56 protein-coding genes (1 of these 56 running past the window's edge) are annotated in these 54,660 nt (G+C 70.8%); 34 read left to right on the forward strand and 22 right to left on the reverse strand.

Annotation, left to right across the window (positions count from 1 at the left end):
* Positions 1 to 53 precede the first annotated feature (53 nt).
* On the forward strand, positions 54 to 419 hold the full coding sequence (locus tag ACLBWP_RS04190) for a winged helix-turn-helix transcriptional regulator (RefSeq protein ID WP_447654170.1): 366 nt from the start codon (positions 54 to 56) through the stop codon (positions 417 to 419).
* A gap of 45 nt (positions 420 to 464) precedes the next feature.
* Positions 465 to 1,493 carry an NADPH:quinone reductase gene (locus tag ACLBWP_RS04195; RefSeq protein WP_447654171.1) on the forward strand — a complete coding sequence of 343 codons (1,029 nt, stop codon included), beginning with the start codon at positions 465 to 467 and terminating at the stop codon, positions 1,491 to 1,493.
* 157 nt (positions 1,494 to 1,650) lie between these two features.
* On the opposite strand, the gene ACLBWP_RS04200 is transcribed toward ACLBWP_RS04195, so the two are convergent.
* Both ACLBWP_RS04200 and ACLBWP_RS04205 read right to left on the reverse strand, forming a co-directional pair.
* A complete protein-coding gene (locus ACLBWP_RS04200) occupies positions 1,651 to 1,848 on the reverse strand; it encodes a hypothetical protein (protein WP_447654172.1) in 198 nt (65 codons plus the stop codon).
* 32 nt (positions 1,849 to 1,880) lie between these two features.
* On the reverse strand, positions 1,881 to 2,696 hold the full coding sequence (locus ACLBWP_RS04205; protein ID WP_447654173.1) for a GAF domain-containing protein: 816 nt from the start codon (positions 2,694 to 2,696) through the stop codon (positions 1,881 to 1,883).
* 134 nt (positions 2,697 to 2,830) lie between these two features.
* Between ACLBWP_RS04205 and ACLBWP_RS04210 the strand changes: the two genes are divergently transcribed.
* Genes ACLBWP_RS04210 through ACLBWP_RS04220 form a run of 3 tightly spaced genes read left to right on the forward strand, consistent with a single transcriptional unit; the run spans position 2,831 to position 6,198 of the window.
* Positions 2,831 to 3,118 carry a helix-turn-helix domain-containing protein gene (locus ACLBWP_RS04210; RefSeq protein WP_243563770.1) on the forward strand — a complete coding sequence of 96 codons (288 nt, stop codon included), beginning with the start codon at positions 2,831 to 2,833 and terminating at the stop codon, positions 3,116 to 3,118.
* A 34-nt stretch (positions 3,119 to 3,152) separates the two neighbouring features.
* A complete protein-coding gene (locus ACLBWP_RS04215; protein ID WP_447654174.1) occupies positions 3,153 to 4,025 on the forward strand; it encodes a patatin-like phospholipase family protein in 873 nt (290 codons plus the stop codon).
* Between the two features lie 28 nt (positions 4,026 to 4,053).
* On the forward strand, positions 4,054 to 6,198 hold the full coding sequence (locus ACLBWP_RS04220; protein ID WP_447654175.1) for an alpha/beta fold hydrolase: 2,145 nt from the start codon (positions 4,054 to 4,056) through the stop codon (positions 6,196 to 6,198).
* A 109-nt stretch (positions 6,199 to 6,307) separates the two neighbouring features.
* On the opposite strand, the gene ACLBWP_RS04225 is transcribed toward ACLBWP_RS04220, so the two are convergent.
* Entirely contained in the window at positions 6,308 to 7,501 is a 1,194-nt protein-coding gene (locus tag ACLBWP_RS04225; protein ID WP_243563773.1) for an acyl-CoA dehydrogenase family protein, read from the reverse strand.
* A 46-nt stretch (positions 7,502 to 7,547) separates the two neighbouring features.
* Here ACLBWP_RS04225 and ACLBWP_RS04230 point away from each other — a divergent pair, with 46 nt between their 5' ends.
* Positions 7,548 to 8,141: a QsdR family transcriptional regulator gene (locus tag ACLBWP_RS04230; RefSeq protein WP_243563774.1), complete on the forward strand. Its 594-nt coding sequence runs from the start codon at positions 7,548 to 7,550 to the stop codon at positions 8,139 to 8,141.
* Positions 8,138 to 8,572: an acyl-CoA thioesterase gene (locus tag ACLBWP_RS04235; protein ID WP_243563775.1), complete on the forward strand. Its 435-nt coding sequence runs from the start codon at positions 8,138 to 8,140 to the stop codon at positions 8,570 to 8,572. Before ACLBWP_RS04230 ends, ACLBWP_RS04235 begins: the two co-directional genes overlap by 4 nt.
* A 126-nt stretch (positions 8,573 to 8,698) precedes the next feature.
* Here ACLBWP_RS04235 and ACLBWP_RS04240 read toward each other — a convergent pair whose 3' ends face one another.
* Together ACLBWP_RS04240 and ACLBWP_RS04245 are read right to left on the reverse strand one after the other, a co-directional pair.
* Positions 8,699 to 9,136 (reverse strand): VOC family protein, encoded by a 438-nt coding sequence (locus ACLBWP_RS04240; RefSeq protein WP_447654176.1) that lies wholly within the window; start codon positions 9,134 to 9,136, stop codon positions 8,699 to 8,701.
* A gap of 196 nt (positions 9,137 to 9,332) precedes the next feature.
* Positions 9,333 to 12,812: a proline dehydrogenase family protein gene (locus tag ACLBWP_RS04245; RefSeq protein ID WP_447654177.1), complete on the reverse strand. Its 3,480-nt coding sequence runs from the start codon at positions 12,810 to 12,812 to the stop codon at positions 9,333 to 9,335.
* Positions 12,813 to 12,895: 83 nt separating this feature from the next.
* Between ACLBWP_RS04245 and ACLBWP_RS04250 the strand changes: the two genes are divergently transcribed.
* The 4 genes from ACLBWP_RS04250 (at position 12,896) to ACLBWP_RS04265 (ending at position 17,290) form a co-directional block, all read left to right on the forward strand.
* Positions 12,896 to 13,807 (forward strand): LysR family transcriptional regulator, encoded by a 912-nt coding sequence (locus ACLBWP_RS04250; RefSeq protein WP_447654178.1) that lies wholly within the window; start codon positions 12,896 to 12,898, stop codon positions 13,805 to 13,807.
* Positions 13,808 to 13,931: 124 nt separating this feature from the next.
* Complete coding sequence (locus ACLBWP_RS04255; protein WP_447654179.1) at positions 13,932 to 14,840, forward strand: hypothetical protein; 909 nt, start codon at positions 13,932 to 13,934, stop codon at positions 14,838 to 14,840.
* Between the two features lie 195 nt (positions 14,841 to 15,035).
* On the forward strand, positions 15,036 to 16,559 hold the full coding sequence (locus tag ACLBWP_RS04260; protein ID WP_447654180.1) for a hypothetical protein: 1,524 nt from the start codon (positions 15,036 to 15,038) through the stop codon (positions 16,557 to 16,559).
* A gap of 98 nt (positions 16,560 to 16,657) precedes the next feature.
* Complete coding sequence (locus ACLBWP_RS04265; protein WP_447654181.1) at positions 16,658 to 17,290, forward strand: FMN-dependent NADH-azoreductase; 633 nt, start codon at positions 16,658 to 16,660, stop codon at positions 17,288 to 17,290.
* A 50-nt stretch (positions 17,291 to 17,340) separates the two neighbouring features.
* Here ACLBWP_RS04265 and ACLBWP_RS04270 read toward each other — a convergent pair whose 3' ends face one another.
* Genes ACLBWP_RS04270 through ACLBWP_RS04285 form a run of 4 tightly spaced genes read right to left on the reverse strand, consistent with a single transcriptional unit; the run spans position 17,341 to position 18,961 of the window.
* Positions 17,341 to 17,610 carry a sigma factor-like helix-turn-helix DNA-binding protein gene (locus ACLBWP_RS04270; protein ID WP_447654182.1) on the reverse strand — a complete coding sequence of 90 codons (270 nt, stop codon included), beginning with the start codon at positions 17,608 to 17,610 and terminating at the stop codon, positions 17,341 to 17,343.
* Positions 17,611 to 17,733, reverse strand: a complete 123-nt coding sequence (locus ACLBWP_RS04275) for a hypothetical protein (protein WP_447654183.1) — start codon at positions 17,731 to 17,733, stop codon at positions 17,611 to 17,613.
* On the reverse strand, positions 17,730 to 17,915 hold the full coding sequence (locus ACLBWP_RS04280; RefSeq protein ID WP_447654251.1) for a type II toxin-antitoxin system HicA family toxin: 186 nt from the start codon (positions 17,913 to 17,915) through the stop codon (positions 17,730 to 17,732). Before ACLBWP_RS04280 ends, ACLBWP_RS04275 begins: the two co-directional genes overlap by 4 nt.
* Positions 17,912 to 18,961 (reverse strand): MBL fold metallo-hydrolase, encoded by a 1,050-nt coding sequence (locus tag ACLBWP_RS04285; protein WP_447654184.1) that lies wholly within the window; start codon positions 18,959 to 18,961, stop codon positions 17,912 to 17,914. The genes ACLBWP_RS04280 and ACLBWP_RS04285 overlap by 4 nt, the downstream gene beginning before the upstream one ends.
* Positions 18,962 to 19,045: 84 nt before the next feature.
* Between ACLBWP_RS04285 and ACLBWP_RS04290 the strand changes: the two genes are divergently transcribed.
* The 3 genes from ACLBWP_RS04290 (at position 19,046) to ACLBWP_RS04300 (ending at position 20,501) form a co-directional block, all read left to right on the forward strand.
* Positions 19,046 to 20,089 carry an ATP-dependent DNA ligase gene (locus ACLBWP_RS04290; RefSeq protein WP_447654185.1) on the forward strand — a complete coding sequence of 348 codons (1,044 nt, stop codon included), beginning with the start codon at positions 19,046 to 19,048 and terminating at the stop codon, positions 20,087 to 20,089.
* Between the two features lie 110 nt (positions 20,090 to 20,199).
* Positions 20,200 to 20,361, forward strand: a complete 162-nt coding sequence (locus ACLBWP_RS04295; protein WP_243563784.1) for a hypothetical protein — start codon at positions 20,200 to 20,202, stop codon at positions 20,359 to 20,361.
* Positions 20,358 to 20,501, forward strand: a complete 144-nt coding sequence (locus ACLBWP_RS04300; protein WP_243563785.1) for a hypothetical protein — start codon at positions 20,358 to 20,360, stop codon at positions 20,499 to 20,501. Before ACLBWP_RS04295 ends, ACLBWP_RS04300 begins: the two co-directional genes overlap by 4 nt.
* Here ACLBWP_RS04300 and ligD read toward each other — a convergent pair.
* Positions 20,498 to 21,541 carry a non-homologous end-joining DNA ligase gene (gene ligD / locus ACLBWP_RS04305; protein ID WP_447654186.1) on the reverse strand — a complete coding sequence of 348 codons (1,044 nt, stop codon included), beginning with the start codon at positions 21,539 to 21,541 and terminating at the stop codon, positions 20,498 to 20,500. The genes ACLBWP_RS04300 and ligD overlap by 4 nt on opposite strands.
* Before the next feature lie 31 nt (positions 21,542 to 21,572).
* Positions 21,573 to 22,226, reverse strand: a complete 654-nt coding sequence (locus tag ACLBWP_RS04310; RefSeq protein ID WP_447654187.1) for a G5 domain-containing protein — start codon at positions 22,224 to 22,226, stop codon at positions 21,573 to 21,575.
* Positions 22,227 to 22,332: 106 nt separating this feature from the next.
* Here ACLBWP_RS04310 and ACLBWP_RS04315 point away from each other — a divergent pair, with 106 nt between their 5' ends.
* From ACLBWP_RS04315 to ACLBWP_RS04325, 3 genes are read left to right on the forward strand one after another with little or no spacing between them, the layout of a single operon-like run.
* On the forward strand, positions 22,333 to 23,169 hold the full coding sequence (locus ACLBWP_RS04315) for a DUF429 domain-containing protein (protein ID WP_447654188.1): 837 nt from the start codon (positions 22,333 to 22,335) through the stop codon (positions 23,167 to 23,169).
* Between the two features lie 9 nt (positions 23,170 to 23,178).
* Positions 23,179 to 24,381, forward strand: coding sequence for a glycosyltransferase (locus ACLBWP_RS04320; protein ID WP_447654189.1), 1,203 nt, complete (start codon positions 23,179 to 23,181; stop codon positions 24,379 to 24,381).
* On the forward strand, positions 24,381 to 24,980 hold the full coding sequence (locus ACLBWP_RS04325) for a uracil-DNA glycosylase (protein WP_447654191.1): 600 nt from the start codon (positions 24,381 to 24,383) through the stop codon (positions 24,978 to 24,980). The genes ACLBWP_RS04320 and ACLBWP_RS04325 overlap by 1 nt, the downstream gene beginning before the upstream one ends.
* Positions 24,981 to 25,030: 50 nt before the next feature.
* On the opposite strand, the gene ACLBWP_RS04330 is transcribed toward ACLBWP_RS04325, so the two are convergent.
* Positions 25,031 to 25,459: a DUF6892 domain-containing protein gene (locus tag ACLBWP_RS04330; RefSeq protein WP_447654192.1), complete on the reverse strand. Its 429-nt coding sequence runs from the start codon at positions 25,457 to 25,459 to the stop codon at positions 25,031 to 25,033.
* Positions 25,460 to 25,600: 141 nt separating this feature from the next.
* On the opposite strand from ACLBWP_RS04330, the gene ACLBWP_RS04335 reads away from it, so the two are divergent.
* Together ACLBWP_RS04335 and ACLBWP_RS04340 are read left to right on the forward strand one after the other, a co-directional pair.
* The gene (locus ACLBWP_RS04335; RefSeq protein ID WP_447654193.1) at positions 25,601 to 27,085 is read left to right on the forward strand and encodes an APC family permease; all 1,485 of its coding nucleotides are present in this window, start codon (positions 25,601 to 25,603) and stop codon (positions 27,083 to 27,085) included.
* Positions 27,086 to 27,178: 93 nt separating this feature from the next.
* Positions 27,179 to 27,799, forward strand: a complete 621-nt coding sequence (locus ACLBWP_RS04340) for a hypothetical protein (RefSeq protein ID WP_243563793.1) — start codon at positions 27,179 to 27,181, stop codon at positions 27,797 to 27,799.
* A gap of 83 nt (positions 27,800 to 27,882) precedes the next feature.
* On the opposite strand, the gene ACLBWP_RS04345 is transcribed toward ACLBWP_RS04340, so the two are convergent.
* From ACLBWP_RS04345 to ACLBWP_RS04355, 3 genes are all read right to left on the reverse strand, one after another.
* Entirely contained in the window at positions 27,883 to 28,320 is a 438-nt protein-coding gene (locus tag ACLBWP_RS04345) for a hypothetical protein (RefSeq protein WP_447654194.1), read from the reverse strand.
* Between the two features lie 100 nt (positions 28,321 to 28,420).
* Positions 28,421 to 28,834, reverse strand: coding sequence for a hypothetical protein (locus ACLBWP_RS04350; protein ID WP_447654195.1), 414 nt, complete (start codon positions 28,832 to 28,834; stop codon positions 28,421 to 28,423).
* A gap of 5 nt (positions 28,835 to 28,839) precedes the next feature.
* A complete protein-coding gene (locus tag ACLBWP_RS04355; protein WP_447654196.1) occupies positions 28,840 to 29,220 on the reverse strand; it encodes a DoxX family protein in 381 nt (126 codons plus the stop codon).
* A 91-nt stretch (positions 29,221 to 29,311) separates the two neighbouring features.
* Between ACLBWP_RS04355 and ACLBWP_RS04360 the strand changes: the two genes are divergently transcribed.
* On the forward strand, positions 29,312 to 29,644 hold the full coding sequence (locus ACLBWP_RS04360) for a hypothetical protein (RefSeq protein WP_447654197.1): 333 nt from the start codon (positions 29,312 to 29,314) through the stop codon (positions 29,642 to 29,644).
* 121 nt (positions 29,645 to 29,765) lie between these two features.
* Positions 29,766 to 31,181, forward strand: a complete 1,416-nt coding sequence (locus ACLBWP_RS04365; RefSeq protein ID WP_447654199.1) for an amino acid permease — start codon at positions 29,766 to 29,768, stop codon at positions 31,179 to 31,181.
* Here ACLBWP_RS04365 and ACLBWP_RS04370 read toward each other — a convergent pair.
* Positions 31,178 to 31,618: a BLUF domain-containing protein gene (locus ACLBWP_RS04370; RefSeq protein ID WP_243563799.1), complete on the reverse strand. Its 441-nt coding sequence runs from the start codon at positions 31,616 to 31,618 to the stop codon at positions 31,178 to 31,180. The two genes, ACLBWP_RS04365 and ACLBWP_RS04370, sit on opposite strands and share 4 nt — an antisense overlap.
* Positions 31,619 to 31,715: 97 nt before the next feature.
* Between ACLBWP_RS04370 and ACLBWP_RS04375 the strand changes: the two genes are divergently transcribed.
* From ACLBWP_RS04375 to ACLBWP_RS04385, 3 genes are all read left to right on the forward strand, one after another.
* Entirely contained in the window at positions 31,716 to 35,111 is a 3,396-nt protein-coding gene (locus tag ACLBWP_RS04375; protein ID WP_447654200.1) for a DEAD/DEAH box helicase, read from the forward strand.
* 67 nt (positions 35,112 to 35,178) lie between these two features.
* Positions 35,179 to 35,379, forward strand: a complete 201-nt coding sequence (locus ACLBWP_RS04380) for a hypothetical protein (RefSeq protein WP_447654201.1) — start codon at positions 35,179 to 35,181, stop codon at positions 35,377 to 35,379.
* Complete coding sequence (locus ACLBWP_RS04385) at positions 35,376 to 35,801, forward strand: type II toxin-antitoxin system VapC family toxin (RefSeq protein ID WP_447654202.1); 426 nt, start codon at positions 35,376 to 35,378, stop codon at positions 35,799 to 35,801. Before ACLBWP_RS04380 ends, ACLBWP_RS04385 begins: the two co-directional genes overlap by 4 nt.
* Positions 35,802 to 35,805: 4 nt before the next feature.
* On the opposite strand, the gene ACLBWP_RS04390 is transcribed toward ACLBWP_RS04385, so the two are convergent.
* Complete coding sequence (locus ACLBWP_RS04390) at positions 35,806 to 36,354, reverse strand: cysteine hydrolase family protein (protein WP_447654203.1); 549 nt, start codon at positions 36,352 to 36,354, stop codon at positions 35,806 to 35,808.
* Positions 36,355 to 36,375: 21 nt separating this feature from the next.
* Entirely contained in the window at positions 36,376 to 37,155 is a 780-nt protein-coding gene (locus ACLBWP_RS04395) for an aldo/keto reductase (protein WP_447654204.1), read from the reverse strand.
* Positions 37,156 to 37,241: 86 nt separating this feature from the next.
* Here ACLBWP_RS04395 and ACLBWP_RS04400 point away from each other — a divergent pair, with 86 nt between their 5' ends.
* The 3 genes from ACLBWP_RS04400 to ACLBWP_RS04410 all read left to right on the forward strand — a co-directional run bounded on the left by ACLBWP_RS04400 (position 37,242) and on the right by ACLBWP_RS04410 (position 39,637).
* Positions 37,242 to 38,009, forward strand: a complete 768-nt coding sequence (locus ACLBWP_RS04400) for a GmrSD restriction endonuclease domain-containing protein (RefSeq protein ID WP_447654205.1) — start codon at positions 37,242 to 37,244, stop codon at positions 38,007 to 38,009.
* A gap of 89 nt (positions 38,010 to 38,098) precedes the next feature.
* The gene (locus ACLBWP_RS04405) at positions 38,099 to 38,896 is read left to right on the forward strand and encodes a glucose 1-dehydrogenase (RefSeq protein WP_447654206.1); all 798 of its coding nucleotides are present in this window, start codon (positions 38,099 to 38,101) and stop codon (positions 38,894 to 38,896) included.
* Between the two features lie 78 nt (positions 38,897 to 38,974).
* Complete coding sequence (locus tag ACLBWP_RS04410) at positions 38,975 to 39,637, forward strand: GOLPH3/VPS74 family protein (protein ID WP_447654207.1); 663 nt, start codon at positions 38,975 to 38,977, stop codon at positions 39,635 to 39,637.
* Between the two features lie 37 nt (positions 39,638 to 39,674).
* Here the strand turns inward: ACLBWP_RS04410 and ACLBWP_RS04415 are convergent, their stop codons facing one another.
* Positions 39,675 to 43,148, reverse strand: coding sequence for a TM0106 family RecB-like putative nuclease (locus ACLBWP_RS04415; protein ID WP_447654208.1), 3,474 nt, complete (start codon positions 43,146 to 43,148; stop codon positions 39,675 to 39,677).
* A 78-nt stretch (positions 43,149 to 43,226) separates the two neighbouring features.
* Between ACLBWP_RS04415 and ACLBWP_RS04420 the strand changes: the two genes are divergently transcribed.
* Complete coding sequence (locus tag ACLBWP_RS04420) at positions 43,227 to 43,631, forward strand: hypothetical protein (protein ID WP_447654209.1); 405 nt, start codon at positions 43,227 to 43,229, stop codon at positions 43,629 to 43,631.
* 17 nt (positions 43,632 to 43,648) lie between these two features.
* Positions 43,649 to 44,170 (forward strand): hypothetical protein, encoded by a 522-nt coding sequence (locus tag ACLBWP_RS04425; RefSeq protein ID WP_447654210.1) that lies wholly within the window; start codon positions 43,649 to 43,651, stop codon positions 44,168 to 44,170.
* A 118-nt stretch (positions 44,171 to 44,288) separates the two neighbouring features.
* Here ACLBWP_RS04425 and ACLBWP_RS04430 read toward each other — a convergent pair whose 3' ends face one another.
* A complete protein-coding gene (locus tag ACLBWP_RS04430; protein WP_447654211.1) occupies positions 44,289 to 45,323 on the reverse strand; it encodes a hypothetical protein in 1,035 nt (344 codons plus the stop codon).
* Between the two features lie 84 nt (positions 45,324 to 45,407).
* A complete protein-coding gene (locus ACLBWP_RS04435) occupies positions 45,408 to 46,349 on the reverse strand; it encodes an ADP-ribosylglycohydrolase family protein (protein WP_447654212.1) in 942 nt (313 codons plus the stop codon).
* 86 nt (positions 46,350 to 46,435) lie between these two features.
* Between ACLBWP_RS04435 and ACLBWP_RS04440 the strand changes: the two genes are divergently transcribed.
* The 5 genes from ACLBWP_RS04440 to ACLBWP_RS04460 are packed head-to-tail and all read left to right on the forward strand — an operon-like array spanning position 46,436 to position 51,595.
* Positions 46,436 to 47,089 (forward strand): NUDIX hydrolase, encoded by a 654-nt coding sequence (locus ACLBWP_RS04440; protein ID WP_447654213.1) that lies wholly within the window; start codon positions 46,436 to 46,438, stop codon positions 47,087 to 47,089.
* Between the two features lie 57 nt (positions 47,090 to 47,146).
* Complete coding sequence (locus ACLBWP_RS04445) at positions 47,147 to 48,040, forward strand: MurR/RpiR family transcriptional regulator (protein ID WP_447654214.1); 894 nt, start codon at positions 47,147 to 47,149, stop codon at positions 48,038 to 48,040.
* Positions 48,041 to 48,048: 8 nt separating this feature from the next.
* The gene (gene murQ, locus ACLBWP_RS04450; RefSeq protein ID WP_447654215.1) at positions 48,049 to 48,960 is read left to right on the forward strand and encodes an N-acetylmuramic acid 6-phosphate etherase; all 912 of its coding nucleotides are present in this window, start codon (positions 48,049 to 48,051) and stop codon (positions 48,958 to 48,960) included.
* Positions 48,961 to 49,001: 41 nt separating this feature from the next.
* Positions 49,002 to 50,534, forward strand: coding sequence for a PTS transporter subunit EIIC (locus tag ACLBWP_RS04455; protein WP_447654216.1), 1,533 nt, complete (start codon positions 49,002 to 49,004; stop codon positions 50,532 to 50,534).
* The gene (locus ACLBWP_RS04460; RefSeq protein WP_447654217.1) at positions 50,534 to 51,595 is read left to right on the forward strand and encodes a MupG family TIM beta-alpha barrel fold protein; all 1,062 of its coding nucleotides are present in this window, start codon (positions 50,534 to 50,536) and stop codon (positions 51,593 to 51,595) included. The genes ACLBWP_RS04455 and ACLBWP_RS04460 overlap by 1 nt, the downstream gene beginning before the upstream one ends.
* Before the next feature lie 112 nt (positions 51,596 to 51,707).
* On the opposite strand, the gene ACLBWP_RS04465 is transcribed toward ACLBWP_RS04460, so the two are convergent.
* Positions 51,708 to 54,660, reverse strand: partial view of a type I restriction endonuclease subunit R gene (locus tag ACLBWP_RS04465; RefSeq protein WP_447654218.1) — the 3' portion only. 98 nt of this gene lie beyond the right edge of the window; only the last 2,953 of its 3,051 coding nucleotides appear in the window; its start codon lies off the right edge, out of view — the gene reads right to left on this strand; its stop codon occupies positions 51,708 to 51,710.

Genomic DNA, 54,660 nt, shown 5'->3' on the forward strand with positions numbered 1-54,660 from the left:
CCATTTGGCTCAGTTCGTCCCGTTCGTCCCGCCGTCGCGCGTCAGGAGTGTCCATGAGTGCCCTCGAGTACAGCCCGTACGCGGCCGACTGCCCGTCGCGACAGTTGCTCGACCGGATCGGTGACCGGTGGAGCGTGCTGACGATCGGCACGCTGGCGTCCGGCCCCCATCGGTACTCCGCGATCGCAGCGGCGGTGCAGGGCGTGTCGCAGAAGATGCTGACGCAGACGCTCCGGGCCCTCGAACGCGACGGGCTCGTCACCCGCACGGTGTTCCCCGAGATCCCCCCGCACGTCGAGTACGCGCTCACCGACGCCGGCCGGTCGCTCCGTACGGTGCTGCAGCCGCTCGAGGACTGGGCGACGACGCACATGCCCTCGGTCGCCGCCGCACGCGAGCAGTACGACGCCGCAAACTGACCGGTCCCTGGAATCGACCGGCCGCGCTGGTGGTTGCGTGGAGACATGCGATCGATCGTCTACTCCCAGCCCGGTGACTCGTCCGTCCTCTCCCTCGTGGACCGTGACCTGCCGGAGCCCGCTGCCGGCGAGGTGCGCGTGCGTGTGGTCGTCTCCGGCGTGAACCCGACCGACTGGAAGGCCCGCGCCGGCGGCACCTACGGCGACGGACTGCCCTTCCCGGAGATCACCCCGAACCAGGACGGCGCGGGTGTCGTGGACGCCGTAGGCCCGGGCGTCGACGAGTTCGCCGTGGGAGACCGCGTGTGGCTGTTCATGGCCGCGGCATCGCGTCCGACCGGCACCGCGCAGGAGCACACGGTCGTGCCGGCCTCGCGCGTCGTGCCCCTACCGGACGACACCTCGTTCGACGTCGGCGCCTCGCTCGGGGTCCCCGCGATGACCGCCCACCGCGCGCTCACCACACACGAAGAGGGACCCGCGCGCCTGGGACCCGGGGCGCTCGACGGCATGACGGTCCTGGTCGCGGGCGGCGCGGGCGCAGTCGGCCACGCTGCCATCCAGCTCGCCCGGTGGGCGGGTGCCACGGTGATCTCGACGATCAGCTCCGATGCCAAGGCCGTTCTGGCCACCGCGGCCGGTGCGCACCACACGGTGAACTACCGCTCAGGCGACGCTGCCGACCAGATCCGAGCGATCGCACCCGACGGCGTCGACATCGTCGTCGAGGTGTCGATCCCGCAGAACGCCGACCTGGTCGCCGAGGTACTGGCGAACCACGGCGTGGTGTCGATCTACGCGAACAACGGAGGGGATGCGGCCTCGTTGCCGATCCGCCCGAACATGAGCGTGAACGCCCGCTACCAGTTCCTGCTGCTCTACACGATCGGCGACGAGGCCCTGGCCGCCGCGGCCGAGGACATCACCGAGGCGCTGCACGACGGCGTCCTGCCCGTGGGCGAGGACGCGGGCCTGCCGCTCACCCGTTTCGACCTGGCCGACACGGCTGCCGCGCACGACGCCGTCGAGAACGACACCGTCGGCAAGGTCCTGATCGACGTGACCCAGGCGTAGGGACGGGCTGCTGGTCGCAGACCACGCCCGTCGCACCCCCGCAACGACATCGCGCCCCGTTTCCACGGGGCGCGATGTGCGTGCGGGGGCGCGACGCGAAGACACGGCGGCGGCGTTCGGCAGAGCGACGGCGCGCGGCTGGGTGCGCTCGGCAGCGTCAGCGACGACGCCCCGGGCGGAGCGTCAGCCGTGCCCGTGCCGCCCGGAGCGCTCGCTCGAGGTTGGCGGCGACGACCGCGGGGTCGTCGTAGTCGGCGTCGGACACCTCAGCAGCGTCGGTGGCCTCGGCCCGGCGCGCGGCCGACCGGATCGGCGCACGGCCGAACGAGAACGGACCCGGGTGCACGCTCGTCATGGCGCCAGGGTACGACCGCGGACCGACAGTGGTCACGGCGTGCGCTGCCGCTCGTGCTCGCGCACCGGGAAGGCCAGCGTGCACGCCACCGCGACGTACTGCGCGACGACGTCGACGTTGCGGACGTCGAGGTCGGCGAACGCACCCGGCGTCGGGCAGTCGACCGTGAGCATGCCGAACGAGTACCCCTCACCTCGGATGACCACCGCGACGTACGAGCGGTAGCGCGGGTCGAAGTCCGGAGCGTCGTCCGCGGCGTCGACGTCGGACTCACGGTCGCCGACCACGCGCGGCGGCCCACCCGCCAGCACCCACTCGAGGTTGCGGTCGCCGTAGGGCGTGCCCGCGCGGAAGGTGCCCGCGGTGTCGTCGGCACCGCCGTGGCCGATGGGCTCGAGCGCGTCGAGCGCCGGCGACAGCAGGTACACGTTGGCGCGGACGTCGGGTACGTGCGGCAGCAGGTAGAACGCCAGTGCCGCGGCAGCCCGATCGGCGAACGCCCCGAGCTCGGAGCGGCGGGTGGGATGGTCGTGTGCCGCGAAGCGGGTGAGCCGCGTGGCGATCTGCCCGAAGCCGTACTGCACGGCGACCTCGTACGCGGCGAGCGCGGCGGCACCCGTGTCCTCGGCACGACGACGGGCCGCTGCCGTGCGGCGGGCGCGGACCACCTGCCAGAGGACGACCGCGGCGAACACCGTCAACGCCACGACGACGACCACGGCACGCTCGACGGGCACCCCGACCAGGTTGGGCAGCTGGAACACCGCCGTCGGAAGCGCTGCCGCGACGATCGGCAGCACGACGTCGCCGTACCGCCTGCCGCGCACCCGCTCGTTCCCCTGACCCACGCCTCGACGCTAGGGGCGACCACCGACGCCCCAGCGGCACCCGGCGCACCCGGGCGTGCACAGCGCACCCGGCGCGGGCAGCGCACCCTCGATCCACCATTGCCAACGCGACCCGATGCGGGGACCATCGCAGGATGCGCATCAGTGACGATCCGTCGGAGCCGACCCGAGCCTCCCGTCCGGACCCACCCACCGGCACGGTGCAGACGGTCGAGAAGACCCTCGCGATCCTCGAGGTGGTGGCCGACCGCGGCGGTGCCACCGCCAAGGAGGTCGCCGAGGCGACGGGCTACCCGCTGCCGACCGCGTACCGGCTGTTGCATGCGCTGGTCAGCGCCGACTACCTGGTGCACCTGCGTGACCAGAAGCGGTTCGAGCTCGGGCAGAAGCTGCGCGCGCTGGGGGCTGCTGCCGCACGGTGACCCGGGCATCGGTGGCTCTTGGTAGACATGGTGCATGAGCCAACCTGCCACGCCAGCCGCCGGTACCCGCGCGATCGTCCTCGGAGGCGGCGGGGTCGCCGGCATCGCCTGGGAGCTCGGTGTGCTGTCCGCGTTCCAGGACGCGGGCGTCGACCTCGATGCGGCCGACCTGGTGGTGGGGACCAGTGCCGGCAGCGTCGTCGGCACGCTCCTGCGGCAGGGTGGGATCGCGGACGCCTTCGCACAGCAGAGCGCCCCGGCCCCGACCACGTACGAGGAACCCGCCCGGATCGACGCCGAGCTCGTGCAGCAGCAGATCGGGCAGGCCCTCGCCGGCGCCACCTCGGAGCAGGACGCCCGCGCGCGGCTCGGACACCTGGCGCAGCAGGTCACGACGGGTCAGACGGACGACGAGCGTGTCGAGACGTTCACCGAGATGCTGCCCTCGAGCGCGTGGCCGGAACGACCCCTCGGCGTCACCGCGATCGACGCCGTCGACGGCACCTTCCGCGTGCTGACCGCGGCCGACGGCATCCCGCTCCCCCGTGCCGTGGCGTCGAGCTGCTCGGTCCCCGTCGTGTGGTCCCCGGTCCAGATCGAGGGCCGTCCGTACATCGACGGCGGGATGCGCTCCGCGACGAACGCCGACGTCGCGGCCGGGTACGAGCGGGTCCTCGTGCTCGCCTGCGGCCCCGAGGCACCGTCGCCGCTCGGACCCTGGCTCGACCAGTCGGTCGAGGCGCTGCGCGCGGGTGGGTCGAGCGTCGAGGTCGTCGTGGCGGACAGTGCGGCGATGCAGGCCTTCGGCACGAACTCGCTCGCCCTGTCCACGCAGCGTCCGTCGGCCGAGGCCGGTCACGCGCAGGGCAGCGCCGTCGCCGAGGGGATCGCCGCGTTCTGGGCGTGAGTGCCGTCGGCCTCGCTAGCGTGGGGCCATGACGACGCCGTTCTCGGACCTCGACCAGTTCATCGCCCTGCCGCGTGTCGACGGCATCGCACTCAGCCCCGACGGTGCGCACGTCGCGCTGACCGTCAGCCTGCTCGATCCGGACCGCACCGCGTACCGGCGCGCTGTCTGGACGGTGCCGACGAGCGGTGACGCGGGTGCGCGCCGACTGACCCGGTCGGCGAAGGGCGAGGCCGGCATCGCGTTCACCCGTTCCGGCGACCTGCTGTTCGTCTCGGGCCGCCCCGACGCCGACGCGCCCGAGGGCGAGGCGGCCCAGCTCTGGCTGCTGCCCGCCGCGGGTGGCGAGGCACGTCCGGTCACCCGACTGCCGGGAGGCGCGGGTGGCGTCCTCGCGACGGCGAGCGCCAGCGACGTGGTCGCGCTCACCGCGGACCTGCTGCCGACCGCGGCCGCCGGTGACCGGGACGGTGCCGTGATGCGCGATGCCGCGCTGCGGAAGCGCCGCACGGACAAGAAGGTGCACGCGATCCTGCACGAGACGTACCCGGTCCGGTACTGGGACCACGACCTGGGCCCGGACGAGACGCACGTGCTCGGGCTCGACCTGGCCCAGTTGCGGGACGACGCGCTGGACGTCCCACCCGCGGGGACCGCCGACGGCTCCGACAACGCCGACCGCTCGGACGCCGCCGGTGCCGCGGACGCCGGTGCCGCCGGTGCCACCGACGACGCTGTGCAGCCGTACCCCGCGGCGCTGCCGACGCCGGTCGACCTCACCCCGTCCCCCGGCCGCAGCCTGGACCACGTCAGCGGCGGACTCACCCCCGACGGCCGGACCCTGGTCGTGCAGGTCGGCATCCCCGAGGCCCGCGGTGCACGAGCGGCCGTCGTGGCCATCGACGTCGCGACGGGGACGCGGACCGTGCTGTTCGCGGACCAGGGGATCGACCACGAGATGCCGAGCCTGAGCCACGACGGCACGCGGATCGCCTGGGTCCGCACCGTCAAGTCCACGCCGGCCGGTGCCCAGCCGCAGGAGGTCTGGACGGCCGAGCTCGACGGGTCGGACGCTCGTCGCATCGCGACCGACTGGGACCGCTGGCCGAGCGAGCTGGTGTTCGCACCCGACGACCAGGCGGTGCTCGCCACCGCCGACCAGGACGGCCGCGCGCCGGTCTTCCGGATCCCCCTCGACGGCGGCGCCGTCGAGCAGCTGACGGACGACGACTGGGCGTACTCGAACCTGCGCGTGTCGGCGGCGACCGGCGTGGTCGTCGCGCTCCGGGCCTCCTGGGCGGCGCCACTGCACCCGGTCCGGATCGACGCAGACGGGGTGACCCCGCTCGCGACGCCCGCTCCCCTGCCGGCGGTCCCGGGCCGTCTGGAGGACGTCGCGACGACGGCCGAGGACGGCACCCGGGTACGTGGCTGGCTCGTACTGCCCGAGGGCGACGGACCGCACCCGCTGCTGCTCTGGATCCACGGCGGACCGCTCAACTCGTGGAACCAGTGGTCGTGGCGGTGGACGCCGATGCTCGCGGCAGCGCAGGGCTACGCGGTACTGCTACCCGATCCGGCCCTGTCGACCGGGTACGGACTCGACTTCGTCAACCGGGGCTGGAACGCGTGGGGCCAGGCGCCGTACACCGACCTGATGGCGATCACCGACGCGGTCGAGGCCCGGACCGACATCGACGAGACCCGCACCGCGGCGATGGGTGGCTCGTTCGGCGGGTACATGGCGAACTGGGTCGCGGGGCACACCGACCGGTTCCGCGCGATCGTCACGCACGCCAGCCTGTGGGCGCTCGAGCAGTTCGCCGGCACCACCGACGCGTCCGAGTACTGGCAGTCGATCTTCGACGCGTCGGGCATGCGCGAGAACGACCCGCACCGGTTCGTCGCCGACATCGTGTCACCGATGCTCGTCATCCACGGCGACCACGACTACCGGGTGCCGATCGGCGAGGGGCTGCGCCTGTGGTCCGAGCTCGCCGAGCACCACGCCGCCGAGGACGGGTCGATGCCGCACCGGTTCCTGTACTTCCCGGACGAGAACCACTGGGTGCTGCAGCCGCAGCATGCGGTCATCTGGTACCAGACGGTGTTCGCGTTCCTCGGCCAGCACGTGCTCGGTGCCGAGTGGGAGCGGCCGGAGCTGCTCGGGTAGCGGTGGTGGTGGGGGGCGTGCGGCGACCCGAAACGCCGCACGCCCGGTCTGTGGGGGCTGCCCGATCCGTCGATCGGCTCGTCCGTCCGTCTCCGGGCGGACCGGGCCGTCACACGAAAGCGGCCTGACCCGTGATCGCTCGGCCGACGATGAGCGTGTTGACCTCGCGCGTTCCCTCGTACGAGTAGATCGCCTCGGAGTCCGCGAAGAACCGGGCGACGCCCTTGTCGAGCACGATGCCGTTGCCACCCTGCACCTCGCGACACCAGCCGACGGTCTCGCGCATCTTCGCCGTCGCGAACGCCTTGGCCAGCGCGGAGTGCTCGTCGCCGCCGACGCCCGCGTCCTGCATCGCCGATGCCTGCGTGCACAGCGCGATCGAGGCGGTGATGTTCGCGATGGACTTCACGAGCAGGTCCTGCACGAGCTGGTGCGAGGCGATGGGCTTGCCGAACTGGATGCGGGTCTTGGCGTAGTCGAGCGCTGCCTCGTACGCACCGACGGCGATGCCGACGGCCTGCCAGGCGACCTCGGTGCGCGTCAGGCGGAGCACCTCGGCCGTGGTGCGGAACGACGTCGCGCGCTGCAGCCGACGCGACTCGGGCACGCGGACGCCCTGCATGACGATGTCGGCGTTCTGCACGCTGCGCAGCGCGATCTTGTCCTCGATCTTGGTGGCTGTGAAGCCGGGGGTGTCGGTCGTGACCAGGAAGCCCTTGACCTGGTCGTCCGCGACGTCCTTGGCCCAGATGACGACGACGTCGGCGAAGGTGGCGTTGCCGATCCAGCGCTTCTCGCCGTCGAGCACCCACGTGTCACCCTCGCGACGCGCGGTGGTGCGCAACCCCTTTGCGGAGTCGCTGCCCGACAGCGGCTCGGTCAGGCCGAACGCCCCGATCAGCTCGCCGGCGGCCATGCGCGGCAGCCACTCCTGCTGCTGCTCGTCGCTGCCCGCGACCGCGATGGAGTTCATCGCCAGGCCGGACTGCACGCCGATGAACGTCGCGACGCTGGCGTCGACGCGACCGAGTTCGAGCGCTGCCCACCCGCGGTACACGGCCGAGTTCTCGAACTGGCGTACCAGCGGCACACCCGGACCGTACATCCCGAGTTCAGCGAGCGGCTTGATGACCTGCATCGGGAACTCCGCGCGCGCCCAGTACCCGTCGGCGATCGGAGCGACCTCGCGCTCGAGGTACTCGCGCACCCGTCCGATCGACTCGCGCTCCTGATCGGTCAGCTGCTGGGCGAACCCGTAGAAGTCCGACTCGAGCAGGGCAGGCAGGGCGATGGACGTTGACATATCCACTACGATGCATCATTCTGGAAAACGTTGCAAGGGGGGATCTGTGTACACGTCGGAAACCGCGCTGCGCGCCTTCCGCCAGGCGCGCCACACCTTCATCGCCGGCTCACGGATCGACATGGGAGCGTTGGCCGCCACGCTCGGCGTCGACCGGACGTCCCTGTTCCGCTGGGTGGGCAACCGTGACCGGTTGCTGTCCGAGGTGCTGTGGTCGCTCGCGGTCCCGACGCTCGACAGCGCCCGACGCTCGGCGCGGGGAACCGGGGCCGCACGCATCGTCGACGTGCTCGACCGGTTCACCGCCGACCTGATCCAGGCGCCGTACTTCCGCGTGTTCCTGACCCGAGAACCCGCACGGGCACTGCGGCTGCTCACGACGACGGACAGCGACGTGCAGAGTCGGTTCGTGCACGCGGTCACCGAGCTGGTCGCCGTGGAGCAGGAGTCGGGTACGTTCGATCCCGCGCCGCTGTCCGCTGACGAACTCGCGAGGCTGCTCGTCCGGATCTCCGAGTCCTTCACGTACGCCGACCTGATCTCGGGCGAGACCCCCGACCCCGCTCGGGCCCGGGCGACGTTCGAGTACGTGCTGCGGCCGACTGCAGCCCTGCCCCCGCCCTCGATCGGAGACCGATGACCATCGACGAGTACCCCTTCCGCCGCACCTACCCGACACGGTGGAACGACAACGACATGTTCGGCCACGTGAACAACACGATCTACTACAGCGCGATGGACAACGCCGCGACGTACTGGTTCCGTGAGCAGGCCGGCCTCGACCCGTTCTCGTCGGACTGGATCGCCGTGCTCGTGACCTCGAGCTGCCACTTCGTCGAGTCCGCGGTGTGGCCGGACGTCATCCAGGTCGGGATGCGCTCGAAGCGCCTCGGGAACACCAGCCTGTCGTGGGAGTTCGGCCTGTTCCGCCAGTCCGACGGCGCGCTGCTGGCCACGGGTGAGTTCGTCCACGTGATCATCGACCGCGAGGGTGCCCGCCGTCCGCGCCCCGTGCCGGACGCCCTGCGCACCCTGGTGACCCAGACGATGACGGTCGCCGTCGACGCCTGACGCGCGTCGCGCCCCCGCGACGACATCGCGCCCCGCCCGGCCGCCCGCGTCGCGCCCCCGCGACGACATCGCGCCCCGGTGCTCCGGGGCGCGATGTCCGTCCGGGGGTGCGATCCCCGGCCGGGGTCAGCGGACGGCGGCGAACTCCAGGTTGATGTCGTCCGGGTCCTGCACGGACAGGATCGTCATGCCGGCGTCGCTCAGGTCCGTGACCTGGCCGTGCTCGACACCCGCGGCGTCGAGACGCGTCGCGGCCTGGTGCAGCTCGTCGACACTGCCGAGGACGAAGCTCACGTGGTCGAGCCCGACCCGCTCGGAGTCGAACCGCTGACCCGTCGGCGCCACGGGACGCAGGCCGAACACCTGATCGCCGAGCTGGAACACGCAGCCGCCGTAGAACTTCGTGCGGTCCTCGCGGACACCCGGCTCGTCGACCTGGTCGCTGAAGTCGATCACCGGGTCCGACCCGAGCAGCTGCTGGTAGAAGGCCTTGCTGCGGGCGATGTCGGTCACGGTCACGCGGACGTGGGCCAGGGCGGAGGGGCGGGCGATCGGTTCACTCATGCGTCCGACCCAACGCCCACGCGCTCCGAGCGCCCCGAGCCGACGCGGAACCCGGACACCGCCGGCCTCGGCGGCGACCAACGGCGTGCCGGACCGGCTTCGCACCCCCGCCACGACATCGCGCCCCGAGGGAACGGGGCGCGATGTCCGCACGGGGGTGCGAAACGGGGGAAGCCGCAGCAGCCCCGCCAGCGACTCAGATCAGGTCGTCCGTCAGGTGGTTCGGCGTGCCGAAGCGGTGCGCGGTGATCGACACGGCCTGCTCGCGCAGGAACGGCAGCAGCTCGATGCGCCCGGCCTCGGTCACCGGCTCGGCGTACACCGCCACGTCCGGGCGACCATCGACGGCGGCGTACAGCGCCGAGGCACCCGCGGCCAGTTCGGGAGCCGACGTGCCGGCCAGGCGCACGCGCGTCGACGGGCCCCCGGCGACCCGGGCGCCGAACGCGGCGTCGGACTCGGACGCGGTGACTGACCGGACGTTCGGCAGCGCGGCGACCGCCGGCGGCACGAACCCCGCCGACGAGACGTCGATCGTGGTGCCGGCACGCAGGGCCGCGGCGACGACACGCACCAGCGCCTCGACGTCGTCCGGCAGCTCGGACGCCAGGCGGACGTGCACCCCCGGGTACGGCAGGTACCGGGCGATGTTCCGCTCGGCAGAGAGCGCCGACACGTCGGTCGCAGTGCCGAACAGCGACGTCCACGCGAGCTCGTCGGAGGCCAGCGCGCGGTCGAGCGAGGGCGACGACACCCCGGCGGCCCGCACGAAGGACGAGACGGCGGCCGACGGGGCGGAGCCCGATCGCGCTTCGGCGGACGACCACGAACCCAGGCCCACCAGGTAGTTCAGGCCGCCGGCCTTGGTGCCCGCACCCACGGCGGACTTCTTCCACCCGCCGAACGGCTGCCGGCGCACGATCGCACCGGTGATCCCGCGGTTCACGTAGAGGTTGCCGGCCTCGATGCGGGACAGCCACGTGCCGATCTCGGTCGGGTCGAGCGAGTGGATGCCCGAGGTCAGGCCGTAGTCGACCTGGTTGACGATGTCGATCGCCTCGTCCAGCGTCGCGGCGCGCATCACACCGAGCACCGGGCCGAAGTACTCCGTCGTGTGGAACGCGGACCCGCGACGGACCCCACCACGGACACCCGGGCTCCACAGCCGCCCCGTGTCGTCGAGCTTGCGGGGCTGCACGGCCCACGACTCCCCCGCCCCGAGCTGCGTCAGGCCGTCGAGCAGCTTGCCCGCAGCCGGCTGCACCACCGGGCCCATCTGCGACGTCGGGTCGGACGGGTACCCGACGGTCAGCGACGACACCGCGTCGATCAGCTGGTTGTGGAACCGGCGCGAGCGTGCGACGGACCCGACGAGCACCACGAGGGACGCTGCGGAGCACTTCTGTCCCGCGTGCCCGAACGCCGAGGCGACGACGTCCTTGACGGCCAGGTCGAGGTCGGCCGACGCGGTGACGATGATGGCGTTCTTGCCCGAGGTCTCGGCCAGCAGCGGCAGGTCGTGGCGGAACGACCGGAACAGTTCGGCCGTCTCGTAGGCGCCGGTCAGGATCACCCGGTCGACCATCGGCGAGGACACCAGGGCCGTGCCCAGAGCGGACTCGTCGACGTCCACGAACGACAGGACGTCGGCCGGGGCACCCATCGCGTCGAGGGCCGTGTCGATCACCGAAGCCAGCACCGCACCACACCGGGCGGCCGGGGGCGCGGGCTTCAGCACGACGGCCGACCCGGCGGCGAGTGCGGCGAGCGTCGATCCGGCGGGGATCGCGACCGGGAAGTTCCACGGCGGCGCGACGAGCGTCAGGGCAGCGGGCGAGAACGTCGCACCGTCGACGTCGTCGAGCGACGCGGCCAGGTCGCCGTAGAAGTGCGCGAAGTCGACCGCCTCGGACACCTCGGGGTCGGCCTGGTCGATGGTCTTGCCGGTCTCGGACGCCATCACCTCGATGAGCGCCGCACGGTTCGCCTCGAGCGCATCGCCGACGGCGTGCAGCACCGCGCCGCGCGCGGCACCGGACCAGGTCCCCCAGACGGAACCGGCGGCCCGGACCCGGCCGAGCAGGGTGTCGAGCGTCGCTGCGGAGTCGACCCGGGCCTCCCGGACGGCCGACGCGCCCAGCGTCGACGACGCGACCCGCGACGTGATCGCTGCACCCCACGAGCGGACCGCCGCGACGGACGGGTCGCTGTCGGGGGTGTTCTCGAAGTGCCCGGGGGTGGGACGGCCGACGGCCGCGTACCGGTCGGCGACACGGTGCGAGGCGGGGGCGTCCAGCCCGCCGGGTGCGGACAGCGGCTCGAGCGAGTCGCGGAACCGGGACTCCTCGCGTGCGAACAGGGACGGCGACGATGCGAGGGAGAACACCGCGGACATGAAGTTGTCCTGGGACGCGCCCTCCTCCAATCGGCGGATGAGGTACGCGATGGCGACGTCGAACTCCCCCGGATGGACGACGGGGACGTACAGCAGCAGCGACCCGACGGTCTGGCGGACGGCCTCGGCCTGCCCCTGTGCCATGCCGAGCAGCATCTCGAACTCGATGCCGTCGCGGACCCCGCGCTGCCCGGCGAGCAGCCAGGCGTGGGCGACGTCGAACAGGTTGTGACCGGCGATGCCGACCCGCACGTTCGCGATGCGCGACGGGGTGAGTGCCCAGTCGAGCACGCGCTTGTAGTTCGTGTCCGAGTCCTGCTTGGTGTGCCAGGTGGCGAGCGGCCACCCGTGCACGGACGCCTCGACCTGTTCCATCGGCAGGTTCGCGCCCTTGACCAGGCGGACCTTGATGTCGGCGCCGCCACGGGCACGGCGGGCGGCGGACCACTCCTGCAGGTGCTGCATGGCGGACAGGGCATCCGGCAGGTAGGCCTGCAGGACGATGCCGGCGGAGAGCTGCTGGAACGCGGGCTCGTCGAGCAGCTGCGTGAAGACCGCGATCGTCAGGTCGAGGTCCTTGAACTCCTCCATGTCGAGGTTGATGAACGTGTTCGGCGACGCGGCCGCGGCCCGCTCGAACAGCGGCCGGAGCTTGTCGACGATGTCCTGGACGGCCGCCTCGAACGCCCACGGCGAGTGCGGGTGCACGGTCGACGAGACCTTGATCGACACGTAGTCGACGTCGTCGCGCGCGAGCAGCTTGTGCGTGCCCTCGAGCCGACGGGCGGCTTCACGCTCGCCGAGCACGGCCTCGCCCAGCAGGTTGACGTTGAGGCGCACGCCGTCGCGCTTGATCTTCGCGATCGCGGGACCGAGCTTGGCATCGGTGGCGTCGACGATCAGGTGGCCGACCATGGTGCGCAGCACGCGTCGGGCGATGGGCACGACGACCCCCGGGAGGCCCGGTGCCAGTCCGCCACCCAGCCGCACCAGACCGCGGAGCGCGCTGGGCAGGAAGCCGGGTGCGTCCGGCGCGATCTGCTTGAGGCGGCGAGCGGCGACGCCGAGGTCCTCCGGTCGGACGACCCCGTCGACGAACCCGACGGCGAACGCCAGGCCCTTCGGGTCGGCGAGCACGCCCGCCAGCTGCTTCGCCGAGCCGTCGACCGGGTACGTCTCGGCCTCGGCGAGCCACTGCCGGACCAGCGCGACGGACGCGTCGGCGAGGTCGTCGGGGGTGGTCGCGGCAGGCGCGTCGTTGCGGGGCTGGACGTCGGTCATGGGATCAGTGTGTCGCTCGGGGTTCCGGTAGCGGAAGCAACTCTTCCTGACGCTTTCTGTTCAGTTGAACTACGCTTTTGCGCATGCTCGACGTTCGACGCCTGGTGCTCCTGCGTGAGCTGTCGATCCGCGGGACCGTCGCGGCCGTTGCCGAGGCGCTCAACCTGACACCCTCGGCGGTGTCGCAGCAGCTCGGCGTGCTCGAACGCGAGGCCGGCGTGCAGCTGCTCCGCAAGGCCGGACGGCGTCTGCAGCTCACCCCGCAGGCCGAGGTGCTGGTGGCTGCCGCGGGCGACGTGCTCGACACCCTCGAGCGTGCACAGGCGTCCGTCGAGTCGACCCTGACCACCGTGCAGGGGCGCATCCGGGTCGCCGTCTTCCAGTCGGCGGCGCTCGCGCTCATGCCGAGTGCACTGCGGACCATGGCACTCGAGCACCCCGACGTGCGGGTCGAGATGGTCCAGCGCGAACCGGAGACCGCGTTGAACGAGACCTGGGCGCGCGACTTCGACATGGTCGTCGCCGAGCGGTACCCGGCGCACGCGGCACCACGCTTCCCCGGCCTGGACGCCCGTGACCTGACCACCGACCCGGTACGACTCGCGCTGCCCCCGGTCGAGACCGCGCTGCGGCCGGTCGACTCGCTCGCCTCGGCCGCCGGGCTGCCGTGGGTGATGGAGCCGCGCGGGGCAGCGTCACGGCACTTCGCCGAGCAGACCTGCCGCCGCGCCGGGTTCGAGCCGGACGTCCGCTACGAGACCGCCGACCTGCAGGCGCAGATCCGGTTGATCGAGTCCGGGAACGCCGTGGCGCTGATGCCCGACCTGGTCTGGGCGGGCAGGTCCACCAGCTGTCGACTGCACGAGCTCCCGGTGCCGGCTCGACGCACGATCTTCACCGCGCAGCGCCTGGCGAGCGCGGACTCCCCGGCCGTGTCGGCGTTCCGCGACGCCCTCGAGCGGGCGGCCTCCATGTCGGGAAACGCCCGATCCTGACACTGTCCGCGATAACGGAATCGTGACCCTGACCAGCGGTTTCCGTGTCCGTCGAAGTCCTACGATCGGACCGCAGCACCGACCCGCGTGCTCGATCTCGGATCTCGTTCCTCGGGGGGACACCTTGTTCACGACCACCACTCACTCGCTCCGTCGCTGCACGGTCACCACGGCCGTCCTGGTCGCCGTCGGAGCGACCACGCTCGGCTTCGGGGCGACCGCGGCGAACGCCGACACCGCGGCGCCCAGCACCACTGTCACCGTCGTGCCGGCTCCCGCGCACGCCGCTCCGCCCGCCGCCGACACCACCGCCGCCGCCGCGACGACGGGCACGGACACGGACCGCGCAGCCGCACCGACGCCGACGCCGACGCCGACACCGACGGCCGACGCGACACCCACCGCGACCCCCACCACGCTGCCGGAACCCGCAGCGACGCCGGTGGCCGTGTCGACGGGGGCACCGGCCGCACCGACGGCGACGCCCGCCGCGACCGAGGCCGCCACTGCGTTGGTGGTGGTGGTCCGTGGGCAGGGCACCGCGACTACCGCGCCGACCTGGTCGATCGCTGCGGACGGCACGGTGACGTACAGCGACTCCCCGGAGGTCCAGTCCGGCGACCCTGCCACGCCGATCCGCGTGCGTCAGGACGGGTCGCTCGAACTCGACGCGCTCGGGTTCGACCAGCAGGGCAACGTCGTCCCGGGGCTCGACGACCTGACCTGGTCGTCGTCGGTGGGAGGCGACACGTTCACGCCGACCGCCAGCACCGACGCGGTCACGCTGCGCTTCGCGCACGCCAGCACCCACGTCATCACGGCCCGTTCCGGATCGCTCACCCGGACCTTCTCGGTCGAGGTCGACCCGCTGACCGCAGCGGCGCCGACGGCCGGCTCGACGACACCGCGTACCCCGACCGGCCAGCTGGCCTTCACGGGAGCCGACGAGACCGGGCCGCTCGCCTGGGCGCTCGGACTGCTCGGAGCCGGCGGCATGCTGCTGCTGCACCGCCTGCGTCGCCGCCGCGCCTGACCGGTTCCCGCGCCGGAGCACGCCGATCGGCGCCTGCTCCGGTGCGTGAGAGCGCACAGACCCCCAACCCGGGTCACAATCCGCGCCGCCGCCATCGTGTCGACCGCGCTACCCGCTACGCTCCGATCACGCCGGAGATTCTCGGCTGATTCTTATGATCCGGCATCCGACCGGACCTGACCCCTGGGGGAACCCGTGCACCGCAGCACCTCCGGCGTCCGACGCGCCTGCGCCGTCGGAACCACCATCGCACTCATCGGCCTGACGACCGGCCTCGGCGTCTTCGCGGCCAGCTCGGCCTCGGCCGCGGAACCGGTCACCGCCACCGCGCCGGCCGACGCCGGCACGACCGACGTCACCACCGACCCGACGACCGGGACCACCGGCACCGACACGGCCGGCACGAGCACGACCGATGCCGGCACCGGCACGACCGGCACGGACACCACCGGCAACGGCACCAGCTCGGGCCCTGGCACCGGCACCACCGACGGCTCGGCCACGCCGACCAGCACCCCGACGCCGACGGCGACCAGCACGCCGAAGGCCACCGCGCCGACGACGACCTCGAAGGCCGCCTCGTCGTCCGCGGCGGCGATCGTGGGTGAGGCGAAGGTCGGCGAGACCCTGCGCGTCGACGCCCCCGAGCTGAGCGGCAGCTACACCTACGCGTGGTCCACCGACGACGGAGTGACCGTCGCGTCCGACAAGAGCTCGTACCCGGTGACCTCGGCCGACCTCGGCAAGCGCATCAGCGTCGTCGTCACCGACTCGGCCGGGGACATCGCCACCGCGACGACCGCCGACGCCGTCACCGAGGACGTCGCGTTCGCCGACACCACGACGGCCGACGCCCCGCGCACAATCGAGGTCACCGCCGGTGACACGGTGGACGAGACCTTCACCGTGGCCAAGGGCAGCGGCGACGTCACGTACGCGCTCGGCTACACCGACCCGGACAGCGTCGACCCGGACAACGACACCCCGGACTCGTACCTGCCGTTCGAAGCCACCTTCGACCCCGCGACCGCGACCCTGTCCGGCACGCTGATCAGCGCCGGCACGTACGACTTCACGGTCGTCGCCAGCAACGGCACCTCGAAAGCGACCGAGTACGTCGAGGTCACCGTCGACCCGGCAGCAGCCGTGGGGATCTTGGCCTCGGCGACCGACCGGTCGAACGAGGACAGCTTCGACGGCGTGCACCCGACCAACGCCTGGATCATCGAGCCCGACGGGCACATCGTCACCATCTCGTTCCCGGCGGACCTCGATCAGGAACCGACCTTCACCGACGGCGGACAGCCCACCGTCAAGCAGGGCGCCTCGCTCTGGGTGAACGGCTCGCCGGTCGACCAGTACGGCAACGACACGACGCAGTACGACGACGAGGGCAACGCCCCGCAGCCGACCGTCACGAGCAGCTACGCCACGGACCAGATCGCCTTCGACGAGGACTCCTTCGCCACGAAGGTGACCTTCCCGCACGCCTCGACCCACGTGCTGACGGTGGCCGAGGACGCGCTCTCGGTGTCCTTCCCGGTCACGGTCGTCCCGACCGTCGCGCCGGTCGCCGCGGTCACCCCGACCACGCCGAAGGGCCAGCTCGCCTTCACCGGCTCGGACACCACGGACGCGCTGCCGTGGGGCATCGCGATGCTCGCCGCGGGTGCCGGCCTGATCGGCTTCCGCACGTTCCGTCGCCGCACCCAGCGCTAGCCGGGAGGCCCGTCACGGCCCCGCCAGCCCCGTCACCGGGGTCGGCGGGGCCGTTTCGTTCCCCGCCCGCACCCCGTCGCGTCGGTAGCGTTGGCCACATGCCCACCCTGCTGCACATCGACTCGTCCGCCGATCTCGCGCACTCCCGCTCGCGCGCCCTGACCGCCACGTTCGCCGACGCCTGGCGCGCCCGGGGTCCGGAGTACACGGTGGTGCGCCGCGATCTGCACACATCGCCGCTGCCGCACCTGGAGACCTCCGCGCTGCACTGGGCCGCCACGGACCGCACCGCCGAGGAGTCCGTGGACCCGTCCGCCGAAGCGCTGCGCCAGCAGGTCATCGACGAACTGCTCGCCGCCGACGCCGTCGTGATCGGTGCCCCGCTGTACAACTACACGGTGCCGTCCACCCTCAAGGCGTGGATCGACCGCGTCCACGTCCCGGGCGTGCTGGCCGGTGACGTGCAGCCGCTCGCCGGCCGTCCCGTCGTGACCGTCGTCAGCCGCGGTGGCACCTACGACGCCGGCACGCCGACCGAGCACTGGGACCACGGGTCGCCCGTGCTCGAGCTCATCCTGGCCAGCGCCCTGGGGATGCGGCAGTACCCGGTGACCGTCAGCGCGACGCTCGCCGATCGACTGCCCGACCTGGCGCCGCTCGCCGACCACGCCGCGGCCGAGTTCCACGACGCGAAGACCACGCTCGAACGGCTCGCCATCACCGTCGTCTGACGGAGGGAGCTCGCCAGCTGCGCAGTCCGCTCAGACCGGAACGAGAACAGTCACGACGCGGTTGCGAGCTGGTGGACGCGCTGGGGCGAGACACCGAGCAGGGACGCGGTCTCGGCGTAGGTGTACCCGTCAGCGCGCATCGCTCGGACGACCTCGCGTGCAAGCGACGCGGCCTCGGCCGCCTCGGTGCGTGCCGCTTCGGCCTTCTGACGCGACACCTCCCACTTCGCGCGGGCGTCGCCCGGCAGCACGAAGCGCACGTCGATCTCGACGTCGTCCTCGGGGACGTCGAGGGTCAGCGCGACGCACTCCCGGGCCATCTACTCGACGTCGGTCACTCGTCGGGCCTGGGTCGCGGCGTCGACCGACGGGATGTCGATCGCCCACCACCGACCTTCGCGATGGGCTCGTGCCTGGTAGACCGCCATGATCGCTCCGTTCATCGCCAGCTCCCGGGGACATCCGGGAATCGCTTCGCCACTTGCCGCACCACACCCGGGCTGATCTCGCCGTGTCGCGGCAGCACCGGTCGCCCCTCGCCGCGGGGCCCACACCACACCTCGTGGCTTCCCTTGATGCGGTCCATCCACCAGCCCTTCGAGCGCAGGAACGTGGCAGGACTCAGGCGGGGCGGATCTCGTCCGCACGACCCAGCAGGTCGGCGTGGAACGCGGTCTGCGTCAGGGCACTCGCCAGCAGGAACCCGGACATGGACTCGATCCCGCCGCTGAACGGCACGCGCGAGGCAACCTCGAACAGCGTCGGTGCGTCTAGCACGTCGAGGGCCGCGGCGACGTGCCGGCTGCGCTCCTCGCGGTGCCGCGCCAGCGTCCGGGCCCGGGTGACCACGTCGCGGAACCGGTACTCGTGCCCGGGGCAGACCTCGAGCGTGGCGTACGCGTCGAGCCGCGCCAGTGACGCCAGGTAGTCGCCGAGCGGGTTCGTGTCCGTGCGGCCGCCCAGCCCGATGCCCGAGTTGATCCGCGGCAACACGTGGTCGCCGGTGAACAACAGCCCGTCCTGCTGGTCCACGAAGCACAGGTGTCCCGCCGTGTGCCCCGGGGTCCACAGCGCCCGGATCGTCCGGCCAGCCACGGGCAGCACGTCGCCGTCGTCGAGCAGGACGTCGGCGAACGGTCGCTCGGTCGCGCCGAGGCCCATCCGCCGGCCGGCGCCCCAGGCAGCGCTGACGCCGGCGCGCAGGTCGTCCGGGATCCCCCACGTGGCGATGTCCGTCTCGTGCCGCTCGGCGTCGACGCGTTCGTCGTCGAGCGCCCGGACCTCGAGCCCGTGCATCGCCACCTGCGCCCCGGACGCCCGACGGAGTGCCGCAGCGGCTCCGAGGTGGTCGGCGTGCAGGTGGGTGACGACGACGTGTCCGACGTCCGACACCGCGCGACCCATCGCCGCCAGCCCGGCGGACAGCACGTCGAGCGAGCCGTCCTCGTCCCAGCCCGGGTCGATGACGGTGAGCACGCCGTCCGAGCCCTCGACCACGTACACCAGCGTGGCGTCGGGCACGCCGAACCGGAACGGGACCGCAACGGTCCAGATACCCGGACGCACCTGTTCGACGGGCGGCAGGACCCCGTCGGCGAGCGCGCGGGCCTGCACGGGACTGACGGGTGCCGGAGGCGCGGCTGCGGGCGGTGGGGACGGAACGGTCGGCACCCGGCCACCCTAACCAGGCGACCGGCGTCGCCGCGGCGATCCGATCCTCCAGTCCGGCCTGCCGCAGGCGGGTAGACAGGGCGCATGGAGATCGCACCGATGCTCGCCAAGGCCGTCGCCGACGTCCCCGAACCCGACAGCGTGCCCGGTGGGCTGCGCTACGAACCGAAGTGGGACGGGTTCCGCGGCATCGTCACCGTCGACGGCGACGACGTCGCGATCGGCAGCCGGGGTGCGAAGCCCCTGACCCGCTACTTCCCCGAGCTGGTCGGGGCGTTCCGCGCGCAGTTCGGCGGTCGGGACCACGCGGTGGTGCTCGACGGCGAAGTCGTGCTGCGGACCGGCGAGCCCGGGCACGAGCGGCTGGACTGGGAGGCCCTGTCGCAGCGGATCCACCCCGCCGCGTCCCGCATCACCAAGCTCAGCGCGGAGACCCCGGCGCAGTTCGTCGCGTTCGACCTGTTGGCGGCGGACGGGTCCGAGCTGGTCGACCTGCCGTTCGACGAGCGTCGCGAACGCCTCGAGGCGCTGGCGAGCGACTTCGCCGATCCGCTGTTCGTCACCCGCACGACCCTGGACGTCGACCAGGCGCGCGCGTGGCTCGAGACGTTCGAGGGGGCCGGGCTCGACGGGGTCGTCGCGAAGCCGCGGACGCGCCCCTACGAGCCCGGCAAGCGCACGATGCTCAAGATCAAGCACCACCGCACCGCCGACGTCGTCGCGATCGGGTACCGCGTGCACAAGAGCGGTAGCGGGGTCGGGTCGCTGCTGGTTGGGCTGTACGGCGACGACGGCGAGCTCCGCCAGGTGGGGGGCGTGTCGGCGTTCTCCGACGAACGGCGGCTCGCGTTGGTCGACGAACTCGACGCAGCGGTGGTCCGCGATGCGGACGGGAGGCCCGTCACCGGTGCCGGGGAACGGTCGCGGTTCTCGTCGGGTCGCGACACGTCGTTCGTCCGGCTGGAGCCGACGGTGGTGCTCGAGGTGCGGTACGACCAGATGGAGGGCGATCGGTTCCGGCACACCGTGCAGTTCGAACGGTGGCGCCCGGATCGCGACGCTGCGTCGTGCGGGTTCGACCAGCTCGAGGTTCCGAGCGCGTACGACCTCCGGAAAGTGCTGTCCTGACCCCAGTTCGTGTCCGTTTCTCGAATCTAGTTAGACAAACTAGTGACCCCGTGGAACGATCGATCCATCGGCACCACGGACGAGTGTCGACCGGATCGGAGCGGATCGACATGAGCCACGCAACCCTCGTTCGACACTCGCAGCGGCACCCCTTCACCGAGGTGCGCGAAGCGCGGCACCAGCGGGCACTGCAGATCAGTGCGGTCATCAGCGGCATCGTCGGCGTGACCGCGACGGCCCTCGCACTCGTCACGATGGGACTCGGCGCATGATCGTCGTCGACGGCATCTCCCCCGCCAACCGCGGCACGTGGTCGCGGCTGAACCGGCTGCACACCGCCACGGTCGACCTGCCGACGCACACCAAGCGCGTCGACGACTCCGACCGTCGTCCGGACCGCCCGACGCTCTAGTCGGCTGCCGGCTGTTCCGTCGCTGGCCGCTTCGCCCGCGAGGGCTGGACGCGCGGCGGTTCGCCCGGCATCTTCGGGAAGTCCGGCGGGAAGGGCAGCTCCCCCAGTCCGTTCTCCAGGTCCCGCTCCCACCACGCCAGCAGTGGCGCGATCGACCCGGGCTGCTCCCCCATGGTCTCCCACGGGTCGCCGTGCTCGCGCAGACGACGGGGCACCGTCAGCACCGTGAAGGTCGTCGGGTCGGCATCTGCGAGTTCGTCCCACCGGATCGGCGTCGACACCGCGGCGTGCGCCAGGGCACGCGGGCTGTACGCGCCGGCCATCGTGCGGTCGCGGTTCGCCTGGTTGAAGTCGACGAAGACGCGCTGTCCGCGCTCCTCCTTCCACCAAGCGGTCGTGACCTGGTCGGGCATCCGCCGTTCGAGTTCACGGGCTGCTGCGATCACGGCGTGACGGACGTCGAGGAACTCGTGCTCGGGCACGATCGGGGCGAACACGTGCAGGCCGCGGTTGCCGCTCGTCTTGATCCACGCGGTCAGACCGACCTCGTCCAGCACCTTCCGCAGTGCTTCGGCCGCGGGGACGGCGTCGTGGAAGTCGGTTCCCGGCTGCGGGTCCAGGTCGATGCGGAGCTGGTCCGGATGGTCGCTGTCCGTGGCACGGGAGGCCCAGGGGTGGAACACGACGGTGTTCATCTGCGCTGCCCACACCGCCACGGCCGGTTCGTCGAGCACCAGCTGCGGGTGCTTCCGGCCGCTCGGGTAGGTCACCGTCACCGAGCGCACGTACTCGGGCGCCCCCTTGGGCGGGTTCTTCGAGAAGAACTGCTCGCCGTCGACCCCGCCCGGGAACCGTTGCAGGGACAGGGGACGGTCGCCGTTCGCGCGGACGAACGGGCCGCCCACGTCGACCAGGTACTGCGCCAGGTCGAGCTTGGTGATGCCCGCGTCGGGCCACAGCACGCGCGATGGACTGCTGATCCGGACCTCGCGGTCGCCGTCCGGGCCGGGCACCGTCAGCGTCGTCGCTTCACTCGCCATGCAGGGGAACCTACTCGGGGTCGTCCGAGGATCACATCGTGTTCCAGTGCAGGTGGCCGCTCGCGTCCGGCCCCTTGCCGCCGCACTGGTACGAACGACCGTTGGCGGCCTGCGCGACGGACCCGTTCTGCGCGTCGGCGCAGAACGCTCCCGGGGTGATCGCGGCGGGAGCCGGCGCGGCGGGGGCTTGCTGCGCAGGGGCAGCCTGTTCCACGGGCGCGGGTGCGGGTACCGGCGCGACGTACGAACCGATCGCGGTGACCTCGGCGACCGGAGGCGTCGTGACCGTCTTGTCCACCTCGTCGCGCGCCGTCTCGACACCGTCGGTCGTCGTGATGCGCCAGGTGGTGGTCAGTTCGCCGTCGACACCGGTGGTCCGCAGCTGGGTCTGCCCCTTCGGCAGTGCCGGGTCGTCCACGGTGGTGCGCTCGAACGGCACCGGCGAGACGGTCGTCGCCTCGGAGACGGTGACCACCGGAGTGGGAGTGGGAGTGGGAGTGGGCGTGGGGGTCGGTGCGTGCGTCGCGTCGACGGCAGCGACCTGGTGCGACTGGGACGGCCCTGCCGCTGTCGCGACGGCACCGACCACGGCTCCCGCGGTCCCGACGCCCCCGATCCACAGCAGGCCGGCGACGACGACCACCACGGTCGCCTTGGTCTTCGTTGTCAGTGCTGCCCAGCGCATCCCTGGTTCCTCTCGATCGCCTCAACCATGAGGGATGCTCCGTCTCCGCCCCACCCCCAGTACGGGATTCCGCGCTCCGGGGACGAAGCCGGGGCAGGATGGGCGTGTGAGCGCGTACCTCGGAGTGGACCTGGCGTGGGGGCTCGGCACCGAGCGGCGCGCGCCGAACGAGACGGGGCTCGCCGCGCTCGACGCTGACGGACGGGTGCTCGACGCCGGGTGGGCCCGCGGTGTCGACGACGTCACGGCGTGGGTGGTCGACCACCTCGGGCCGCGGACCCTGATCGGCGTGGACGCGTCACTGGTCGTGACGAACCCGACCGGGATCCGCGAGGCCGAACGGCAGGTCGGACAGCGCTACGGCCGGTGGAAGGTCGCCGCGAACCCCACCAACCTGGCCTCGGCGGCGAGCGCCGGAGCGCAGGTGCTCGCCCGGCTGACGGCGCTCGGCATCGGGTACGTCAGCGACACGGACACCATGCGGCGGCGGACCGGACCGGCGGTGTTCGAGTGCTACCCGTACACGACGCTCGTCGGGGTCGAAGAGCTCGGCTACGACGACGAACGTCCTCGGTACAAACGGCTCGACACCGCGCTGCCGGCACCCGAGGCCCGCGCACGACGTGCCGTGGCGTTCGACGAGCTGGTCCGTCGGCTGCGGACGACGCCGCTCGACCCCCCGCTCGTGCTCGATGCCCATCCGCGCACGGCCGCGCTCGCGGACCCGTCGGTGTTGCACGGTCCGACGCACAAACACCGCGAGGACCTGCTGGACGGGGTCCTGTGTGCCTGGACCGCCGCGTTCTGGGAGCGACACGGCGACCAGCGTGTGCAGGTGCTGGGAGCCGACCCGGGCCTCCCGTCCGACGCCGTCGACGAACTGGGCCGACAGCCCGTCGTCGTGGCGCCCGCGCGCGGGTCGCAGCGGCGGCCCCGCGGCTAGGCTGGAGACGTGAGCGACGCCCCCGAACCCCTGCGCATCGGCCTGGTCTCGCTGCACACCTCCCCCGGCGACGAACCCGGCTCCGGCGAGGTCGGCGGCATGAACGTCGTCGTGCGGCACCAGGCCGAAGCACTCGCGGACCGCGGCCACCACGTCGAGATCATCACCCGACGGTCCTCGCCCACCCAGCCCGACTCCGTGTCGCTCGTGCCGGGCGTGTGCCTGCGGTTCCTGTCGGCGGGACCGGCCGAACCCGTGCCGAAGGGCGAGCACGACGCCTTCATCGAGCCGTTCCGGCACGAGCTGGCGGCCCTCGGCACCTACGACGTCCTGCACTCCCACCACTGGTTCTCCGGCGTGGCCACGCTGCCGGTGGCGCGCGAACGCGGCGTCCCGCACGTGCAGTCCTTCCACTCGATCGCGGCCGACTCCGACTCGCCACTGTCCGAGGGCGAACGCCCCGAGTCGGCGGGTCGGATGGCGGGCGAGGCGATGCTCGCACGCGACTCCGACGCCGTCGTGGTGATCAGCGAGGCCGAGGCCGACACCGTCCGAGACCGGCTCGGCGGTGACGCTGCTCGCCTGTGGATCGTCCCGCCCGGGGTCGACGGCTCGGTGTTCCGTCCCGCTGCCGCCGGCGCTCGTCGTCCGTCGGTGCCCTACGTCGTCGCCGCGGCGCGGGTGCAGCCACTCAAGGGCCTGGACCTGGCGATCGAGGCCATCGCCGGGATCTCCGAGTCGGTCCGTCCGACCCTGGTGATCGCCGGGGACTCGTCCAGCGAGGCCGGCGACCACCTCGCCGAGCTGCAGGCCCTGGCGACCTCACTGGGGGTCGCCGACCGGGTCACGTTCATCGGGCCGCAGACCCGCGCCGACCTGGCGCTGCTGTTCCGCGGGTCGTCGGCGGTGCTCGTGCCGTCACACTCCGAGACGTACGGACTCGTCGCGCTCGAGGGCTCGGCGTCCGGGGTGCCGGTCGTGGCGGCCGCCGCGGGTGGCCTCCGCGAGGCCGTGGTCGACGGCGAGACCGGGGTGGTGCTCGAATCGCGCGCGCCCGAGGTGTGGGCCGCCGAGATCGAACGGATCCTGACCGAACCCGCCTACGCCGCCGGCCTGTCCGCCGCCGGCCGCGAGCACGCCGAACGCCTGAGCTGGGACCGTTCGGCCGCCGGCCTGGAGCGGGTGTACCGCCGGGTGCTCGGGCGGGACTGATGGGCCGGACGCTCGACCTCGGCCCGTTCTGGGCGGCGCTCGACGCGGTCCCGGTCGCGGACGACGCCGAGGCGCTCTACGACGTCGCGACGGCCGACGGTCAGCTGCGCCGCGAGAACCTGACGCGGTACCTCGACACGGTCGGGCCCGGAGCGGACACCCTGCTGGTGGCCGAGGCCCCCGGGTGGCGTGGGATGACGAACACGGGCATCCCGTTCACGAGCATGCGGGAACTCGGGCCCGAGTACCTGACGCCACCCGAACCGACGGCGCCGTGGGAGGCGTCGTCGCGCGTCGTGCACGCGGCGCTCGAGGGGTGGCGTGGACCGCTGCCCGTCGCGTGGGCGATCGTCCCGCACCACCCGTTCGTCGGGACGGACCGGCTGACGAACCGGACCCCGCGTCCGTCCGAGGTGCGCGACGGCGCCCCGGTGACGCTGGCGTTGCTGCGGGCACTCGGCGCATCGCGGATCGTCGCCGTCGGACGGAAGGCGCAGGGCGCCCTTGCGAGTGCGGGCATCGACGCGGTCGCGGTGCGACATCCGGCACAGGGAGGCGCGCGGCAGTTCACCGAGCAGCTGGCGGCGCTGTCCGACTGAGCCCGCAGCGGTCCACCGGGGTACTCCGGACCGTCGGCGCGCGCCGGAGGTCAGGCCGGCTGGATGTCCACGCCCTTGGCGGTGAGCGCCTCGGCCACGTGCGGGGGCAGGCGGGTGGCGACGTACACCGTGCGCAGCGCCGGCAGCTCGACGACGTCGTCCCAGTTCTGCGGGTCGAAGCGGTCGTCGGTGCCCTCCCACCCGGGGTGCACGTCCTGCAGGACCTCGAGGTCGGAGTCCACGGTCAGCTCGGAGACCAGCGCCAGGTGCGAGGGCAGCAGGTCGAGGTCGTCGTAGTACTCGCGGGCGCGGCCGTCCTGCCCCTCGACGTCGATGTCCTCGTCCGACTCGTCCGCAGCGTCGGCGTCGTAGGGCTCGAGCACGTCGAGGTCGTAGCAGAGCACGTCGAGCACCAGCAGCTTCGCGTTGAAGTCGGCGAACTCGATCGGTTCCTCGGTGGTGTTCGACTCGTCGTCCATGCAGCGGATGCTAGCGGCGCGGTCCGAGCAACGCCTGGCTCTCCGCTGGGGCGTTTCGCGCAGGACACGAGCGTGTTGCGATGCCCGGCGAGAACTCTGTGAGACTGGACAGGGAAGCCGCCACGGTGGACAGTGTGGTGCATGGCCACAACCGACACCGAGCGTCCGACGACCGAGCAGCCCGAGCTGCGCCGCGTCCTCGGTCCCAAGCTGCTGCTGTTGTTCATCGTCGGGGACATCCTCGGCACGGGCGTCTACGCCCTGACGGGTCAGGTCGCCGCCGAGGTCGGTGGAGCGGCGTGGCTCCCCTTCCTGATCGCGTTCGCGGTCGCCCTGCTGACGGCGTTCTCGTACCTGGAACTCGTGACGAAGTACCCGCAGACGGCCGGCGCGGCACTGTACGTGCACAAGGCCTTCGGCGTGCACTTCATCACGTTCATCGTCACGTTCATCGTGATGTGCTCGGGGATCACCTCGGCGTCGACGGCATCGCGGGCGTTCGCGGCGAACCTCGGCGTCGGCTTCGGGCTGGAACTGCCGAACAGTGTGGTGATGCTCATCGCGATGGGCTTCATGCTCGCCGTCATGGCGATCAACTTCCGCGGTGTCAGCGAGAGCGTGAAGACGAACGTCGTGCTGACCCTGGTCGAACTCAGCGGTCTGGTGATGGTGATCCTGATCGGGTTCTGGGCGATCGCGGGCGGCAACGCGGACTTCTCGCGCGTGGTGATGTTCGAGACCCCCGAAGACAAGAGCCTGCTGCTGTCGATCTCCACGGCGACGTCGCTGGCGTTCTTCGCGATGGTCGGCTTCGAGGACTCGGTGAACATGGCCGAGGAGACCAAGGACCCGTCCAGGATCTTCCCGAAGGTCATGCTGACGGGCCTCGGCATCACCGCCGTGATCTACGTGCTCGTGTCCATCTGCGCGGTCGCCGTCGTGCCGATCGGAGAGCTCGCCGGCAACGAGACGCCGCTGGTCACCGTGGTGCAGACCGCGGCCCCGGACTTCCCGATCGGCAACCTGCTGCCCTTCATCTCGATGTTCGCCGTGGCCAACACCGCGCTCATCAACATGATGATGGCGTCGCGGCTGCTGTACGGCATGAGCAAGCAGGGCGTGCTGCCCGGGTTCCTGTCGAAGGTGTCGCAGACCCGCCGCACCCCGTCGACGGCGATCGTCTTCACGACGCTCATCTCGCTCGCCCTGATCGGCTGGGTGTCCCTGAGCCCGGACTCCCCCATCGTGGTCGTGCTCGGCGGCACCACGTCGCTGCTGCTGCTGTCGGTGTTCGCCGTGGTGAACCTGTCGGTGCTGGTGCTGCGACGCGACAAGATCGGCCACAAGCACTTCAAGGCGGGCATCGTGATCCCCGTGATCGGCGTGGCCACCTGCCTGTGGCTCGTGCTGCCGTTCTCGTCCGGTCGCGCGATCGAGCAGTACCAGATCGCGGGTGCCCTGCTGGCGCTCGGCGTGCTGCTGTGGGTCGTGACGTGGTTCACACATGGTCGCAAGCAGACCGAGAAGGCACCCACCGGCGTCGTCACCGAGCCGACGCAGGTCGTCCACGCCGATGCCAGCGCACGCACCGACGCCGACACCGACGCCGACCGCGACGGGCGCTGAGCACCGGGCACCTGAACTGGGGCATGTCGAGGGCGGCCGTTCCCAGGCCGCCCTCGTACCCTCGTCCTGGCACCCGGACGGAAGGACCCGAACATGCACCGTGTCGGCATCACCCTGGCGTCCGTGTTCGGCGCCGGGATCGTGGCCGTCGGCGTCGGCGTCGTCGTGCTGGTCGTCATCGCCGTCAACTCGCTGTCCGGCCTCGCGGGTTCGACCTCGACGCCGCAGGCCGTCACCTGCCCGTCCGCCGCGTCGAAGACGATCGGCGGCATCGTGGTCCCCGAGGGGCCGGTCGCCGGGTACTGCCAGGACCGCCTGGTGAACGCCGCCTACGTCATCCAGGCCGCCCGGTCGCTCGGCATCGGCCCGCACACCCAGGCGGTCGGGGTGATGACCGCGATCGGCGAGTCAGGCCTGCAGAACCTGGACCACGGCGACGCCGTCGGACCCGACAGCCGTGGACTGTTCCAGCAGCGGGACAACGGCGCCTGGGGCACGTACGAGCAACGGATGGACCCGTACACGGCGGCGTCGATGTTCTACGCGAAGCTGGTCAAGGTCCCCGGGTGGAAGACCATGACACCGACGCAGATGGCGCATGCCGTGCAGGTGAACGCCGACCCGGACCACTACGCGAAGTCGTGGCCGACGGCGAAGGCCGTGGTCGAGGGGCTGACAGGCCAGGACGTGCCGGACACCGCTCCCCAGGGCTGACGCCCCGGCTCAGTCCGAACACCGGTCCGCCGGACGCCGGCCCGCCGAACACCGGCCCGACCGACGCCGGCCCACGCCGAACGTCACGCCGCTGCCCCGGTCACCTCGTCGTCGTCGAGCTCGACCATCGCCGCACCGCCGTCGTGCACGACGACCTGGCCGCGCAGCCGCACGTGGTGCTCGCCGAGGACGCAGGCCATCGCGTCGACCCACTCCCAGTCCACCGGGCTGAGGTCGCGGGCACCGGGGCGCTCCCACGCCAGGACGACCTGCGCGGCGTCGACCTGTTCCACCAGGTCGGCGACCAGCGCGCCGAAGTCCTCGACGTGGTCGTCGGGCTGGTACGGCAGGTCGGCGATCGGCACGACCAGCTGGATCGGGATCCCGCGGGCAGCGAGGAAGAGCACCCAGCACTGCCGCCGGATGGGGCGTTCGAGGAGGGCGACGACGAGGTCGACCACGTCGTCGTCGGTACGGACTGCGGTTCGCTCGAGTCGTTCGAGCACGTCGGTGTCTGGCATGGCTCAACGGTCGCGGACCACACGCGCCGACAGCGGACCGGGACCACAACTGTGGACGAACCAGATCCGGCGCCGACCTGTGGAGGAAGGAGGAGCGGATTCAGATGCCGTGCGTGATCGCGCTGTCGACCAGGGCGAGCGCCCCGAAGAACACCACCACGACTGCCACCAGCCCCGTGAGTGGGATCGGCCACGCCAGCCGACGACGCACCAGGCGGAGCACCGAGAACACGATCGCGAGCGCCACGGCCAGTGCCACGAGCACCGGCCCGGCGTACACGACCACGCCGCCGAGTGTCTCGTCGCAGCGGTTCCCCGGAGCCGTGCACGACCCGAACCCGAGCGACAGGAACACGATCCCCCACCCGGCGACGAGCGCGACGACCGCGTCGATCGACAGCAGGGTGATGGTGGCCACCAGGTCCGCCACACGACGGCCACCGACCACCGGGCGCCGGACACGCACACCGGGCCCGGCCGGACCGGACCCGGACGGCGCCACCGGCGCGGTCATCGGTGTCAGCGAGACCCGCCGCGCGTGGACCACAGCGACGCGGCGATCAACAGGGGCTGCCCGAACAGCCGGCCGATGCGCTTGGTGTCCGAGTCCAACCCGAAGGCATTGCGACGGTTGAGCCACTGCGAGATGTTGCCCGGGAACACGGCCACGAAGAACCACGCCAGCAGGTTGCCGACGAACCGGCGGCGGCCGCGCGGCGCGAGCAGGAGCGCGGAGCCGAGACCGATCTCGGCGACGCCGGAGGCCAGCACCGTGGTGTCGGTGTCGAGCGGCACGAAGTCCGGCACCTGGGCCTGGAAGTCCTTCCGCGCGAAGGTGAGGTGACTCGTGCCGGCGAAGACCAGCGCGAGTCCGAGCAGGACACGGACGAACGAACGCATGCACCCAGCATGCCCGGCCCGCGGGTCCAGCGCACGCCGACGCCGAGGACCCGCGTCCGTCGGACGCCACGAGCATCGGTAGGTTCAGCACATGACGGCGACGCCCCGTGACCACGAGCCCCCCGCGGCACCCGCGTCCGTCGCCGTCGTGCTCGGCTGCATCGCCCTGTACCTCGGCCTGCTGATGCCCGCCGCCGAGCTCACCCAGCACGCCGTGCTCGGCGGGGCGTTCGGCGTGGTCGGGTTACTGAGTGGCTGGCGCGCCCTCGCCATCGCGGGACGCCGACGCGGTCCGCGGTTCTGGGCGTGGACCGGCATCGGCATCGTCGGGCTGGCGTTCCTCGCCATCGCGTACCAGGTGGTGTTCATCCTGACCGGCGGCGCCGTGCCGGCGCCGTTCTGGTCGCCCTACGCGACCCCCTGACGGACTGGAGGCCCGGTGCCGGCCCGCCACCGGGCCTCCCGTCCGACACGACGCACCGGACGTGCCGGACGCGCCGCAGGACCGCCGCACACACCGCGCGCACAGGGTGCAGAGTGGGCGCGTGACAACGACGCCGCGACCCACCCTGTTCCGCCGGAAGCCGATCGAGGAGATCGACGACGACACCGGGGGCGAGGGCGGCCTGAAGCGGCACCTCGGGCTGTGGCAGCTCACCGCGATCGGCATCGGCGGCATCATCGGCGCCGGCATCTTCACCCTGGCAGGCACCGTCGCCCACGGGGTCGCCGGGCCGGCCGTGCTCATCTCGTTCCTGGTCGCCGGCGTCGCGAGCGCTGCCGCGGCACTGTCGTACGCCGAGTTCGCCGGCCTGATCCCCAAGGCGGGCAGCGCCTACACGTACGGGTACGCCGTGCTGGGCGAGATCGTCGGCTGGTTCATCGGCTGGGACCTGCTGCTGGAGTACACCGCGATCGTGGCGGTGGTCGCGATCGGCATCTCCGGCTACGTCGGGTTCCTGGTCGGCCAGTTCGGCATCGACCTGCCCGCCTGGATGCTCGGTGCCCCGGGCACCGGCGACGGACACGTGGTCGACGTCTTCGCGATCCTGCTCTGCCTGCTGACGGCGTTCGTGCTGACCCGGGGCATCCGGAGCGCTGCCCGGTTCGAGTTCGTCGCGGTCGGCATCAAGGTCGCGCTGGTCGTGCTCATCGTGGTGCTCGGCGTGTTCCACATCAACAGCGCCAACTACGACCCGTACTTCCCGTTCGGTTTCGGCGGCGTGATGACGGGTGCCGCGACGGTGTTCTTCGCGGTGTTCGGATACGACGCGATGTCGACCGCGGCCGAAGAGTCCATCGACGCCCGCAAGCACATGCCCAAGGCGATCCTGCTGTCCCTGGCGATCTCGATGGTGCTGTACGTGCTGGCCACCATCGTCCTGACCGGCATGCAGGACTACAAGAACATCGACCCGGCGTCCGGGTTCTCGTCCGCGTTCGCGTCGGTCGGGCTGGGCGGCGTGGCGAACGTCATCGCGATCGGCGCCATCGTCGGCATCGTCACGGTGCTGATCACCTTCATGCTCGGCGCGTCCCGCGTGTGGTTCTCGATGAGCCGCGACGGCCTGATGCCGAAGTGGTTCTCGAAGACCGACCCGAAGCGCCACGTCCCGACCCGGGTCACCTGGATCCTCGGCATCGCGTCGGCGGTGCTGGCGGGCGTTCTGCCGATCGGCGTCGTCGCGGAGCTGACCAACATCGGCATCCTGCTGGCGTTCGTGGTCGTCTGCACCGCGGTGATCGTCCTGCGCTACACCCAGCCGGACCTGCCCCGGCAGTTCAAGCTGCCCTTCATGCCGATCGTGCCGGCCGTCGGGGTCATCGCGTCGCTGTGGCTCGTGACGTTCCTGCAGTGGGAGACCTGGGTGCGCTTCGCCGTGTGGTTCGCGATCGGGCTCGGCGTGTACTTCGGCTACTCGCGCAAGCACAGCAAGCTGGCGGCCGAGCAGCAGCGCTAGCGGCGGTGCTTGCCCGCCGACGCCGTCGGGTCGGCCATCGGGTGGTTGCGGAACCACCGCAGCAACTCGCGCGACCGGCTGCGGTCGGCGCTGGCGTCGCCGGAGGCCAGGAAGTCGCTGAACCCCTCGGGCACGTCCTGCGGTTCGGCCCGGTCGAACGCCATGGTCCACTCCGGGAAGCGCCGCGTGTGCAGCGACTCCTCGACCAGCAGTGCGACGTCGCCGTGCCGGTCGTCCGCCAGGATGCGCGCGTACGTCGCCATCACCGGGTCGTACGGTCCCTCGAGCAGCTGCATGAAGCGCCCGGCGCGGTGCACGAGCAGACCGGTCAGGCCGTCCGCCGTGTTCCGGGTGCGCGCGTGCTCGAGCAGGGCGTCGAGCGCGTCGTCGTCGAAGGGTTCCTTGGCGGAGCTCATGTAGAGCAGTGACTGCAGCATGGTCCCACCAGCCTGCCCCTCGGGCGCCGTGCGCGACAGCCCCACTCCGGGTGCGGTCCGGTCAGCAGGCGTCGGTGGGGACTGGCACGATGGGCGTGTGCCTGCCGCCCCGATGATCGACGCCGTCGATGTCATCCGCTTCGTCGGGCCGCAGACCTTCGGCCGTGCGCGGGACCTGGTGCGGCAGGGTCTGGTCGAGTCCGCCGTCTGGGACGACGATGCCGGCACGATCACGGGCGTGGTCGCCGGGTCCGCCGACGACCCGTACGACGTGCACGTCGACACGACGGCCGCGCGGGGCGAGTTCGTCCGCCCGGTCCGTTCCCGCTGCGCGTGCCCGATCGGCGGCGAGTGCAAGCACGTCGCCGCACTGCTGCTCACGATCAACGCCCGTGCGGTCGCCGCACACGCCGGCCCACGCGCCGAGGCACCGCCCGAACCGCCGGCCCCGGACTGGAGGCACGAGGTCGCCCGCCTCGCCGGTGACACCCCGCTCCCTGCCGCGCTGCAGAGCACCACGCCGCTCGGCCTGCAGTTCGAGCTCCGCGACGCGGTCCCCGCGCGGATGGCAGCGCGGGCGCGTGCCGCGGGTCGTGCGCTGCCGACGGCTTCTCGGTCGGTGCGGCTCGGCGTCCGCCCGGTGACCCGGAGCGATGCGGGCAACTGGGTGCGCGGGCAGCTGACGTGGGGGACGCTCCCCTACTCCATGAACCGTCTGGGCCTGGGTGCCGAGCAACACGCGTGGTTCCTGCAGCTCGCTGCCCTGCACCGCGCCGGAGCCCTGGCGGGGCTGCCCGGCGAGAGCGACTGGATCCACCTGGACGACTTCCCGAGCCCCCTGCTCTGGCCGCTGCTGCGCCAGGCACCGGCACTCGGGATCGCGTTCGTCACCGGCAAGCGCGAGGGCGGCGCGGTCCTGGGCAGTGACGCGCGGGTGCTGCTCGACGTCGCCCGGTCGGACGACGGCCTGACGATCGGCACCAGCGCGGTGCTCGACGGCCGACCCATCGCCGACGGTGCCGCACGGCTGATCGGCGACCACGGGCTGTACGCGTTCCGCGAGTCGCCCGAGTTCCACGTCGACCTGGCCCCGACGCCCGACCCCGTGCCCGAGGACCAGCGCCGCATGCTCACCGAGGGCACGCGCATCCACGTCCCCGCGGCCGAGGTCGACGAGTTCCTGGCCGACTGGTCGCCTCGACTGCGCGGTGCACTCGGGCTGGTCAGTTCCGACGGCTCGATCGAGCTGCCGGAGCGCACACCGCCCGAACTCGTGCTGACGGTCACGTTCGAGCCGGCGCGGGCTCCCCGCACGGACGACGTCGCGCACGTGCAGTGGCGCTGGCACGTCGGCGGACGGAAGGACCCGGTGGCGATGCACGGACCGCTGCCCGACCTGACCGGCGTGCGCGCAGCGGACGACGCGGACGCGGCAGACACCGACGCGACCGCGGCGACCGATGCCGTGGACGCGGCCCCGTCGACGACCGCAGCCGACGACGGCCGCCGGGCCGAGCCTCCCGTCGGACACACGACCGGACCGGGTGGCGGACTGGACTGGTTCGTCGACGGCACCGTCGAGGGCGCCGACGTCGCGGTGCTGGCCAACGAACTGCTGCCGGCCCTGGCCGAGCACGGGGTACGCGTCGTCGTGCAGGGCGAACGGCTGGACTACGAGCGGCTGACCGGGCGCCCGCACATCCGCGTCACGACGATGCCGTCCGACAAGCACGACTGGTTCGACCTGGGCATCTTCGTGAGCGTGAACGGCAAGGAGATCCCGTTCACGCCGCTGCTCACCGCGCTCGCCAGTCGGCAGCGGCGCATGAAGCTCGTCGACAACTCGTACCTGTCCCTGGCCGACCCGGCGTTCGACCGGCTCAAGGAGCTCATCGACGAGGCGCGGGAGCAGGACGAGTGGGAGCCGTCGCAGCCGATGACGGTCACGCCGCTGCAGGCCGGGCTGTGGTCGGCGTTCGACCAGCTCGCCGACGAGACCGACCACGACGAGCGCTGGCGGTCGATGGCCGAACGACTGCTCGACGCCGCTCCCCCCGGTGAGGTCGTCGTGCCGGACACCGTGCACGCGGACCTGCGGCCCTACCAGCGTTCCGGGTACGCGTGGTTGTCGTTCCTGATGGAGCACCGCGTCGGTGGGGTGCTGGCCGACGACATGGGCCTCGGCAAGACCCTGCAGGCGCTCGCGATGATCGCTGCCCGCCGTCAGGCAGCGCCCGACGACCCGCCGTTCCTGGTCGTCGCGCCGACGTCGGTCGTCGGCAACTGGGCTGCCGAGGCCGCGCGCTTCGTGCCGTCGCTGCGGGTGGCGACGATCGAGACGACCTCGCTGAAGGACCCGTCCCTGGTGGCCCGGGTCGCGGCGTCCGCCGACGTCGTCGTGACCTCGTACGCGCTGCTGCGGCTCGACGCACCCGCCTACACCGAGCTGCCGTTCACGGCGCTGCTGCTCGACGAGGCGCAGTTCGTCAAGAACCCCCAGTCGCAGACCCACCGGGCGGCATCGGACGTGCATGCCCCGGTCAAGATCGCGATCACGGGCACGCCGCTCGAGAACGGGCTCACCGACCTGTGGGCACTGTTCGCGATCGTCGCGCCCGGACTGCTGTCGTCGTGGACCAGGTTCGGGGACGACTACGTCAAGCCGCTCGCCTCGCCCGACCTGCGGGGTGCGGCACGCAGTGAACTCACCGCCCGGCTCCGTCGGCGCATCCGTCCGCTCATGCTGCGCCGGACGAAGGAGAGCGTGGCGTCCGACCTGCCACCGAAGCAGGAGCAGGTGGTGCGGGTCACGCTCGACCCGGCGCACCGCGACGTCTACGAGCGGACGCTCAACCGGGAGCGCCTGAAGGTCCTCGACCTGATCGACGACCTCGACCGCAACCGCATGATCGTGTTCCGGTCGCTCACCCTGCTGCGGATGCTCGCGCTCTCGCCGGCACTGGTCGGCGAAGGCACGTCGGACATCCCGTCCGCCAAGCTCGACCTGCTGCTCGACGAGCTCGAGCAGCTCGCCGCCGAGGGTCGCCGCGCGCTGGTGTTCAGCCAGTTCACGTCGTTCCTGCGCATGGTCGCTGCTGCACTCGACGAGCGCGGCATCGGGTACGACTACCTCGACGGGTCGACGCGAGGACGCACGAAGGTCATCGACCGCTTCCGGAACGGCACCACACCGGCGTTCCTGATCTCGCTCAAGGCCGGCGGGTTCGGGCTCACCCTGACCGAGGCGGACACCGTGTTCGTGCTCGACCCGTGGTGGAACCCCGCTGCCGAGTCGCAGGCCGTCGACCGCACGCACCGGATCGGGCAGACCCGGTCGGTCAACGTCAACCGGCTCATCGCCGAGGACACCATCGAAGAGAAGGTGCTGGCGTTGGCCGCCCGCAAGGCGCAGTTGTTCGCGACGATGATCGACGACGACGCGCTGTTCGCGGACGACCTGTCGGCAGAGGACATCCGGTCGCTGCTCGACTGAGCGGCGCGGCGACATACGACATCTGGAGAGCTTGTCGATGGAGACCGGGCGCTCCTAGCGTCGGATCATGACCTTGCTCGACGACCCCCAGCTGACCGATCTCCCCGACGACGATCCACCACCGCTCCCACATCTCCGTCGCGCCGACAACGGGATGTCCTCCTCCATCACGCTCCGCAACGGACGGACGGTGCGGCTCGACGGCATCACGCACGGCATGTACTACCCGCCGAACTACCTGGAAGACCTGCGGGCAGGGCGACTGTGATCCTGCTCGACGCAAACGTCCTGATCGCACGGTGCAACCCGACGGACTCCAGCCACCACCGGGCAGTCGAGGTGCTCGACCACCACGATTGGGACGAGTTCCTGACCACCGCCGTCACGCTGGCAGAGGTCCTGGTTCGCCCTGTCCGCGACTCGTGGTTGGACGAGTGCCTGATCCAGGTCGAGTCACTGGGCCTGTTGGTCGTGCCGGTGGAAGACGACGACGTTGTCGGCATCGCGGAACTCACTGCGGTCCACCGGCTGAGCGCCCCCGACGCCGTCGTGCTGCACACCGCGATCATGACGAGTGACGCGCTGGTCACCTTCGATGCCAAGCTCGCCCGCGTCGCGCAGGCGATCGGCTTCCCGGTGATCGACCGGGCCCCGGACGACCTCGAGTGGGACGCGCCGTGGGCAGCCTGAACGCTCAGGCGAGCGACGCGACCCAGTCCGCCGTCGACACGACAGCGGCCTGGCGCGGGAACACCTTCTCGAGCAGCACCCGGTGCACCTCGTCGTCGCCGTCCGAGCACGCATCCGCCAGCACCGTGAGCCCGAAGTCCAGGTCCGCCGCCTGACGCAGCGTCGACAGCACGACGCCGCTCGTCGCGATGCCGCACACCAACAGGTCGCGCACGTCCAGCCCCCGCAGCAGCACCTCGAGGTCGGAGCCTGCGAAGGCACTCACCCGCAGTTTCGTGACGACGATGTCGTCGTCCCGCAGCGCGAACGCCGGGTGCACCTCGGTGGCGTCAGCTGCTTGTGCGCCCATCCGCTCTCGCATCCCGCCGAACATCTTGTTCGACGCGGCGACCTCGGGGGCGCCGGGCCGGAACGCCACCCGGACGAACACGACCGGGATCCCCCGCTCCCGCGCGGCCCCGACGGCGTCGACCGCCGCGGCGAGCCCCTCCGGCGTCCCGAGGCGGTCGACGATGCTGTTCTGGTAGTCCATGACGAGGAGTGCGCTGCTCACCTCCCCGACGCTACCGCCAGCTCAGTGCCCGAGTGCGTCGATCTGGGCGACCTCGTCGTCCGACAGCGTCACGGTCGCGCCGGCCGCGTTCGAACGGATGCGCTCCGGGTTCGACGACTTCGGGATGACGACGAACTCGTGCGCGACGTGCCACGCGACGATCACCTGGGCGGTGTCGACGTCGTGCGCCTGGGCGATCGACACCAGCGTCGGGTCCTGCAAGTTGCTCGCCTTGAACGGGCTGTAGCCCTCGAGCACGACCACGCGGTCACGCAGTCCGTCGGCGACCGCGCGGTCGAACTGGGCCGGGCTCCACTTGATCTGGTTCACGGCCGGGGTGGTCCCGGTCGCCTGGGTCAGCTCGTCGATCTGCGCGAGCGAGTAGTTGCTCACGCCGACGGCCTTCGTCAGCCCGTCGGCCTGCGCCTGCACGACCTGCTCCCACACGTCGGGGCGCGCTTCGCCGTTCGGCGGCCAGTGCACGAGCCACAGGTCCAGGTGTTCGAGGCCCAGCTGCTCCAGGCTCTCCTCGATCGTTTCGCGGACGCGGTCGGCGTTGTCCGGCGGCAGCTTCGTGGTGACGAACAGGTCGCCGCGGGACAGACCCGAGTCGGCGATGGCCTGCCCCACTCCGCGCTGGTTGCTGTACCCGGTCGCGGTGTCGATGTGGCGGTACCCCGCGTCGAGCGCTGCGCTGACGGCAGCGGGGGCGTCAGCGTCGTCGATCTGCCAGGTGCCGAAGCCCAGGAGCGGCATCGCTCCACCGGTCACCGGCACGGACGGTTCTGCGTAGTCGGTCATGCCACCGTGTCTACGCGGCGATGTCGGATGCGTCCACCAGGATCGGACGGACGATCCACCGAGCACCACCAGGAGCACCACGCCGCATGACGTCCCGCCGACGCCGCACCACCCGCCTGACCCTGTCCAGCTCGCTGATCCTGATCGGCATCGCCGTGCTCGGGTACGCGCTCCACGCGACCGGCGCGCCGCCCTCTCAGGCGGACGGAACACCGGCCACCGGAGCAGCCCCGACCGTCAGCGCGACCGCCCGTGGGACCGCAGCACCCGTGCCGGAGCCGACCCGAGCCTCCAGTCCGGCCGACGTCGCGACCGCACGCGCGCAGCTGGCGGCCCTGCCCGTCAAGGGCAAGGCCCCCGCGACGGGCTACGACCGCACCGCCGACTTCGGCACCGCGTGGCTGGACGTCGACCACAACGGCTGCGACACCCGCAACGACGTGCTGGCCCGCGACCTGACCGACGTCGTGCGGAGCGGCCCGTGCCGGGTGACGTCCGGCGAACTCCGATCGCCGTACACCGGCACGACGATCGACTTCGTGCGCGGGAACACCACCTCGACGCTCGTGCAGATCGACCACGTCGTCGCGCTCGAGAACGCCTGGGTCACGGGCGCGCAGCAGCTCAGCCAGGGCGAACGGCAGGCGTTGGCGAACGACCCGGACAACCTGTTCGCGGTCGACGGACACTCGAACGCGCAGAAGCGATCCGGCGACGCGGCGACCTGGTTGCCCGCGGCCACGGCGTTCCGCTGCACGTACGTCGAGCACCAGGTCACGGTGAAGACCCGGTACCGGCTGTGGGTCGCGCCGGCGGAGCAGCAGGCGATGACGCGGGTGCTCGACCGCTGCTGACCGTCGGCGCAAAACGACAGGTGTAGTCTAGATTGCGAGCCGATGCGAACGCATCGACCTTCGACGACGAAGACCTCAGGAGGCCTCCCATGCCCACGAACACCACCACCCGCTTCTCCGACCGTGTCGTCCTGATCACCGGCGGCGGCTCCGGCCTCGGCCGCGCGACCGCCGTCCGCCTGGCCGCCGAGGGCGCGAAGCTCTCGCTGGTCGACGTCAGCAGCGACGGCCTCGACGCCACGAAGGCCGCTGTCCTCGACGCCACCCCCGACGCCCAGGTGCTCACCACCGTCGCCGACGTGTCGGACGAAGCGCAGGTCGACGCGTACGTCACCGCCACCACCGAGCGCTTCGGCCGCATCGACGGCTTCTTCAACAACGCCGGCATCGAGGGCAAGCAGAACCCGACCGAGTCCTTCACGGCCGCCGAGTTCGACAAGGTCGTGTCGATCAACCTGCGTGGCGTGTTCCTGGGCCTCGAGAAGGTCCTGGGCATCATGCGCGAGCAGGGCTCCGGCATGGTCGTCAACACCGCCAGCGTCGGTGGCATCCGCGGCATCGGCAACCAGTCCGGGTACGCGGCCGCCAAGCACGGCGTGGTCGGCCTGACGCGCAACTCCGCCGTCGAGTACGGCCGCTACGGCATCCGCATCAACGCCATCGCCCCCGGAGCCATCTGGACGCCGATGGTCGAGAACTCGATGAAGCAGCTCGACGCCGAGAACCCGCGCGGGGCCGCCGAGGAGTTCATCCAGGGCAACCCGACCAAGCGCTACGGCGAAGCACCCGAGATCGCCGCGGTCGTCGCGTTCCTGCTGTCCGACGACGCCAGCTACGTCAACGCCACCGTCGTCCCGATCGACGGTGGCCAGTCAGCCGCCTACTGAGCGGTCAGCTCGGCACCGGGCCGCGCTCTCCGGCCTGGAGGCTCGACGCACCCCCGCAGCACGTGGAACGATCGGGGGATGGCTGAGCAACTCACCGTGCCCCAGGCGTTCGCGCTGCTGCTGACCGAACCGGACGGTCGCCGCGCCGTCGACGCCAGCCGTTTCGACGCCGGCCTGGCCGGCGCGGTCCTGGCGGACCTCGCGCTGCGCGGTGCGGTGTCCCTTGACGGCAAGCTGGTGCGGGTCGTCAACGGGGCGCCCGTGGGCAACGGGGTCCTCGACGCCGTGGTCGGCACCATCGCGGCATCCGGCACACCGCGCAAGGCGAAGTGGTGGGTGTCGAAGCTCGGCGGGCGCCAGCTCCGGGACGACGTCGCCGCCGAGCTCGTGCAGGCCGGGCTGCTGACCGAGCAGCAGCGCAAGACCTTCGGCATCTTCCCGTCGACGGCGTACCCGGAGCGGGACGGCCGGCCCGAGATGGCTCTGCGGACGGCGGTGCTCGAGGTGTTGGACGGCCGCACCACCCCCACCCCGTTCACGGCAGCCACCATCGCCCTGCTCGATGCCACCGGGTCGCTCCGGCAGCAGTTCGGCAAGGTCGACAAGGCCCGGGTGCAGGACATCACGTCGGGCACGTGGGCGTCGCCCGCGGTCAAGGCGGTGCTGCAGGACATCCAGACGACCGCGGTGATGGCGGGCGTGATGGCCGCGACGACGGCGGCGACGGTCGCGTCCTCGTAGGGACCGCGCCGGTCGACCGTTGCGGTCGACTGCGGCGTCAGGAGCGCGGCTCGACGAGCTCGATGAACCGCGACAACAGCGACAGCCCGGGGATCGAGGGCGGAAGCGCCGTCGTCAGCGCTGGCGAGTACACCAGGTACGCCGCCCACATCGCCCGCGACAGCGCCACGTTCAGCCGGTTCGGCATGAGCAGGAAGTCGAGCCCGCGCGGGATGTCCGCCGCGCTCGACGCCGCCAGCGACACGATCGACACGACGGCCTCCCGCCCCTGGAACATGTCGACCGTGCCGACCTGGGTACCGCTGAAGCCGGCGGCATCGAGCGACGCGCGGATCACGGCACCCTGCGCGTTGTACGGCGCGACGACGATGACGTCCTCGTCCGTCAGGGTCCGGGTGCCCGACGACGACGTCCACGAGCGCCCGACCGTGTCCCGCACCAGCTCGACCACCCGCGCTGCCTCTTCCGGGGACGACGTCGTGTTCCCCACGTGCCCCACTGGCACCGGGTGAACGCCGGCCTGGACGCCCTGCAGGTGCCGGCCCGACACCATCGACGTCAGCTGCCCGTTGTACGACAGGTCCGACACCGAGGCGGTCAGCGCGGGCTCCATCCGCCGGGTCCGGGCCAGGAAGTACCCGAACTCCGGCGGCAGCACGTGTTCGCCGTCCGCCAACCACCCGAGCGCCGACTGGTCGACCGGCTCGGGGTGCGAGCCCTGCGACACCTGCGGCAGCTGCTGCGGGTCCCCCAGCAACAGCAACCGCGCCGCGGCGACCGATGACGCGATCGTCGGCGCGAGCGAGAACTGCCCGGCTTCGTCGACCACGAGCAGGTCGAGGGAGCGCCGCGCGACCGTGCTCTCGTTCGCGAAGGTCCACGCCGTCCCGCCGACGACGCCCCCGGTGCCGGTCTGCTCGCACGACGCCAGGAACGCCGCGACCGCCGCGCCGTTCTTCACCGGGGTCCACGCCGCCGCCTGGATCGCGTCGGCGTCGGCACCCGCCTTCGGCTGCTTGACCACGCGGTCCGCGGGCACCCCGGCGCGGACCACAGCGGACAGGAAGTTCTCGCTGGTGGCATGCGACTGCCCCACCACACCGACGCGCCATCCGTGCTCCCGCACCAGGCGCGCGACGACGTTCGATCCGACGTACGTCTTGCCGGTGCCGGGAGGCCCCTGGATCGCCAGGTACGAGTGGTCCAGCCCCAGCAGGGTCGCCACCACCGCCCCCACGGTGTCGTCCCCGTCCACGGGCGCGAGCGCACCTCGCGGTGGCACCCGACGCAGCAGGTCGAGCGCCGGGTCGGGCAGCATGTCGGGCAACGCGTCGAGGACCCAACCACCCCACTCGGCGATCGCCTCGGGCTGGGGCTTGGCGCGCGGCGGTGAGGACGGCGCCAACGCGACCGGGTACTCGTGGTGCGGCTCGCCACCGACGGGCAGCCGTTCGAGCAGCAGGACCTCGGTCGTCTCGCCGTCGTCCCGCACGTCCAGGATCGTGGCGCGGTCCGTCGCGCCCTTCGACCCGGGGCCCGGAGCGCCGACCGATGGCGGAGGCGGGTCGTCGTACACCAGGTGGGGCGAGCCTCCTGGCCGGAGCCGACTGCCGGGCGCGAGCGTCCCCGACAACCGGAGTTCCCGCGACTGCGAGCGGGCACGCGGCAGCATGTCCCAGTCGCGTTCCACCGACGCCCGCTCGACCACCAGGACGTCGCGGGTGTCGGCCCACTCGTCGAGCGGGTTGCGCAGCCGGTCGAAGTGGTCCTGCCAGAAGGTCTTGGCCTCGCGGCGGTGGTAGTCGATCGCGGCTGCGGCGAGCGCCAGCGCCGTCTGGTCGGGCGTGCGGTCGAGGGGATCGGTGTCCTCGAGCTCCGCGGCCAGCGCGACGGACACGGGGTTCGGCTCACGCTCCACCGGGATCGGCGGCAGGTCGAGCTCCGCCGGCGCATCCATCGACGGCAGCCGGAGCGAGCGCAGCCAGTCGCGCAACCGCAGCGTGGAGCGGCAGTCGTACGCGTTGTAGTCCGCGACCTGGTCGAGCATGTGCTGCCCGGCCTTGGCGTCGCCGGTGCGGAGTTCTGCGATCGCGTCGACGTAGGCGGTGATGCTGTCGGCCGCGTTCGTGACGTCGCTGATGCGCAGGTCATCGCCCATGTACAGCGGCTCGAGCTTCTTGATCGAGTAGCTGTGGCTGCCGACCACCAGGGCCCCGCGGACGATCGGGTAGAGGTCGACCAGGATGCCGGCGCGCAGCAGGTCGTCGACGGCCTCTTCACCGACGCCGTGCCGGGCCGCGAGCGACAGCAGGTGCGTCCGCTCGTAGGCCGCGTAGTGGTAGACGTGCATGCCCGGGTGTTGCTGGCGGCGTTCGGCGATGAACGCCAGGAAGTCGACCAGGGCCTGTCGTTCGTCGCGGATCGTGTGCGCCCAGAACGCGGTGAACGCGGCGCGGTCGTCGACCAGGCCGAACAGGTAGTCCAGGCCCCAGTGCACGCCGTCTTCGGTGTGCATCGGGTCGCCCTCGAAGTCGAAGAACACATCACCCGCGTCCGGGGTCGGGATGGCGTCGAGGGCGCGGGGGTCGAGCAGCTCGTAGGCCGGAGTGGCATGGCCGGCTCGCGTTGTCGTTCGTTCCGTCTCGATCTGGAGGCTCGCCTGACGCACCAGCCGGTCCAGCGTCGTCTTCGCCAGGGTGGGTACGGGGGTGGTGCGGACCGCCAGGTCGTCGATCGTCCGCACCCCGTGCCGGATCAGCTTCGTGCGTTGATCAAGACGCATGCCCGCCACCAGCACCAGGTCGCGGTGTTGCTCGACCTGCTGCTGGCACGCGCTGCACCGGCCGCAGCTGGCGTAGCGGGGATCGCCCCACTGCAGTGGCTCGTCGGCGTCGAGGCGCTCGTCGATCACCCGCTGCAGTTCGGCCCGCTGCGTGCGGTACACCGGCGCGATGTCGGCCAGGTCGTGCGTGGTCGTCGTGCGGTCGCCGAGCACCAAGTGCACCTGCTGCCCGGTCGGGATGCCGTGCGCCTGCATCTGCTCGGCGTACGCGGCGAGCTGCAGCAGGGCGCTGATCTTGGCGTGCCGGGCGAGCTTGGTGTCGTAGACCTCGTACTCGCCGGCGTCGTTGCGGATGATGAAGTCCGCGAAGCCGATGAAGCCCGCGGTGTGCTCGGTCGGCGCCGCGTGGAAGGTCGGCTGGTACAGCACGTCGGCGTCGCCGTTCCGCATTGCCTGGATCGCTTCGGCTGCTGCCGCTTCGTACTGCGGTGGCGCGGGTCGCTCGAACTCGACCACGTCGTGCGTCTGCTTCAGGATCGCCAGGTAGTCCAGCTCGTGCTGGTCCCCCAGCCTGGCGGTGCGGTCGAGCATGTCGTCGTGCTCGTCGGGCAGCGGCTCCCCACGGCCGAGCTTGACGTCGAGGCGGCGCAGGAAGGCGTACTCGCACGTCGCCCACGTGGTGAGGTCGCTCGGGCTGAGGAGCGCGCGGCCGGCCTCGGTGATCTGCATGCAACCACCGTAGGGGCGGGTGCCGACAGCCCCCGACGGCCGTGCTGCCGCGTCCGGCCGGCGCGGTACGGTCGGATGATGAGCATGCAGGAGTCGCCCGTTCTGCTGCGCCGGAACGCCACGTGCCTGATCGACGTTGCGGCCTACAGCCGGGTCGGGCTGGACGCTGCTGCCTTCGACGTCGCACCCGGACGGCGGGGACTGTTCGGGCTGCGCGGTGTCGAGGGTGTCGGAGGCAAGCTCGTGCTGACCTCGACGGCCCTGTGGTTCCACCCGCACCGGCTGAACTTCACGCGGCCGGATTTCGGCATCCCCCTCGACGAGATCACCGAGGTCCGCGACGTCTCGCGGGGACCACGTCGTCAGATCGAGGTCGTCATGCGCAATGGCACCCGACCGCGGTTCGTGGTGTGGGGCATCCCCTCGCTCATCGCCGCCATCGATCGCGCGCGCGGCAGCAGCAGCACGAGGTCAGTACGCTGATCGACCAAGGGGGAACGATGAGCAACAGCATCAACACATGGGGCGGGACCGCGACGACAGCGGCTGCGAAGCCACTCTTCGTCGTGCGGCGATCGTGGTTCAACACGACGTTGCTCGTGATCATCGGCAGCGCAGCGGTCGGGATCGGCATCATCGGCGCCGTGATCCAGTCGACCGTCGCGCCCGACTTCGGCGGTGGCCTGTTCGCGATGCTGCTCGGCGGCGGCATCGTGGTCCTGCCGATCGGCCTCGTCCTGAACCGCAGCCGCATCACCGTCTGGGACGAGCGCTACGACGTGCGGATCGGGTTGGGCCGGACGCGCCACCGGAACGTCGCTGATCTCCACCGGATCCGCTACGCAACGCAGTCGAATGCCGGCGGCATGACCTTCGTCAGCCTGACCGGCTGGGACGAGCGACGGAAGAAGCAGTTCCGGGTCTTCACGACCCACAGCGGGTTCGCCGAGTTCACGGTATGGCTCACGCAGCACCGCCCCGAGCAGTGGGCAGAGTGCGAACAGCTCGGCCTGCCGCAGTAACCCACTCCCACATCGAGACCGCGCGGAGCGGTGCGAACCGCAGCACTTACTCGCCCGTGCAGCCCCAAGCTGGGTGGGATCCTGTACAGCGCTGCTGCAGAACGGAGAACGTACTGCTTCAAGCGCCCTCAACGACCCTGCCGCGCCGATAGCCGACGATGGAGAGCAGCGTGGCAACGAATCCGATGAATGTCGTTAGGCGGCCTGCGGTGGAATCCAACGTCGAAAGCAGCGCCGAAGCATCAAATCCACTGGACAGCATCGCCATCCACACCCCCAACGCCCCGAACAAGCAGCACGCCGCCACGAGAGTGCCGAGCCCGACGAGATCAGGGTTCCCCGTTGGAAGCCGAGCGATCGTGGTGGACGCCTGCTGCGAGCCTTGACGTCGCGTTCCAAAGGCGTCGCTGACCTGGTCAAGCCACGTCGCAACCCACCCAGTCCAGACGCGCTTCTCGGTGGCATCAGTGGTGACGAGCTCTACCCGCATGTGAATCGCCGGCTGAGTCTTGAGGAGCCACGCTCGCCCTTCTGCACCCTCACCACGACGCGCACCTGCCCGCTCAAGTCGCCGGCCAAGGGCAGTGAGGATGCGTGCAGTGTGACGAGCGATGTAATCCTGGTCGAGTTCGCTCTCAGCATCGGCCGCTAGTTGTTCGCCGAGCAAGACGACCTGCCACTCGCTCCGCGCCCGTCTGTGCCAGAACAATCGCTGCAGCAACGCCGTGAGCAGGAGCGGAACCGGCGCAAAGAAGGCCAGCGCGAAAGCGGCCCCATCCCAGGCACGCGAAGCATGGCCGAATGCGGCCGCTCCAGCGACGACCCCGGCGAGACCGAGCAGGCCCGCGACAAGGATGACGGCGAGCCAAAGAGCTGGGCGAAACACGGTGAAGTGCGCTCGCTCGACCGCGCGGGCGGTTGAGAGGTGCTTGGCACGGAATCGAAGCCACGCTCGATGGGACGATGACGGTTCCGTGGTCTCATCTCTCAAACAGCGACGCTCCAACCTGTTCAGGTGGAGGACAGATCTTCTACTTCCCTGGCTCAGAATGAGCACGTAGAGGTACAAGAACCACAAAGCACCGCAGACAACGTCCACGTTGAACAACGTTGCAAGCGTGATGTCGAAATGATTGACATGGGTCTCTGACACACTTCAAGACTTCCAACCACCTCCGACAGTCGATTGCCAGACGGCGCCGGAGACTCCCCCCATCGAAGCCTCCGACGAGGCAGCTCACGCGGTGCGGCTGAGTGCCTGCTCGCTCAGCGTCACCAGGTCGTCCGCCCGCAGCGCCGGCCAGCCGTGCAGCAGCACACGCCACTGAGCCGGCAACGCCGACGCCCCGTAGAGCGCCCCGGCGAGCCCTCCGGCGATGGCGGCCACCGTGTCGGTGTCGTTGCCCGTCCGGACCGCCCGAACCAGGGCGTCCTCGAGCGAGCTGCTGCGCGTGACTGCCGCGTACGCCGCCTGCAGCGCTGACACCACCCACCCGTTCGAGTCGGTGAAGTCCACCGGCTCGGACTGCTCCGCCACGGTCAGCCGTTCGGCCCAGACGTCGCGCGACGACGGGTCGAGCAGGTCCAGCCCCCGCCGGACGTCGAGCTCGCCGGTCAGTACCGCGTGCCGGATCGCCGCGCACCAGAGCACGCATGCGTCGCCCGCGTCCGATTCGTAGTGCGTCAGGTCACTGATCGCCCGGGCAGCTGCGGCCAACCGCGGTTCTTCGTCCGGCGCGCCCGTCAGGTACCCGAGGACCAGCGGCGCGGTCCGCATCAGCGATCCGTTGCCCGCGGACTGGCCCTTGTACTCGTGCTCCTGCCGGGCCGCAGCGCGTGCGTGGGAGGCGGTGTGGGCCTCCAGTCCGGTCAGGACGTTGCGTGTCTGGATGCCGACGTCGGGCGCGTTGACCGCCCAGCTCGCCCAGGCGGCCACCAGGCCGTCGAGCGCGGCTTCGGATGCCGGGTCGCCACCGCGGGCGACGGTACGGAGGATCGGCACGGCCATGCTCGTGTCGTCCGTCCACTCCCCCGGCGCCCAGCCGAACGAGCCGCCGCCGGCCATGCGGATCGGCGTGGGTTCGGGGACGGCGGGCTTGAACTCGTACCCGGCGCCGAGGGCGTCGCCTGCTGCGGAGCCGAGGACGGCGCCGACGGCGCGGTCGTGGATGTTCGTCATGAGCCCTCCAAGGGTTTACGCGGAAATGCGTAAACACACCCTGACACGCGTCCACGATTTACGCAAGTGTGCGTAAACTCGTTGCCATGTCCACCTACCGCGATGCAAGCGGCAAGCGCCTGTCCGACTACCCACGGCCCTCCGCCGCGGTCGACACCGCCGTGCTGACCGTCCCGGTCGGCGGCCCACTGTCGGTGCTGCAGGTCCGCGACGCCGTCGACGGGGACTGGCGACTGCCGGGGACGTTCGTGCACCAGGGCGAACGACTGGCGGACGCGGTGCTGCGGTCGCTGCGCGACAAGGCCGGGGTGACGGGGTTGGCGCCGCGGCAGTTGCACGTGTTCGACGACCCCGCGCGGGACGACCGGGGGTGGGTGCTGTCCGTGGCGCACCTCGACGTGGTGCCGGCTGCCGCCCTGAGGACAGCATCGGGAGCCCGCATCGTGCCCGTCACCGAGGCGACCGGCATGGTCCACGGGCACGACGACATCCTCGGGTTCGCGGTTGCGCAACTGCGCGAGGACCACCGGGGCGCTCCGGACCCGCACGGGCTGCTGCCCTCGCCGTTCACGATGTCGGCGTTGCGGGGGCTGCACGAGGCCGTGCTCGGGGAGCGGCTGTTGCCAGACTCGTTCCGGCGGGCGATGGTGCCGATGCTGACGGCGACCGGCGAGCGCGCAGCGGAGGGGCCGGGGAAGCCGGCGGCGTTGTACCGGCCGGCCCACCGCCGCGCGCTGTAACACGCAATTTACTTTCACACCTAGCGCCACGGCATGCAATGCGCTTTCATGGCATGCATGTCGACCACACCCGCCGCCACGGTCCGCACCGACCGCGCCGACGCGTTCGCGCTCGTCCGGACCCAGTCCGCCACGATGCCGACCGGCATGCGCGCCATCGCCCAGGCCGTCCTGGCGAACCCGAAGGACAGCGCCAACGGCAGCGCCGCCGACCTGGCCAGCCGCGCCGACGTCAGCGCCGCCACGGTCTCCCGCTTCGCCCGGCACCTCGGCTTCGCCAGCTACGCCGAGCTGCAGCGCAGCATGACCCGCGCGGTCGAGCGCGGCATCCACGACCACGGCGAGATCCACGCCGGCGTCGGGGTCGACGACGACGTGGCGACCGTCATCGCGAAGGTCACCGAGGACGTCCGCGCCGTGATGACCGACACCCGGGCGGCACTCGACCCCGCGTCCCTCGAACAGGCAGCTGCGGCCGTGCAGCACGCCCGCCGCGTCGTGATGTACGGCGTCGGCGCCTCGGGCATCGTCGCGCGTGACCTGCACCTGAAGCTCGAGCGCATCGGCATCGCGAGCTCGATCGCCGACGACCCGCACAACGCCCTGACCCTGGCGAGCGTGATCGACGAGCGGGATGTCGTCGTCCTGGTCAGCCACTCGGGCACGACGTCCGAGGTGCTGGACGTCGCGGCCGAAGCCGAGCGGCACGGGTCGACCGTGATCGCGATCACCGGCCACCGCGGCACCGCACTCACCCGGGCAGCCGACCACGTCCTGCTCGGCGTCGCCGGGGCCGAGAGCGACCTGCGTCCCGCGGCGATGGGAAGCCGGATGAGCCAGCTCGCCATCGTCGACACCCTGTTCATCGTCGTCGCCCAGCGCACCGACGACCGTTCCCGCCCGCTGCTGGCACGCAGCCGTGCCGCCGTCCGCACGCACCACCGATCCTGAAGGCCCCCATGCACCACGACTCCCTGCGCGACGAACTCCGCACCCTGACGACCGAGTCGACCGACTCGCGACTCGACGACATCGACCTGGTCTCCACCCTCGAAGCCGCCCAGCGCATGAACGCCGGCGACCGCAGCGTGCCCGCGGCGCTGGAGCCGTGCCTCCCGGCCATCGCCCTGGCGGCCGACGCGATCGCCGCCGCCTTCGCGCGCGGCGGCCGCCTGGTCTACGTCGGCGCCGGCACGCCGGGACGCCTGGGCGTCCTCGACGCCAGCGAGTGCCCGCCCACCTTCGGCACCGATCCCGCGCAGGTCGTCGGCGTCATCGCCGGCGGGCAGATCGCGCTCACCACCGCCATCGAGGGCGCAGAGGACGACGAGGATGCCGCCGTCCGCGACCTCGACGCACTCGGCCTGACCGGCAACGATGTGGTCGTCGGGATCAGCGCCTCCGGCAGGACGCCGTACGTGATCGCCGCGATCCTGGAGGCGCGGCGCCGGTCCGCCCTGTCGGTCTCCGTCGCGTGCAACCCGGACTCGGCCGCGGGGCGGGAGGCCGACATCGCCATCGACGTCGTCGTCGGCCCCGAGTTCATCACCGGCTCGACCCGCCTGAAGGCGGGCACCGCGCAGAAGCTCGTCTGCAACATGCTCACCACGCTCGCGATGGTGCGCAGCAACAAGACGTACGGCAACCGCATGGTCGACGTGCGGGCGACGAACGCCAAGCTCGTCGCCCGGGGGTTCTCCCTCGTGCAGGACGTCACCGGCGCGGCGTCCGCTGACGTGGAAGCCGCGCTCGACGCGTCCGACGGCGAGGTGAAGACCGCCATCGCGATGATCCTCACCGGTGACTCCGCCATGTCCGTCCGCGATCGCCTCGCTGCCGCCGGCGGCTCGCTCCGCGCCGTCATCTCCTGACCTGCACCACCTTCGTTTCCTTCCCCCGAGGAGCACCAGCCATGACCGATGCACAGCAACTCGCCCAGCAGATCCTCGACAGCGTCGGCGGATCCGGCAACATCGCCGACGTCGAGAACTGCATGACCCGGCTGCGGGTCGAGGTCTCGTCCCCGTCCTCGGTCGACCTGCCGGGCCTGCAGGCCACCGACGGGGTCATGGCCGCGATCGCGGCCGGCTCGAACCTGCAGATCGTGCTGGGCCCGGGTCTCGTCGACCGGGTGGCCGTCGACCTGGAGGCCCTGCGCAGGTCCGCCCCGCCGGCTGCGGCTGGTGCGTCTGGTGGTGCTTCCCCCGAAGATCTTGCTGCTCGTGGTGCGTCGATCAAGGCGACTGCGCGGTCCCGTTCCGACGGTCGCACCATGCGTGCGATCCGGAAGATCTCGGCCATCTTCATCCCGCTGATCCCCGCGCTTATCGCTTGCGGTCTGATCGCGGGCATCAACGGGATCCTGACCAACCTGGGGTGGCTGCCCGGCGTCACGCCGTTCCTCGCCGTGCTGTCCAGCGGCTTCCTGTCGCTGCTCGCCGTGTTCGTCGGGATGAACGCCGCCAAGGAGTTCGGCGGCACGCCCATCCTGGGTGGCGCGGTCGGCGGCATCATCGTCGCCGCAGGTGTCGCGAACGTCACGGTGTTCGGCGAGACGCTCGCTCCTGGGCAGGGCGGTGTGCTCGGCGCGATGGCCGGCGGCATCCTCGCGGCCTACGTCGAACGCTTCATGCGTCGCGTCACGCCGGACGTCATTGCGCTGATCGTCGTGCCGACCGTCACCGTGCTGGTCGCCGGGTCAATCACCCTGGGCGTGCTGATGTCCGTCGCCGGCGTCGTCTCCGTCGCGATCGGTTCGGCTGCCACCTGGCTGCTGGCCAACGGAGGTGCGTTCGCCGGGTTCATCCTCGGCGGGTTCTTCCTGCCGCTCGTCATGACCGGCATGCACCAGGCCCTGACGCCGATCCACACCACGCTGATCGACGAGACGGGGTGGACCGTGCTGCTGCCGGTGTTGGCGATGGGTGGTGCCGGGCAGATCGGTGCCGCGATCGCGCTGTGGATGCGCTTCCGTCGGAATGAAGCGCTCTCGCGCACGATCCGCGGTGCGCTGCCCGCCGGGTTGCTCGGTGTCGGCGAGCCGCTGATCTACGGCGTGACGCTTCCCCTGGGTCGCCCGTTCATCACGGCGTGCATCGGTGGGGCGTTCGGCGGCGGTGTCGTGGGACTGTTCGACCAGCTCGGGCACTCCGTCGGGGCGATCGCGATCGGTGCCTCGGACCTGTCGCTGCTGCCGCTGCTGAACGGCTCGTCCGGGTACGGCTGGGCGCTGCTCGGGTACGGCTCGGGCCTGGTCGTGGCGTACGTCGTCGGGTTCGTGGCGACGCTGCTGTTCGGGGTGTCCGCGTCGGTGAAGGCCGACCTCGAGGCGCAGTCGACGGCAGCGCCAGGTGACCCCGTCGCTCCGGACGCGCCCGTCGCGACCGCCCCCGCTCCTGCTCCCGCTGCTGCCTCTGCCGCTGACTCCGTCGGGGCTGCTCGCTGATGCGGTTGGGCGCGAGCGCGTACCTGGCGGACGCTCCGCTGGCCGGCGCGACGTTCTCGTCCGCTGCTTCCGCCGGTGCCACGCTCGCGTTCACGTCGTTCCACATCCCGGAGGACTCTCCTGCGGGTGCCCGGGCTGCTGCGACCGCAATCGTGTCGGCGGCCGCTGCGTCGGGGCTGGCAGTCGTGGCCGACGTCTCACCCAACACAGCCCGCCTGCTCGGGGATTCGCCCTGGGAGTTCCTGCGGTCGATCGGGGTGGCCCGGGTGCGGATCGACTTCGGGTTTTCGGTTGCCGAGATCCGTGCGATCGCTGCGGTGCTGCCGATCGCGCTCAACGCCAGCACACTGCGGGCCGCCGAACTTGCGCCGTTCGCCGACCTGGACGTCGAGCTGATCCACAACTTCTACCCGCGGGAGTGGACCGGGTTGGCGTTGGTTTCCGTCGCGTCGTCGGTGTCCGTCGCCCGGCAGTTCGGGTGGCGGGTCGGGCCGTTCATCGCCGGAGACTCGGTCCGTCGCGGTCCGCTCGGCGAGGGACTACCGACCGTCGAGCAGCACCGGACGATGCCGCCGTTGTACCAGGCGCTCGAGCTCGTCGATGCCGGGGTGGACGATGTCTACGTCGGGGATCCGGCGCTGACTGATCACTCGTGGGCGCGGCTGGGGTCGTTCGTCCGTTCTGACGTCGTGGTGGTCGACGGGGTTGCGGCGCCGGGTGTGCATCCCGCGGTGATCGAGGCGCTGGCCGTTCCCGATCGCAACCGGCCCGATGCTGCCGAGGCGATGATCCGGCTGGAACACTCGCGGGAGCGGTTCGCCGGGTTGCCGCTGCCCGAGGTGGGTGGGCAGCCGAGGCCGGCGGGGTCGGTCACCGTGCAGTTGGCGTCGGCGGGGAGGTACTGCGGGGAGGTCGCGATCACCTTACGAGATCTGCCAGCCGATGAACGCGCCGCCGTCGTGGGAAGCGTGCGGCCGAGCCCGGCACCGGTGGCAACGGGGCAGCTCGAACTGTTGTTACGTTCCCTACCCCTCGTAGCTCAGACCCGCGGGTGCACGTAATTCTTGAAGGCGAGCCGAGGGTTCGGACATTCGAGCGGGCGATAAGTTGTCCGCCGGCATGACGCGAGCGCCCGATGCCTTTTTGTTTGGCGTGCGCGGAGTACCCACCGCCTCATGCCTCCCCTTCTCCGTTCCTCGAACTGAGCCCGAAGAAGCGGTCGAAGAACGCCTCGAACACTTGAATCACGCGCTGCTTCTTCTCACCATGACCGCCGTTCGCGGAGAAGCGTGACACCGGCGGCAGCACCTTGGTGATGGCAGTGCCGCTGGTTCGCACGTGCCCGTCACGAAAAGCGGTCGCGATGAAACTCCGGGTCTCGTCCGGCCTGAGGCCTTCGGCTATGATGATGGACTCGAGCTCCGCCTCGCTGCGTCCGGCGATGTACGCGCGCCACTCCTCATCTACCTCACCGTCCGCCGAGACCGAGTCAACGAAGTCCTCGACGAGGTCCTTCTTGTTGCGGAGCGTCGGGCTGGAATCAACTGCGCGAGAGATCTCGGCGCGGACCTCCTTGTCGTCCCCGTCACCATGTTCCTCCCGGTACTTCTGCACGAGCATGAGGATGTAATCGACGTTGATCTCGACCTGCTTGATCAACTCGATTTCGAAGACGACGTCGTCGTTGATCAGCTCCTTGTCCGCCTCAGTTCCCTTGCGGAACTCTGCGTAGAAGTCGAGGTACAGGCTACGATAGTCCTGGCTTTGGCGGTCGGTGAGCAACGCGGAGCCATCGAACTCATCGAAGGAGGTGAGGATGTTCTGCAGCCGAAGGATCGCGCCGAACAGCTGGATGAAGTCTTTCTGAGCTGCCTCACCGACGATGGGCTCGCCGAGCGGAAAGGCGCGCAGGAGTTCTGTGACCTTATCGGCGTAGTCGTCGTAGTACTCGCCGTACGGCTTGAGCAGCACGACGCCGCCGGCGTTCTTGTTGCCGAAGAGCGCGATCGCGTCGTTCGTTGCGTCTTCCAGGTCACGGAAGCTGACGATGTTCCCGTAGGTCTTGACGGAGTTCAGGATGCGATTCGTGCGCGAGTATGCCTGGATCAGGCCATGCGCGCGGAGGTTCTTGTCGACGAAGAGCGTGTTCATCGTCGTAGCATCGAACCCGGTGAGGAACATGTTCACGACGATCACGAGATCGATCTCACGCTGTTTGAGCTTCAGCGACAGGTCTTTGTAGTAGTTCTGGAAGCTGTCACCGGTCGTGTCGAACGAGGTTCCGTAGAGCTCGTTGTAGTCCCGGATCGCATCGTCCAGGAACGACCGCGTGTCCACGCTGAGGGCGCTGGTGTCGAACCCTTCTTCATCAAGGGCTCCATCCTCAACGGCCTCGTTCGCCCCGTACGAGTAGATGAGACCGATCTTCAACCGTTTGTCGGGCACCACGTCCTGCTGCTGCATCCGGAAGTGGTTGTAGTACATCCGGGCCGCTGGGATCGAAGCAGTCGCGAAGAGAGCGTTGAAACCGCGGACGCGTCGCTCGCCGAGCGTGAAGTGCTCCGCACGTTTGGTCTTCTGGTCGAAGTGCTCCAGGGTGTAGCGGACGGCGTCGGCCACACGGCGCGGATCGAGCAGCGCGCTCTCCGTGTCGATCGCGGGCACCTGGGTGTTGTCGGGATCACCGACCTTGACCGTGTTGACGTAGTCGATGCGGAACGGCAGCACGTTCTTGTCGGTGATGGCATCGACGATCGTGTACGTATGCAGCTTCTCGCCGAAAGCCTGCTCGGTCGTCTTGAGCTGCGGATTACCGCCGCTGCCAGCATTGGCCGAGAAGATCGGCGTGCCGGTGAAGCCGAACAGGTTGTACCGCTTGAACGCCTTGGTGATGGCGGTGTGCATGTCGCCGAACTGCGACCGGTGGCACTCATCGAAGATGATCACGACGTGCCCGTCGTAGATCGCGTGGCCCTTGTTCCCCGCGATGAACGTCGACAGCTTCTGGATCGTCGTGATGATGATCCGGGCGCCTGGGTCCTCGAGCTGCTTCTTGAGAACCGCCGTCGAGGTGTTCGAGTTCGCTGCGCCCTTCTCGAAACGGTCGTACTCGCGCATGGTCTGGTAGTCGAGGTCCTTGCGATCCACAACGAACAGCACCTTGTCAACGCTCGGCAGCTTGGTCGCGAGCTGCGCGGCCTTGAACGACGTCAAGGTTTTGCCCGATCCGGTGGTGTGCCAGACGTAGCCACCTGCGGCGACGCTGCCAAGGGTCTTGTAATTCGTGGAGACAGCGATGCGCTGCAGGATCCGCTCAGTTGCCACGATTTGGTAGGGACGCATGACGAGCAGCATGCGGTCGTCCGTAAGCACGCAGTACTTCGTCAGGACGTTCAGCAAGGAGTGCTTCGCGAAGAACGTCTTCGCAAAGGCCGACAGATCGGTGATCGGCTTGTTCTGCGAGTCTGCCCACCACGATGTGAACTCGAACGAGTTCGACGTCTTGCGTGTCCGCTTCGAGCCCGCCGCCTCGCTCAGGTGCTGGCGACGAGTGGTGTTCGAGTAGTACTTCGTGAGCGTTCCGTTACTGATGACGAACAGCTGCACGTACTCGAACAGGCCGGAGCCCGCCCAGAAGCTGTCACGCTGGTAACGGTCGATCTGGTTGAACGCTTCGCGGATGTCGACGCCGCGACGCTTCAGCTCGACGTGCACCATCGGTAATCCGTTCACCAACACGGTCACGTCGTAGCGGTTCGAGCGCGCGGCACCGCCCTCGCCCCGGTCGATCTCGTACTGGTTGATGACCTGCACGCTGTTGTTGTGGATGTTCCGCTTATCGATCAGGGTGACGTTCTTGACGGAGCCATCGTCCCGCTTCAGCAGCTGGACGTGGTCCTCCTGGATGCGCACCGTCTTCTCGACGATGCCGTCGTTCGTGCCAGCGATCCGCTCGGAGAAGAACTGCTTCCACTCCGCGTCCGAAAAGATCATGGCGTTCAACGACTCGAGCTGCGCGCGAAGATTCGCAACGAGCTGCTGCTCCGATGTAATCGTCAGATACTCGCACGCCTGCGACCGGAGCAAACGGACCAGCTCGCGTTCGAGGTCCGCCTCGGACTGATAC

Source organism: Microbacterium sp. M1A1_1b (assembly GCF_053345565.1).

What these genes read in the sequence shown, in the direction of transcription:
- ACLBWP_RS04190 (WP_447654170.1), top strand. Translation starts at nt 54, where the DNA reads ATGAGTGCCCTCGAGTACAGCCCGTACGCGGCCGACTGCCCGTCGCGA.
- ACLBWP_RS04195 (WP_447654171.1), top strand. Translation starts at nt 465, where the DNA reads ATGCGATCGATCGTCTACTCCCAGCCCGGTGACTCGTCCGTCCTCTCC.
- ACLBWP_RS04200 (WP_447654172.1), bottom strand. Translation starts at nt 1,848, where the DNA reads ATGACGAGCGTGCACCCGGGTCCGTTCTCGTTCGGCCGTGCGCCGATC.
- ACLBWP_RS04210 (WP_243563770.1), top strand. Translation starts at nt 2,831, where the DNA reads ATGCGCATCAGTGACGATCCGTCGGAGCCGACCCGAGCCTCCCGTCCG.
- ACLBWP_RS04215 (WP_447654174.1), top strand. Translation starts at nt 3,153, where the DNA reads ATGAGCCAACCTGCCACGCCAGCCGCCGGTACCCGCGCGATCGTCCTC.
- ACLBWP_RS04220 (WP_447654175.1), top strand. Translation starts at nt 4,054, where the DNA reads ATGACGACGCCGTTCTCGGACCTCGACCAGTTCATCGCCCTGCCGCGT.
- ACLBWP_RS04225 (WP_243563773.1), bottom strand. Translation starts at nt 7,501, where the DNA reads ATGTCAACGTCCATCGCCCTGCCTGCCCTGCTCGAGTCGGACTTCTAC.
- ACLBWP_RS04235 (WP_243563775.1), top strand. Translation starts at nt 8,138, where the DNA reads ATGACCATCGACGAGTACCCCTTCCGCCGCACCTACCCGACACGGTGG.
- ACLBWP_RS04240 (WP_447654176.1), bottom strand. Translation starts at nt 9,136, where the DNA reads ATGAGTGAACCGATCGCCCGCCCCTCCGCCCTGGCCCACGTCCGCGTG.
- ACLBWP_RS04245 (WP_447654177.1), bottom strand. Translation starts at nt 12,812, where the DNA reads ATGACCGACGTCCAGCCCCGCAACGACGCGCCTGCCGCGACCACCCCC.
- ACLBWP_RS04250 (WP_447654178.1), top strand. Translation starts at nt 12,896, where the DNA reads ATGCTCGACGTTCGACGCCTGGTGCTCCTGCGTGAGCTGTCGATCCGC.
- ACLBWP_RS04265 (WP_447654181.1), top strand. Translation starts at nt 16,658, where the DNA reads ATGCCCACCCTGCTGCACATCGACTCGTCCGCCGATCTCGCGCACTCC.
- ACLBWP_RS04270 (WP_447654182.1), bottom strand. Translation starts at nt 17,610, where the DNA reads ATGGCCCGGGAGTGCGTCGCGCTGACCCTCGACGTCCCCGAGGACGAC.
- ACLBWP_RS04275 (WP_447654183.1), bottom strand. Translation starts at nt 17,733, where the DNA reads ATGAACGGAGCGATCATGGCGGTCTACCAGGCACGAGCCCATCGCGAA.
- ACLBWP_RS04290 (WP_447654185.1), top strand. Translation starts at nt 19,046, where the DNA reads ATGGAGATCGCACCGATGCTCGCCAAGGCCGTCGCCGACGTCCCCGAA.
- ACLBWP_RS04295 (WP_243563784.1), top strand. Translation starts at nt 20,200, where the DNA reads ATGAGCCACGCAACCCTCGTTCGACACTCGCAGCGGCACCCCTTCACC.
- ACLBWP_RS04300 (WP_243563785.1), top strand. Translation starts at nt 20,358, where the DNA reads ATGATCGTCGTCGACGGCATCTCCCCCGCCAACCGCGGCACGTGGTCG.
- ligD (WP_447654186.1), bottom strand. Translation starts at nt 21,541, where the DNA reads ATGGCGAGTGAAGCGACGACGCTGACGGTGCCCGGCCCGGACGGCGAC.
- ACLBWP_RS04310 (WP_447654187.1), bottom strand. Translation starts at nt 22,226, where the DNA reads ATGCGCTGGGCAGCACTGACAACGAAGACCAAGGCGACCGTGGTGGTC.
- ACLBWP_RS04325 (WP_447654191.1), top strand. Translation starts at nt 24,381, where the DNA reads ATGGGCCGGACGCTCGACCTCGGCCCGTTCTGGGCGGCGCTCGACGCG.
- ACLBWP_RS04330 (WP_447654192.1), bottom strand. Translation starts at nt 25,459, where the DNA reads ATGGACGACGAGTCGAACACCACCGAGGAACCGATCGAGTTCGCCGAC.
- ACLBWP_RS04335 (WP_447654193.1), top strand. Translation starts at nt 25,601, where the DNA reads ATGGCCACAACCGACACCGAGCGTCCGACGACCGAGCAGCCCGAGCTG.
- ACLBWP_RS04340 (WP_243563793.1), top strand. Translation starts at nt 27,179, where the DNA reads ATGCACCGTGTCGGCATCACCCTGGCGTCCGTGTTCGGCGCCGGGATC.
- ACLBWP_RS04345 (WP_447654194.1), bottom strand. Translation starts at nt 28,320, where the DNA reads ATGCCAGACACCGACGTGCTCGAACGACTCGAGCGAACCGCAGTCCGT.
- ACLBWP_RS04350 (WP_447654195.1), bottom strand. Translation starts at nt 28,834, where the DNA reads ATGACCGCGCCGGTGGCGCCGTCCGGGTCCGGTCCGGCCGGGCCCGGT.
- ACLBWP_RS04355 (WP_447654196.1), bottom strand. Translation starts at nt 29,220, where the DNA reads ATGCGTTCGTTCGTCCGTGTCCTGCTCGGACTCGCGCTGGTCTTCGCC.
- ACLBWP_RS04360 (WP_447654197.1), top strand. Translation starts at nt 29,312, where the DNA reads ATGACGGCGACGCCCCGTGACCACGAGCCCCCCGCGGCACCCGCGTCC.
- ACLBWP_RS04370 (WP_243563799.1), bottom strand. Translation starts at nt 31,618, where the DNA reads ATGCTGCAGTCACTGCTCTACATGAGCTCCGCCAAGGAACCCTTCGAC.
- ACLBWP_RS04380 (WP_447654201.1), top strand. Translation starts at nt 35,179, where the DNA reads ATGACCTTGCTCGACGACCCCCAGCTGACCGATCTCCCCGACGACGAT.
- ACLBWP_RS04395 (WP_447654204.1), bottom strand. Translation starts at nt 37,155, where the DNA reads ATGACCGACTACGCAGAACCGTCCGTGCCGGTGACCGGTGGAGCGATG.
- ACLBWP_RS04400 (WP_447654205.1), top strand. Translation starts at nt 37,242, where the DNA reads ATGACGTCCCGCCGACGCCGCACCACCCGCCTGACCCTGTCCAGCTCG.
- ACLBWP_RS04405 (WP_447654206.1), top strand. Translation starts at nt 38,099, where the DNA reads ATGCCCACGAACACCACCACCCGCTTCTCCGACCGTGTCGTCCTGATC.
- ACLBWP_RS04410 (WP_447654207.1), top strand. Translation starts at nt 38,975, where the DNA reads ATGGCTGAGCAACTCACCGTGCCCCAGGCGTTCGCGCTGCTGCTGACC.
- ACLBWP_RS04415 (WP_447654208.1), bottom strand. Translation starts at nt 43,148, where the DNA reads ATGCAGATCACCGAGGCCGGCCGCGCGCTCCTCAGCCCGAGCGACCTC.
- ACLBWP_RS04420 (WP_447654209.1), top strand. Translation starts at nt 43,227, where the DNA reads ATGAGCATGCAGGAGTCGCCCGTTCTGCTGCGCCGGAACGCCACGTGC.
- ACLBWP_RS04425 (WP_447654210.1), top strand. Translation starts at nt 43,649, where the DNA reads ATGAGCAACAGCATCAACACATGGGGCGGGACCGCGACGACAGCGGCT.
- ACLBWP_RS04435 (WP_447654212.1), bottom strand. Translation starts at nt 46,349, where the DNA reads ATGACGAACATCCACGACCGCGCCGTCGGCGCCGTCCTCGGCTCCGCA.
- ACLBWP_RS04440 (WP_447654213.1), top strand. Translation starts at nt 46,436, where the DNA reads ATGTCCACCTACCGCGATGCAAGCGGCAAGCGCCTGTCCGACTACCCA.
- ACLBWP_RS04445 (WP_447654214.1), top strand. Translation starts at nt 47,147, where the DNA reads ATGTCGACCACACCCGCCGCCACGGTCCGCACCGACCGCGCCGACGCG.
- murQ (WP_447654215.1), top strand. Translation starts at nt 48,049, where the DNA reads ATGCACCACGACTCCCTGCGCGACGAACTCCGCACCCTGACGACCGAG.
- ACLBWP_RS04455 (WP_447654216.1), top strand. Translation starts at nt 49,002, where the DNA reads ATGACCGATGCACAGCAACTCGCCCAGCAGATCCTCGACAGCGTCGGC.
- ACLBWP_RS04460 (WP_447654217.1), top strand. Translation starts at nt 50,534, where the DNA reads ATGCGGTTGGGCGCGAGCGCGTACCTGGCGGACGCTCCGCTGGCCGGC.